Genomic DNA, 43,258 nt, shown 5'->3' with positions numbered 1-43,258 from the left:
TTTCAGTATAAAACATGCTATTCTCACAGTATCGAATTTCTGTATTTCACAGGAGAAATCTCTCCGGAATTTCCGAAAAACGATGAAATAAAATTGTATGTTACCAAAGATGCGGAAGCCTTTACTTCAACCTGAAAATCCATTATAATCAAGAAAGGAGAGACAAAGGAGGTATGGCGATGCCTTTGATGAAACAGGAAATTTATACGTTGGAGGATATTTTTACTCTGCCGGAGGGCGAGAGAGCGGAACTGTTAGAGGGAGAATTGTATATGATGGCGCCGCCGAGTACGGGGCATCAGAGACTGGTACATTCGATAAGCTATGAAATTGAGCACTATATTCGCTCCAAACACGGAAAATGCGAGGTATTCCCGGCACCTTTCGGGGTATTCCTGAAGGATGACAAGGGGAATGACGCCTATGTGGAACCGGATATTTCTGTAGTCTGCGACCCGGATAAGCTGGACAATAAGGGCTGTCACGAAGCGCCGGACTGGGTGATTGAGATTGTGTCGCCGTCCAGCAAAAGGATGGATTATCTGAGAAAGATGAATCTGTATCTGATGGCGGGAGTCCGGGAGTACTGGATCGTGGATCCTATCCAAGAATCGGTTATCGTATATCGGCAGGATGATGATGGAGTGCCGGTATTGCATAAGTTCGGAGATAAAATACAAGTCGGAATCTACGAGGATCTGGATATCGTGATAGAATAAAAAAGAAACGAGAAGGCCGCAACAAGCAGTGCGGTGAAAACCCGTTTCTGGTCTCTGGTTATACCATAAGTATAAAGAAATATCAATAGAAAACAGGAAAGCGGCTGCGCTCGATGTGGCGTAGTCGCTTTCTTGCATAAATGTAATGAGAGTGCAAGTGAGCCAACATATTTGCATGATTGACGAACGGTGAATATTGATCATAAATTTATGATTTCATCTTCTCAATAATCAAATCGACGACTGTCTCCGACGCATGCCCGTCGTCGTAGAAGCCCAGCATATCACAGAATTCCTTACATTTTTTCTGATAATCCTGCTCGTCAAAATGTTCGATCTGTTCCATCAACTGCTCATTGGTAAGCGCCAGCGTAAAGGGCAGATCTTCCAGTTGGAAATAGTAATCCTTGGTGCGCTTCATTTCCTCGTAATCCTCGGCGTAGAGGAAGCCGGGCTTGCCGATCATGGGGAAGTCGAAGGCGCAGCCGGAGTAGTCGCTGATGATGATATCGGAGGCCACCAGGAGCTCCTGCATATTCTCGTAGGGGCTGGCGTTCAGAATGCGGTCTGTATAGGTCAGCGGGTAGTCTTTATAGCTGACATTGGGATGCATCCGTACCAGAACGGCCCAGCTGCCGCCAAAGCGTTTCTCAAGCGTGGACAGGAGCTGGCTGTAGTCCAGGTTGTACATATCGGTCTTGCGGCTGTCCCGGTAGGTGGGGGCGTAGAGGGCCAGCTTCGTGCCTTCAGGCAGGCCGAAATGCTGATGCACCTTTTGGATATAGGGCGCGGGATCTTCAAAATAAATGTCATTTTTCGGGATGCCCTTTTCCAGAATCGGACCATCATACCAGAAGGCTTCCCGGTAGGATTCGCTCTCCCAGCGGCAGCAGGCCAGCAGAAGATCCATGTTTTTCGAATCTATTTTCGCGTAGGCTACATACTCCTTGGAGAGGGCTTCTTCGCAGTCCTTTTCCACTTTTTTAAGGCCCAATCCTCCGTGCCAGGTCTGGATATAGAACTGGCCGGGCCGCTTTTTGAAATAATAGAGCTTTCTCGTATCATCGATCCAGGTGCCCGCTGTGGCCATATGCCAGGCAAAAGCGATTGTATTGGGCCGAACAGGTGTAAGGCCTTGGGGCAGATCGTAGTTCGAGGCAGATACCCAGTAAAGCTTCCAGCCAAGGTTTCGTTTTAAGAATTCCTGGGCGATAAACTTGGGGTTATCGCCGTAGCCGCCGCCGTTGAAATTGCTGAAGACCACCTTTTTACGATCCAGGGGAAAATGTATGAAAATATTCCAGCAGATTTTCATCATCAGCCGGTGTGCCCACAGATAAACGGGCAAAATCAGTTTTTTTATCACAATAGACACCATCCTGTTTTAATTTCTCTTATTTTATCATTAGTTTGGCGGATTGTGAAGTAAAAATAGAATTGCAAACAGGAAGAAAATAGGATATAATAAATTCAAAATTTCGATCCGTCCTGTATCCGGGCGGGATTCCCAATGAGAAAGAATGCAGAAGTTTGCGTATTTTAAATTACAGAGTTGACAGGCGTAGAATGAGGAGGACAGGGAATGACCAGAGAACAGTATGAATCATTGCCGCTGGCTGAGCTGAAAGGTATTGCGAAAACCAGAGGAATGAAAGGAACGTCCACATTGAAAAAAAGCGATCTGATTACGCGGATGCTGGAGAAGGACGAGGAAGTGAGCCGGCAGGAGCAGATTGCCCAGACGGAGAAGTTCCAGAAAGAACGGCAGGAGCGCTATGAGCAGCGTCAGGAGCAGAGAGAGCAGCGGGAACGCACAGAACGCACAGAACGCACAGAACGGCCAACACGTTATGAGCGTCCGGAACGGAATGAGCGCTACGAACAGCGCACCTACGAGCGCCCCTCCTATGACCGCAGTGCAGCGCCACAGACCCAGACCACGGTTCAGCCCCAGCAGGAGCAGTCCACCAATCTGGATAGCGGCCAGGTAGCCAACGGTATTCTGGAGGTGCTGGCAGACGGCTACGGCTTTATCCGAAGCGACAACTATCTGCCGGGTGAAAACGACATTTACATCAATCCGGCCCTGATCCGCAGATATAACCTGAAGACAGGCGATATCCTCTGCGGGAACATAAAAGTCCGCGCCCAGACCGAGAAGTTCGCGGCGCTTCTGTACTTAAAGACTGTCAACGGACTGCGCCCTGAGGAGGCGGCCAGAAGACGGAATTTCGAGGATCTGACTCCGATTTTTCCGAATCGGCGGATCCATCTGGAGCGCCCGGGCGGAAGCACCGCCATGCGGATCGTCGATCTGATTTCCCCCATCGGAAAGGGACAGAGAGGCATGATCGTGTCCCCGCCCAAGGCTGGTAAAACCACTCTTCTGAAGGATGTGGCCAAGTCCGTGACCCGGAACCATCCGGACATGCAGCTGTTGATTTTGCTGATTGACGAGCGCCCTGAGGAGGTTACGGATATCAAAGAAGCTATCGAGGGGCCGAATGTGGAGGTGATTCATTCCACCTTCGACGAGCTGCCGGAGCACCATAAGAGAGTAGCGGAGATGGTCATCGAGCGCGCGAAGCGTCTGGTGGAGAGCGGCAAGGACGTGGTCATCCTGCTGGACAGCATCACCCGTCTTGCCCGGGCCTACAATCTGACGGTTCCGCCCAGTGGCCGTACCCTGTCCGGCGGTCTTGATCCGGCGGCTCTGCATATGCCCAAGCGCTTTTTCGGCGCTGCCCGCAATATGCGTGAGGGCGGCAGCCTGACGATTCTGGCCACAGCACTGGTAGAAACCGGAAGCAAGATGGACGACGTCATTTATGAGGAATTCAAGGGAACCGGTAACATGGAGCTGGTGCTGAACAGGAAGCTGCAGGAGAAGCGCGTATTCCCGGCCATCGATATTCCAAAGTCCGGCACCCGTCGGGAGGATCTGCTTCTGACAGCTGAGGAGCTGGAGGCCATGGATATTATCCGGAAAGGCCTGAACGGCCTGAAGCCGGAGGAGGCTGTGGAGAATATCCTGAACATGTTCGCCCGTACCAAGAACAACGCGGAATTCGTGCAGACCGTGAAAAAGAACAAATTTATCTAAAATGTGTATTGAAAAAAGTACAACCTTTTTCCAAATCCCCCTCTTGACTTTTGAAAAAAGAGGACTATAATGCAAGCATACTGTTTCATAAGTCAAATGCAATGAACAGGACAAGGATTTTTTTCAGAATGCTTTTCAGAGAGTTCCCGGTCGGTGTGAGGGAACAGGCAGGAAAAAGATTCATCCCCTGCAAGCAGTTCAGATGAAAATATCACAAGAAGTAGTCGGAACCGGAAGCCCGCCGTTATCGGGGCACATGTTCAATCGGGAAGCAGCCGGGATACAAAAGAGACCGGACGAGCTCGAGGACGTGACTGAGAGGCTGACAGCGATCGAGTCAGCAAGAGAAGTGGTAACGCGGAGGATTTGAAAGCCTTCGTCTTCTTCAGAGTAATCTGAGAAGGCGAAGGCTTTTTTGTATAACAGGAAATTCCGATGGAATTCCCTGCTATACAAAAAACAGGATCGCACTGCGGCGGAGAGGTAGTATGTCGCTAAGGCGACCCGCCGCAGGCGGAGAATCCTGCAAAGCAGGATTCTATTTGAATTTGATAATGAGACAGGCAAAACCAAAGACGTAAACATAAAAGACATCGAGGAGGAGTAACATTATGAACACGCTTGTTATCGTAGTAATCGCAGCAGTATGCCTGCTGGCCGGCTACACCTTATATGGCCGCTGGCTGGCGAATAAATGGGGCATCGATCCGAAGGCTAAGACCCCGGCTGTACTCAAAGAGGATGGTCAGGATTATGTACCCACCAACGGCTGGGTGGTATTTGCCCATCAGTTTTCATCCATCGCGGGCGCAGGCCCTGTGACCGGAGCTATTCAGGCGGCGGCCTTTGGCTGGCTTCCGGTATTGCTCTGGATTCTTATCGGCGGCATTTTCTTCGGAGCCGTCACAGATTTCGGAGCCCTGTATGCCAGTGTCAAGAACGAAGGAAAATCCATGGGACTGCTGATTGAGAAATATATCGGCAAGACCGGACGGAAGCTGTTCCTGCTGTTCTGCTGGCTGTTTACCCTGATTGTCATTGCGGCCTTCGCCGACATGGTAGCCGGAACCTTCAATGCCTACACGGTTACCGAAGAGGGCACAACGGTCCTTGCGGAGCTTGCAGATGTAAATGGCGCAGCCGGAAGCATTTCCCTGTTCTTCATGGGCTTTGCGGTAGTATTCGGACTGCTTCAGAAGAAGTTTAACCTGGACGGCTGGAAAGAGGTTGTTTTAGGACTGCTGTTCACCTTCGCGTCCCTGGCTCTCGGCATGAATATGCCGCTGATAGCAGGTAAGAGCACCTGGCTGTATGTGACCTTTGCTTATATTTTCCTGGCATCTGTATTACCGATGTGGCTGATGAAGCAGCCCCGTGATTATATGACCACCTTCATGTTCGTGGGCATGATTCTTGGCGCGGTAGCAGGACTTCTGGTGGCTCATCCGAATATGAACCTGCCGGTCTATACCGGTTTCCAGAATGAGAAGCTTGGTAACCTGTTCCCGATTCTGTTCGTTACCGTAGCCTGCGGTGCGGTATCCGGTTTCCACAGCCTGGTATCCTCCGGGACCTCATCCAAGACCATTGAAAATGAGAAGGATATGGTAAAGGTTGGTTACGGCGCCATGGTTCTGGAAAGCCTTCTGGCTGTTCTGGCTCTCTGTGTGGCAGGCGCTGCAGCATCCGCAGACGGAACCGCGGCGGTGGGAACTCCGTTCCAGATTTTCTCTAACGGCGTAGCCGGATTCCTGGAGATATTCGGTCTGCCGGTTTATATCGCCCAGTGCTTTATGACCATGTGCGTATCCGCCCTGGCGCTCACCAGTCTGGACGCTGTAGCCCGTATTGGACGTATGTCCTTCCAGGAGCTGTTCAGCGTAGACGATATGGAGCATGCGGAAGGCTGGAGAAAGCTGCTCTGCAATAAGTACTTCTCCACCGTAGTTACCCTGCTGATTGGTTACATCCTGACTCAGATCGGCTATGCGAATATCTGGCCGCTGTTCGGAAGCGCAAATCAGCTCTTAAGTGCACTGGTACTGATTACCCTCTGCGTATTCCTGAAGGTGACAGGCCGTGAGAACCGGACCCTGTTCCCGCCCCTTATCGTGATGCTTTGTGTAACATTTACGGCACTGGTACAGAGAGCTATCGCCATGGTAAAGGCATTTTCAGCAGGAACCGGCGTATTCATGGTAGAGGGACTGCAGCTTGTGTTGGCAATTCTGCTGATGCTGTTGGGTGTGATTATTGTATACACTTCGGGCAAGGAGCTTTTTAATAAGAAGAAAGGCACCGAGGCAGCTTAAAAACTAGAGAATCTTCTATATAGAAGGAACAGACAGAATCCTGCGGACGGACAGAGAATAAGTGTCAGTCCGCAGGATTTTCCTGTTACAAAGTATTTATTTTCAAAAATATAATTTTCCGGCTTGTAATCCGCCCGAGCCTGTGCTATAATCTAAAAGCTGTTGTATGTGCAAAGACGTGTGCGTTCAGCTCAACTGCAGGGACTTGCAGGGATAGCCCGGGGTAGCTTGCTGCGGAAACATCGGAACAGCATTGGCCGGGAAACAGCAACCAGAAGTTCACAAAATAAATTTGAAGAGGTGAAAATCATGAAGGAAGGAATCCATCCGGAGTATTATCAGGCAACCGTAACCTGCAACTGCGGCAACACATTCGTAACAGGTTCTACAAAGAAGGACATCCACGTAGAAATCTGCTCCAAGTGCCACTCATTCTACACAGGTCAGCAGAAGGCTGCTGCAGCTCGTGGACGTATTGATAAATTCAATCGTAAGTACGGTATTACAAAATAATAGCAATAAGTGTGAGCACGGGGTGAGGTTGGAAGATCTCATCCCGTTTTGCATACAATAGGAAATGCCTATATATGGAGGAAAAAGTACACATGAGTACGATAAGATATTCAGGAATCGGCGGACAGGCGGTTCTGGAAGGCATTATGATGAAAAATCAGGATGTCTATTCCGTGGGTGTGCGAAAGCCGGACGGAGAGATCGAGGTGCATTTGAGTACCTATGAGGGCATCGGTAATAAAAGGCTGAAGCGGCTTCCCATCGTGCGGGGCGTTATCAGCTTCGTGGATTCCCTGGTGCTGGGCATGAAATGCCTGACCTTTTCTGCCAGCTTTTACGACGAAGAAGAGACCCAGCCGTCCAAAGCGGATCAGTTGATAGATAAGCTGTTTGGCGAGAAAGCTGAGAAGGTAGTCATGGATCTGACTGTGGCATTTTCCATTGTCATGGCTGTAGCGATCTTCATGGTTCTGCCTTATTTCGCAGCGGCGCTGCTTCGCAAGGTCATCGTATCCGATACCCTGCTCGCGCTGATCGAGGGAGGCATTCGTCTGTTGCTTTTTATCGGTTATATTCTGCTAATCTCCCGGATGAAGGATATTCAGCGGGTGTTCCAGTATCACGGCGCGGAGCACAAATGCATCAACTGCGTGGAACACGGACTGGAGCTCAATGTGGAAAATGTGCGCGGCAGCTCCAAGGAGCATAAGCGCTGTGGAACCAGTTTTATGCTGATTGTTATGATTGTCAGCATCATTTTCTTCGTCTTTATCCGTGTGGAATCCCCGATTCTCCGCGTGGTATTCCGTATCGCACTGGTGCCGGTGATCGCGGGCGTGTCCTATGAATTCATCCGTTTGGCCGGAAGAAGCGAGAATAAGCTGGTACTGGCGTTAAGCCGTCCCGGTATGTGGATGCAGGGACTGACCACCAGAGAGCCGGACGACGATATGATCGAGGTGGCTATCGCCGCTGTGGAAGCGGTCTTTGACTGGAGAACCTGGCAGGGCAGAGAGCCACTGGAGAAAGAAGCTGAGACAGTAGACGAGGCGGAAGAAGCACAGCTTCAGGCCGGCGACATGGGAGAGATCCTGGAAGAGGATGAGAAAGCATCCGCAGAGACCTTTGACGGGGAACCGAAAGAAGTGGAAGAGGTTCTGGAGGAAAAGGCATGACGCTCCGGGAGGCCTGGAACCTTGGTAAGAAAAGACTAACCGCAGCAGAGGTACCGGATGCGGATCTCGACGCCTGGTATCTGCTGGAATGGTGTACGGGCGTGAGCCGCAGTCATTATCTGGCGTATCCGGACGAAATCATTTCCCATGATCAGGAGGAGCAGTACCGGGCGTCGCTTGTAAAGCGGGAACGGCGGATTCCCCTGCAGCAGATTACCGGCGAGCAGGAATTTATGGGGCTTTCCTTCTATGTAAATGAGCATGTGCTGATTCCCAGACAGGACACGGAGATTCTGGTGGAGGAGACAGCGAAGTTTCTGAGGGACGGGATGCAGTTTCTGGATTTGTGTACCGGATCCGGCTGTATTCTCCTGAGTCTGCTGCATCTAAAACCCGGCGTGGAAGGTACAGGCGTGGATTTATCGCCGGAAGCCCTGAAGGTGGCTGAGAAAAACCGGGAGCGGCTGGGAGCGAAAGCAGCGCTTATTCAAAGCGATTTATTTGATAAGATAGAGAGCGCCTTTGATGTAATCGTGTCCAATCCCCCTTATATAAAAAGGGCGGAGATCGAAACCTTGATGGATGAGGTGCGGCTCCACGAGCCCTATATGGCGTTGGATGGACATGAGGACGGACTGTATTTTTACCGGAAAATAGCCGAAGAAGCGCCGAAGTACTTACGGGCGGGCGGCGGTCTTTTCCTGGAAATCGGCTGCGATCAGGGAGCGTGTGTGGCAGAGCTTCTGCGTCAGCAGGGCTTCGCAGATGTAAAGGTAGTAAAGGACCTGGCCGGACTTGACCGGGTCGTGGAAGGTTTTAATAGATAAGATTTTAATGGAGGAACAAGCATGTTTGACAAGTTGGATGACCTGCTTCTGCGTTACGAGGATATCATGAACGAGCTGAATGAGCCGAACGTGGTCAGTGATCAGGAGCGTTTCCGGAAGCTGATGAAGGAGCAGAGTGATCTGCAGCCTATCGTCGATGCTTATAAGGAATACAAAAAGTGTAAAGAGACTGTGGAAGAGAGTCTTATGATGCTGGAAGAAGAGAACGATGAGGAAATGCGCGAGATGCTCAAAGAGGAGCTGAACGAAGCGAAGGCCCGCATCGAGGAGCTGGAGCACACCCTGAAGATTCTGCTTCTGCCGAAAGACCCCAACGATGACAAGAACGTTATTGTGGAGATCCGCGCGGGCGCAGGCGGAGACGAGGCTGCCCTGTTCGCGGCTGAGATTTACCGTATGTATGTGCATTACGCAGAGAGCCGCCGCTGGAAGGTAGAGCTGATGGAAGCCGACGAGATCGGCATCGGCGGTATGAAGAGCGTGACCTTCATGATCAACGGTCAGGGCGCGTACTCTGTGATGAAATACGAGTCCGGCGTGCACCGGGTACAGCGTGTACCGGAGACCGAGTCCGGCGGAAGAATTCACACGTCCACCATTACCGTGGCCGTGATGCCGGAGGCAGAGGAAGTGGATGTGCAGATCGACGAGAAGGATATCCGTATTGACGTCATGCGTGCGTCCGGTAACGGCGGACAGTGTGTCAACACCACTGACTCCGCGGTACGTCTTACCCATTACCCCACAGGAATCGTGGTATACAGCCAGACCGAGAAGTCTCAGCTGCAGAATAAGGCGAAGGCGTTCGCTTTGCTTCGTGCCAAGCTGTACGATATCGAGTGCCAGAAGGCCCACGACGCGGAGGCAGAGGCCAGAAGAAGCCAGATCGGTACCGGAGATCGTTCTGAGAAGATTCGTACCTATAACTTCCCCCAGGGCCGCGTGACCGATCACCGGATCGGACTGACCCTGTACAAGCTGGATAAGATCATGAACGGAGATATCCAGGAGATTATCGACGCCTGCATCGCAGCCGACCAGGCAGCAAAGCTGGCAAAGATGAATGAGGAATCGTAATTATTTATGAGTCAGAAATCCCGTAGTCTTACCATAGATGCCACCAAGGGCATGGCTATTCTGCTTGTGATGACGGGCCACGTCCTGGTGTGGAACCATATGGAGGACGGAATTATCTACGATGTAATAAAAGTTATTCAAATGCCGCTGTTCATTCTGGTCAGCGGCTATTTGTGCGGAATGGGGCGGAAAATTTCCAGCCTTTCCGCGTACGACGCGAAGCTGAAAAAACGGGCACTCAGCTATCTGACGCCCTTCTTTTTCTGGATCGTGCTGCAGCATCCTCTGCATCCGGTGGCGAATATTGTGGAGACTCTGTTCGGGCTGGATAAGGGGTTGTGGTTTCTGATGACGCTGTTTCTTCTGACGCTGATGGTCTATACGGCAGAGCTGGCGGGCGCAGTGGCAGAGCGGAGCTTTGGCGCTTTGGGCGGAAAAATTGTGTTTTGGGCAGTCTATCTGGGACTGGCGGCGGCGATTCTGCTGGAGACACTGGTGGGCGTGGAGTTTTTAAGTCCGGGACTGACCCGGCTTTATCTGCCATTCTATCTGGCCGGTTATCTGGCCGGAGAGCAGAAGGAACGCCTGAAAGCCTTGCCGGAAATGGTGAAAAACGCAGGCGGTGCGCTGGCACTTGTGGGACTTCTGACCATGGCGGTACTGCTGGATCTTCAGGATGTGACCACGCTTCTTTTACTGGGGCGGCAGATCATTGCTTCCTTTCTGGGCTGTGCAGCGGTCTGCTGGCTTCTGTGGAAATGCGGTCCGAATCGGTTCAAAAAGTTTCTGGCCTGGCTGGGCGGCTATACCCTGGAGATTTATGTGGTGCATTTCCATTTCGCCACGGTGTTGAACCGGGGACAGGTGTATGCGCAGTATTCGGCGGGATGGTTCCTGTTCGTGCTGGCGTCCTTTATCGCCATGAGTGCCATCACGGCGGCGATTATCGCAGTTACGAAGCGGGTACGGCTGCTTGATTTTCTGCTTTATGGGAAATGGCCTGCAGAGGGCCGGTTTTTCGGAAAAGTGCAGGAATAAAGGGAGGAAAGTATGGGATTTACTTCGCTGGCCTTTCTGGTCTTTTTTTCAATCGTATGGCTTGTATATCTAATGCTGCCCGGACGGTTCCGGACAGTGTGGCTTCTTGCGGCCAGTTATGTTTTTTTAGGGACCTTTGGGACAAAGTATCTGGCGGTGCTGATCGGGTCCACACTGGTGACCTGGGTGGCTGGATTGATACTGGAAAAATATGGAATAACAAATGGCGTAAAAAAAGCTGAGGCAGAATCAAAGGCAATGCCGGAAGCCGGAAAAAGTTCTGATTCAGAGCAGAAAAAAAGCAGCCTGGCAACGGGCGTTTTTGTGGCAGTCGTGGGATTCCACGTGGCGGTCCTCTGCTTTTTCAAATACAACCGCAGCAATATCGCCCTGCCCATCGGTATTTCCTTCTATACCTTTCAGGCCATCGGCTATTTAACCGACGTTTACCGCGGAACCGTGCGGGCCGAGCATAATCTCCTGAATTTCGCCCTGTTCCAGGCTTTTTTCCCAAAGCTGGTGCAGGGGCCCATCGAGCGCAGCGGCAATCTGCTCCGACAGATTCAGAATATAGGTACGCTCCCGGTGCGGGATCCGGAGCGTATCCGGCGAAGCGCCCTGTTATTGCTCTGGGGTCTGTGCGAAAAGCTGTTGATTGCGGATCGCATTGCCATTCCGGTTAATGCGGTGTACAGTCAGTTTGGGGCCTTCGGCGGCGTGGAAATCATTCTGGCGACGGCGCTTTACGCTTTTCAGATTTACTGCGATTTCGCAGGCTATACGGATATGGGGAGAGGAATTGCCGGACTGTTGGGCTTTGATTTGCTGGTGAATTTCAAGCGGCCTTATCAGGCGGATTCCGTGCAGGATTTCTGGCGCAGGTGGCATCTTTCCTTAAGCAGCTTTCTTCGGGATTATGTGTATATTCCGCTGGGTGGCAGCCGCAGGGGGCGCTTTCGCAGAGCCGTCAATATCCTGATTACCTTCGGGATCAGCGGTATCTGGCACGGAACCGGCTTTCATTTTCTGCTGTGGGGATTGCTGCATGGCATCGGACAGATTTTCGATATTAAGAATTGGAAAGTGCCGCGCGCAGTGAAGCGTGTACTGATATTCCTGTTCGTTGACGCCACCTGGATGGTGTTTCGGGTGAATTCCCTGGGAGATTTAAAGGGAATGCTGAGGGTGATTCTCACGAATTTCCGTTTGCAGGATTTTGCGGGTATGCAGCTTGGCAGTTTCGAGTGGGTGCTGTTGGTGTTTGGTATTCTGGCTGTGATAGCGAAGGACGTGCTGAATGAAAAAGGCTTCGCGTTCCAAAGCTGGATTCTGGAGCGAAATGCAGTGCTGCGGTGCCTGATATATACGGCGCTGCTTGGGGCTGTACTCATCTTTGGCGTGTACGGCGCGGCTTATGATACCAGCGGATTTCTGTATACACAGTTTTAAGTAATAGTTCGGTTTTGCGAATGGCGCGGCCGAACGTCCGGGAAAGGAGGCTTCAGTTTCCGTGAAAACAAAAAAACAAGCCCTGTTCGGATGGCTTTTGATGATAGTGGCAGTCATAGCCCTGCTCTGCGGTCTCATCAGACTCTGTAATTACCTCCTGATGGACGACAGTCAAAGTTACACAAGGCTAACTATGCATGAGCTCTATGAGCGCGCCGACGCAGGCGAGGAGATTGATACCCTGTTCCTGGGAAGCTCCCATTGCTACCGGGCCTACGACCCGGAACTCTACGAAGAACTGACCGGAAGGACAGCATACAATCTGGGTTCTTCTTCCCAGAATTACGATACATCCTACTACCTTCTGCGGGAGGCGGCCAGACTTTACGACCTAAAAACCGTCTATCTGGATATGTACTACAAGTTCCTGTTTATGGACAGCGAAGACCGTGACCTGGTGCAGGCCAATATCATTTCCGACTATATGCGGCCTTCTTTGAATAAGCTTTCTTTCCTGCTGACTACCACGGAGGCGAAGAATTACACGAACCGTTTCTTTCCCTTCCGGCGCAGCTGGCAGGAGCTTGGAGACTTCGCGTACGTACGGGAAAATCTGGCGAAGAAGCAGGCCGAAAGCTACCGGAAATACGAGCCGGTGACCGTGGAGGCAGACCAGTACGCAGGTCGGGGCTTCGTTTGGTCTGACGCGCGATTGGACGTGGACGCCATTACCTGGTGGGACAATTTCGGCAAAGTGGCCGATGACATGCAGCTGGATACGACGTATCCTGTCTCTTATATAGAAAGAATCGTGAATTTCTGCTGGGAGAAAGGCATCCGCCTGGTGTTTGTGACGGCTCCCAGCCTGGATCAGTATCTGGAGGCTGTCGGCCCCTACGACCCGGCCCATGACTTTGTACAACAGCTGGCAGAGCAATACGGTGTGGAATATCTGGATTTCAACCTGGCGAAAAAGGAAGTTCTGAATCTGACCGCAGACGATTATATCGACGTGGATCATCTGAACGGAATCGGCGCGGAACAACTGACCAGGCTCCTGACCGAAGCAGATGATACGAACGATGATGCAGATGGAAAGTCGATTGACGAATATTTCAACCCATGTTATGATGATAGGTACGAGTAGACTATTTGTACAAATAGGCTCTGCTCTTTTGCAGGACAGAAGAATGCAGAGAATTTCTTACCGAGGGGGAGAAATTCTGAACAATAGAAAGTGAGGCAGTCACGATATGAAGATTATGGCAAATCGTATGGACAGAGGCTTCTTCCGGTATCAGGAGGAATTTGAGTCAAAGGCCCTTGAGGTGCTTCGCTCCGGCTGGTATGTGCTGGGCAATGAGGTAAAGAGCTTCGAGGAGGAATTTGCGGCTTATACAGGCGGCAATCATTGCGTGGGTCTGGCCAGCGGCCTGGATGCACTGTGGATCGCGTTTCGTCTGCTGGGTATCGGTAAGGGCGACGAGGTCATTGTCCAGGGCAATACCTACATTGCCAGCGTTATGGGTATCACCATGAACGGCGCGACCCCGATTTTCGTGGAGCCGAATCCGTATTACAATATCGATGTATCCAAGATCGAGGAGAAAATCACTGAGCGCACCAAGGCGATTCTGGTGGTACACCTCTATGGCCAGGCTTCCAACATGGCCGAAGTCAAGAAGCTGACAGAAAAATACAATCTGAAGCTGGTGGAGGACTGTGCCCAGTCCCATGGAGCCTGCTTTGATGGTCAGATGACCGGAACCTTCGGAGATGTGGGCTGCTTTTCCTTCTATCCTTCCAAGAACATCGGCGCTTTTGGTGACGGCGGCGGAGTGGTTGTGAAGGACGCGGGACTGGCTGAGGATTTCCGTGTGTATCGCAATTATGGAAGCGAGAAACGCTATTACAATAAGGTAGTCGGAGCTAACTCGCGTCTGGATGAATTACAGGCAGGACTTCTTCGTGTGCGTCTGCGCCATGTGGAGGAGTGCGAGGAGGAGCGCCGCCAGATTGCGGCCAGATATCTTGCAGAGATTCAGAACGACAAACTGATTCTTCCGGGAGTACAGGAGGGAGCCACCGCCGTATGGCATCAGTTTGTAGTCAGAAGCGAGCAGCGCGACGAACTGAAAAAATATCTGGAGGAAAAGGAGATCGGAACGATTATTCACTATCCGATTCCGCCCCATCTGTCAGAGGCTTATCAGTATCTGGGTTATAAGAAGGGCGATTTCCCCATTACCGAGCAGTACGCGTCACAGGTACTTTCTCTGCCTATGTACAACGGCATGACAGAGGAAGAACAGTCATACGTCATTGACGCAATCAATGCATTTTAAGAATGACGCATTTTAATAAAACTGGGAGAGAAAATATGAGTATTAAAGATCAGTACAAGATTCTGGAATTCGGTGATCTGGGCGATGAGCGTGGAAAACTGGTGGTTGTAGAGGGAGCGCAGGATATTCCTTTTGACATTCAGCGTGTTTTCTACATCTATGGTTCTGACAGTGAAGTAGTCCGGGGCCAACACGCCAACCGCAATTCTGAATTCGTCCTTATCAACGTGAGCGGGTCCAGCAAGGTGCGCGTGGACAATGGTTTCGAGGAGGATATCATCGAGCTGAACCGTCCCCGTATGGGACTCTATCTGCCCACCATGCTCTGGAAGGATATGTACGATTTCAGCGCGGATTCCGTATTATTAGTATTGGCTAACACCCATTACGACGGCCACGAATACATCCGCGATTACGATGAATTTATCAAAGAAGTGGGAGGAACACGCAGACGATGAGCAAGCTTTCAATTATCGTTCCGGTATACTGGAACTCCGATACCCTGATGCTCCTCTATGAGGACATGAAAGAGAAGATTCTGCATAAGCTGGAGGATTACGAGATTGTCTTCGTGGACGACGGATCCGGCGATAATTCCTGGGAAATCATGAATCAGATCCGCGATATGGATGACAAGGTCAGACTGGTGAAGCTTTCCAGAAACTTTGGCGAGCATTCCGCCATTCTGGCGGGCCTTTCTGTCTGCACCGGCGACTGTGCTGTGACCAAGCAGGCAGATCTGCAGGAGGATTCCGAGCTGATCCTGCAGCTTTACGAGAAATGGAAAGAGGGCAATAAGGTGGTTCTGGCGGTACGAGCCGACCGCGACGAGGGCGCCATTCAGAAGTTTTTCGCCAACCTCTACTACACCATTACCCGGAAGCTGATTATGAAAAATATGCCCAAAGGCGGCTTTGACTGTTATCTTCTGGATCGTCAGGTCATTGAAGTGCTGCTGATGCTGGATGAGAAGAATTCCGCATTAACTCTGCAGGTGCTTTGGGTAGGCTTCAAGACCGAGAAGGTTTATTTCCACCGGAAAGCCAGAGAGATCGGGGAGTCCCGGTGGACCCTGTCGAAGAAAATCAAGCTGGTTGTGGATTCCATGATGAGCTTCTCCTATTTCCCGGTGCGCTTTATGACCGGACTGGGTGGTGTATATGCGGCAGGAGCTGTTATCTGGGCGATTGTACTGATGGTACAGCGGCTGACCGGCGTGGAGGACGTACCGGGCTGGACGTCCATGATGGTATTGATGCTGTTTTCCTTTGGTGTGACCATGGTAATGCTGGGAATTCTGGGCGAGTATATCTGGAGAGCCTTCGACGCGGCGAGAAACCGTCCGCCCTTCCTGATTGACCAGATTCGCGGTTTTGACGACGAGGAGAAAGAAAAAGAAAAATAGCTATGGACAAGATTTCAATTATTGTTCCCTGTTATAATGAGCAGGAAGCGATTCCTATCTTTTATGACGCGATTGCGAAGACCGCAGGGGAAATGCCTCAGGTGCGGTTGGAAGTATTATTTGTAAATGACGGTTCCCGGGATGCAAGCCTCATGGAAATGAAGAAGCTGGCAGAGCGGGATGACCGTGTGAAATATGTGAGCTTTTCACGGAATTTCGGAAAAGAAGCAGCCATGTACGCAGGTCTGTCCTATGCGGACGGCGATTATGTGGCCATTATGGATGTGGATCTGCAGGATCCGCCGAGCCTTCTGCCGGAGATGTACCGGATTATTACGACGGAAGACTATGACAGCGTGGCGACCCGCCGCGTGACCAGAAAGGGGGAACCGCCGATCCGTTCCTTCTTTGCAAGACGCTTTTACGCGCTGATGCACCGGCTGTCCAAGACGGATATCGTGGACGGAGCCCGGGATTACCGGCTGATGACCCGGCAGTTTGTGGATGAGTTACTTCGGTTAGGAGAATATAACCGATTTTCCAAGGGACTGTTTGGCTGGGTCGGCTTCAACACCAAGTGGCTGGAGTATGAAAATGTGGAGCGAAGCGCCGGGGAGACCAAATGGTCGTTCTGGAAGCTGCTGATATACAGTATTGAGGGCATCGTGGGCTTTACGACAGCGCCCCTGGTAATGGCTGCGTTTCTGGGAGTCTTTTTCTGCATTGTGGCGTTTCTGGCGCTGTGTTTTATTATCATTCGAACAGTGCTCTACGGAGATCCGGTGTCCGGCTGGCCGTCTATGACCTGTATCATCATTTTCCTGGGTGGTATCCAGCTGTTCTGTATCGGAATCCTGGGCGAGTATCTGGCGAAGACCTATATGGAGACCAAGCACCGGCCCATATTTATCTGTAAGGAGACAAACATTGAGCGGAATCAGAAGTAAAAAGAAGCTTCTTCTCATAATTCCGGCAGCAGTTATCGTCGCTCTGCTGGTCTGGAATGTCATGTTACAGATGGAGCTTAAGAAATATAAGCCTCAGGTGGAGGCCTATCTGCCGGAGGATATCTATGTGGCAGTGGGAAGCACTGTGGAACTCTATGACGATGAGGTCGTCTGGTCTGGTCTGCGGGATGGTTATGTCTGCAACTGGGACTGCGAGATCGGCGAGAACCTGGAAGATCGGTTCTCCGTGACTGGCAAAGAGGAGCAGGTGGGTGAATATGACCTGACTCTGACTGTATTTGATTATAATGTAAATGAAGTGATAACCCTGAAAAGCACCCTTCATGTGGCAGAGAAGCTGGAGGGGGAATATTCGCTCGTAAATATCGGCGACAGTCTTTCGGACGGACGGGAATGGTATCGGACCATCTACCATCTGTCAGGGGACCAGCTCACTTTTGCGGGCACAAGAGGCTGGACGCGGTACAGCCATGAGGGACGGAGCGGCTTTTCGGCCCAGGATTACCTGGAGCCCACCAAGTTCTATTCCGATGGCAATGACGAAGGAGTCCAGCCCTTTTACGATCCGGTTCAGAAGATGTTCGACTGGAAATATTACAAGCTGTCCACGGGCATTGATCCGGACGCTATTCAGATTTTCCTGGGAACCAACGGCCTGAAAGATGACCCTGCTGATACCGTGAACGCCATCGCCCGGATGGTGGACAATATCCGTCGTCACGACCCGGATATCCCCATTTATCTGGTGAATACCCTGTACTGGGGCGACCAGGAGAAAATAGGAACCATGGTGAAGCAGGATGGCACCGCTTTCCTGCCGGGTGAATTTAAAAACCGATCCGACAAGCGTGTCATGGATCTGGCGAAGGCCATGGCAAAGAAATTCAAAGGCAAGAAAAATATCGTGCTGATTCCCCTTGGATTCATGCACAACAGTGACGCCAATTTCGAAGAGGGCGACGCCCTGCATCCGGGCGCGGCGGGGTATGACCAGTTTGCGGCGGTGATGTACAGCGTATATTGCGGAACACTGAAAGAAATGCTGAAATAAATCATATTTAAAATCATAAATGAGAGCTTTGCTTTATGATTTGGGGGAAGTATATGGTTGCTTGGAAAAAAATGATAAATAGATTTACAGAATTTTACAGACTCTTGCTCGGACTGTTTGAAAAATATTACTGGATCTTTTTTGCGGCAGGCGCTTTGGTGCTTGCCTTTTACTGCTTTCGCTGTCTGGACGTGCAGTATGTAGACTCCTGGGATGAGGCCCGCCACGGCGTTAATGCCTATGAAATGATCCAGAACGGCGACTATATTCAGCATACCTACAACTACCGGGTGGATGACTGGAATCTGAAGCCCTCTATCAGTTACTGGGGCATTGTGCTGGGGTTTAAGCTCTTTGGCTACAGTGTCTTTGGCCTGCGATTTACATCCGCGTTTTCCTATCTGCTGGCCGGAATCGCCTGCGCCCTGTTCGCCAGGCGTTACAGCAAAGAGACCTCGCTTCTGGTACTGGGCTTTTTCTGCGCCAATGAACGACCACTGTCGGCCCATCTGGCCCGGGCAGGTGACGCGGATTCCATCTATCTTCTGTTCTTCACGCTGGCTATGCTGGCCATGCTGTCCGTAAAGAAAAACCATAAAAACGTATACCTCTGCGGGCTGATGTTCTCCCTGGCCTTTCTGACCAAAAGCTGGCATGCCGGTATGATTATGGCCATTGGCGGCATCTGCCTGCTGGCAAATGGGGAAATGCTGCGGTTCAAAAAGAAAGAATGGGGCGGTTTCCTGCTGTCTGTTTTTGTGCCGTTGCTTTTATGGTTTGGCTGGCGCTTCACGAAAGACGGCCTGTTCTTCCTGAAAAACATGATAAAAGTGGATCTGCTGGCCCGTACCGGAAGCACCAACTTCGAGGGACATCAGTTTCCGTTCAGCTTCTACTACGATATGGTATTCGGAGCCGAGGGCTTCATCTACCGCTGGCAGCTGTTGATCTGTGTAGTCGGAATCCTGTGCGGCCTGTTATATATGTGGCGAAAAAAAGCCTGGAATCGGATCCTGCTGGAGCAGGGCGGCGGTATCCTGCTGTGGTTTTTACTGCCGTTCCTGGGCTTTTCCGCCATCGGAACGAAGCTCATCTGGTACTGCTACCCCTGTACTGTGCCGCTGGCACTGGGAGCGGCGGCGATACTGGGGGGTCTGATCCGGCTGCCGTTAGCCGGGGAAGAGAAAGACGTCACAGAATCTGAAGGTGAAAAATCATCTGAAAATGACGGTAGAAAAACGGAGCAAAAATGTGGACAATTCTCCGGGATTCGTACCCTGGTGGGGATAACAGCCACAGTCGCCAGTTTCGTGCTTGTCGTAATATACATGAAAAACGCGTACTTCCACGTCATCCGTGAGGCTCACGGCGACCCCTTCCAGCTCTTTATCCGGGAGAGCGTCAGCCGGGACGCGTCATACGCCGGAGAGAAAGCCTACGTCTACGTCCCCGGCGAGGATCCGGCTGCCATCGGCGACTGGGAGCAGAATATGCTGTTCGTAGCCGAGATCAGCGGCGATTTTCACTGTCGGGACGGCGGCATCGAGGCCTTTCTCAGCGAAAAAGGCGATGCGGTCCTCTATGTGGACCGGCTGGATTATGAGCAGAATATAGAAAAACTCCAGGGGGTGGAAGTGCTCTGTGAAAACGCAGAGTATATACTGTTAGGTCACTGACAGAAAAGACAGGAGATAAATGAGGGGGGAACAGCATGTTCCTGAAGAAGGTATTTTTGGGGGTAAGTCTGGCGCTGACATGCGTCTTGGGCGGATTTATGCTGTATCAGGAGCAGCGCTGTGTCATGGATGTGCCGATGCTGAATGAACAGGAGACGGCAAAAATCTGCGAACAGCGCCGGGAAGAAAACATTGAGTATGAACTGTATTTTGAGGGAACGACCTTACCGGTCTACGCAGAAGAAGAAGAAAGAGCCTATCTGATTTCCCAGACAGCAGATGACTGGCGGGGAGATATCGAAGTGTCCGGAGAATACCAAATAGCATTTTCGGACAAGGAGAAATTCCCGGAACCGGATGAATGTATTCAAAATGCACAGGCGCTAGAGTACATCGTGTACAATGATGAGAGCTATCAGAAAGGCCGGATTTACGTTACCGGTCTTCCGGTGATGCTTTTAGAGGACGAAGCAGAGCAGACGGAAGCAGAGCGAACATATGGTAACATGGTTCTTTTCAACACAGCAAAGGAGCGTGGCGATTACAAAACGGTCAGCCGCTGCGAGTATCATGTGCGCGGCTCTGCCAGCAGAGTATATTATAAACAGGGATATAAGCTGAATCTTCTGGATACCGGTGGAAACAGTAATAAGCAGCAATTATTGGATCTGCGGAAGGATGATGACTGGATCTTGCGAGCCATGGGGCTGGACGAGAGTAAAATCCGCGAACTGCTGGCGACGGAAATCTGGAACGCAATTAACAGCTTCGGGACATATCAGGGCAGATATATAGAGCTGTTTCAGGATGGAGAGTACAGAGGACTCTATCTGCTTCACGAACCCATGGATTTTAAAACGATAGGATTAGATTCGGAAAATCATTTTCTGGTACAGGTAAAAACCTGGCCGGAGGATTCGGATTTCTGGAGTGATGTGGATAGCGGGGAGGGGCAGAAAGCGCGTCAATGTGGAGAATTTATCATTGACGGAAAAAATGAAGACTCTTTAGACGAGGTCTATGAGGTTCTGAAAGCATACCGGGAATTTATGGACGGAAGAGAACCGGAGAGTACATTGACACTGAACTTCAATTTGGATGGTCTGTATAAAATGGATATCTTCCTGATGCTGATTACAGGAGTTGATAATTCAGCCAAAAATCAGTATATGATATTTACCAGAGAAAACGATGGCAGCTATACGGTGCAGAAGCTCCCATGGGATATGGATGCCAGCTTTGGACAAAACCTGGATTATTGTGTATATGAGGGCTTCGATTCGTTGTATACTGGAGATCAGACCGTAGAACGTCTGATGGAGGCCTGGCCGGAAGAAACAGCGCAGGGAAGAAAAGAAATGTATATGAAACTTCGCAGTACGGTGCTGACGGAGGAATATCTGCAGGAGCTGATAGAGCAATTATACGGAACGCTGGAATATAACAGGGTACTGGAACGGGAGAATGCCATATGGGATAAAGCCATCGGGCGGGAGCAGACGGAATTTGTGAAGGCGTTTGTGGAGCGAAGGCTGCAGTGGATGGATTCGTATTATTGCGGATTATGATAGACGGACGGCAGGGGGCAGAAAAAATTTCCACGTTCGAGGCGACTTGGCCTCTCCTTAGGAAAGTTTTTCTGCTCCCTGCCTGTTGGTTTATACGAACATCTTCCGACTGAGTACCGTAACCCCGACAGCCAGCATGATCATTCCCGCGCACAGCACCAGATACTGCTTCAGGCTAAAGTATGTCGTCACCCGATACTGATATACCGCAAAGGCCAGATCCCCATTCTTGACGGTCTCGCCGCCCACGCTCAGCTGTCCATCCGGATACAGATCCCAGTTTCCGGTGGTGTAGGACAGAAATTCCAGACTGTTCTCATCCTCGATATACCCCGGCCAAATCTCCAGTGTATAGGCTGTCTCGCCGTTCGGCACGATATCTTCCAACTGAAATTCGTACAGAGCCGTTTTTGTTACCAGCCCTGCCAGAAATCGGTCATTTTCATAGACCACATGACCGCTGCCGTCTGTAAGCCGCACGCAGAAGGCCGACTGATTATAATCATCCAACGGATTGATAACCCGGATGGAGATGCGGTTAAAAGGCTTGTCGGTAGTAAAGGTCTGCACATAATTCTGGTTGTAAGAGGTTACATAGCCGTCGTATCCGCCTGCGTATTGATACTGGTCAATGGCATAATCATAAGCCTCGATGGGTGTATCCACCAGCTCTTTTTTGGCGAAAACCAGAAGCAGCGCCAGCAGCACCGTACCGGCAGCCGGAGTGATCCAGAGACGATCGGATACGGTATAGTCGGGAAGCGCTTCGGTAAATTCTGCCACGCCGTCTGCCAGCAGCATCAGACACAGGTATGTAAATCCGATACTGTACAGCGGATTCGTCTCCCAAAGAAGATGGAACGCCATGCCGCCAAGCAGAGTCAGCTGTACCAAAAAGAGCTGCGGTCTTTTCTTTTTACGCCGGAGCCTTACCAGTGCGTTCGCTGCCTCCAAGCCGATGACCAGCATCTCCAGCGTCCGGAAGGCCTGGGTATAGATGAGCAGCAGTCCGCTCTTATTTCCAATGAGATAATCATAGACCTTCCCATAGGAAGCGTAGCTGTCCTCGGCCTGGTAGCTGTCGGTGCCGTCCACCCAGGTGTTCAGAAGCTTGCGGCCTGAAAGGGCTACAAGCCCTAAAGGTCCAGCCTCTTTGATGCGCTCTTTCAGAATTGCCAGGTCAGCTGCAGTTTTTTCTTCTTTAGTCTCAAAGCTTACGGTATAATTCTCATCATTCTGGTCAAAGGAGCCGTCCCAGCGTGCACTCATCATGACCCAGTGAACCGCCGGAAATCCGGTGTTTTTGTAATCGAAATTTACATAGGTATTCACAGCCGATGAGAAAAGTCCCAGGGACAGGGCGGCAGTCACCGCGAAAGCGATAAACGGAACAGACAGTGTCCGGAGTGTTTCACCAATCAATCCAGCCAGTCCTTCCTCCCGTCTGCGCCAGCTCCTAAGCGCGCTGTCAATGCAAAGAGCAATCAGTGCGATGGCCGCCGTAGCCCGCAGCTTAAACCCGAAGACGGTCACGACGCCAAGGAGCGCGAAAAGAAGCGTGAGACGGCCTTTTCGGTAATTTGAAGCCGTGGTGAGGACCGAATGTACCACGGTCCTGCGATGAAAAGCGTCCAGGGTCTTTTGAATCCGGATGCCCAGATAAAGAATCCCCATCAAAAACGGCATGGAGCAGTTGGCCGTATAGAAATACCCGGCCCACACATAGGACAGCGGGCACAGCACGCAGATGCCGAGAAAGAAGACGGCTTCCGTCCTGCCTTTCAGTTCTTTTAAAATCAGATACCCCAGTACCACGGAGACCAGAATGCACACGACATTTACCAGCTGTACTGCCAGCATAAAGCCGCTTTCCGGCACGCCGACGCCCTGTAAAAGCTTCAGGAACCAGTAAGTCAGAATGGTCAGCGGATAGTTATTGGTATATCGGGCAAAGTATCCGGTTTCATAAGTGCCGGAGATGGTGTGCATCCGCAGCATTTCGATGGCCATATCGAAGATTTTTAAGGGATCATAGCGAAGCTGGGGACGAATTACAGCCAGAAAACCGAGCTGCCCGACAGCCAGTATCAGAAAAAAGGCCAGCTCCAGACGCTTCTGATTTTTCTCAGACATGCTATTTACCAGGCGGTATAAAAGCACCAGCGCCGCCAGAAGCAGCGCGCCAAAGGCCAGGATAAACAGGGCCTGGACGGGCGCGTGACTGAGATTCCGCAGAAAAGAAGCGTTCCAGCGGAAGAAAGCGAAGACACCGATATAGAGACTGAACAGGGTCAGCAGAAACAGAGAAAGTGTATACATAAAAACCTCCGGTCTGAAATCATTTTATGCAATAATAAAGAAAACATTTATCTTATTTAAATAGAATAGCGCAAAAGCGGGGAGGGGTCAACCAGTTTACGTGTGCGGATAAGGGCATCCCAAACCAGAGCGAAAAAAGAATGCATCTGTGTGATACATGTGATAAGATAAAGGACGAAACTGGACAGAAGCTGACAATATACTTCTGTTTTCAGAAAGAATAAAAGGGAACAGGAGCACACAGCCATGCCGATATCACGCATCTATCTGGCCCCCATGGAGGGCGTCACTACCTTCATCTACCGCAATGCCCACGCAGCCGTCTACGGTCCGCTGGACAAATATTTCACCCCGTTTCTGGAGCCGCATGAGAAGCGCAGCATGAAAACCAAGGAGCGAAACGAGGTGCTGTCACAGCACAATGAGGGACTGTACGTGGTGCCGCAGATTCTGACGAACCATGCAGAAGGCTTTCTGGAGCTAACTGAGACCCTGCAGGAAATGGGGTATCAGGAAATCAACCTGAACCTGGGCTGTCCGTCCAAAACCGTAGTCACCCGGGGCAAGGGCGCAGGCTTCCTGGCATCCCCGGAGGAATTGGAAGGATTTCTGGACATGGTTTTCAAGGACCTTCCCGGGAAAATGAAGCTGTCGGTGAAGACCCGCATCGGCATGGAAGCGGACGAAGAGTTTGAAAAGCTGTTAGCTGTCTATAACCGCTATCCGCTCTATGAGCTGATTATCCATCCGAGATTACAGGCTGATTATTATAAAAATACGCCGCGGAAAGAAGTCTTCCGCTGCGCTCTGGAGAAGAGTAAAGCGCCTCTCTGCTATAATGGAGACTTATTTACGGAAAAACAGATCGCGGAGTTCGAGAAAGAATTCCCGCAGGAGGAATGCGTAATGCTGGGGCGCGGCATCATCCTGAATCCGGGACTTCCGGTTACCATGCGGGGCGGGGATTTAAAATGGGATGAGAAAACCTGTCGGGAAAAATTCCGGGAATTTCAGCAGCGTCTGGTGGACGGCTACCGGGCGTTGGATATCGGCGACCGGAACGTCTTATATAAGGTAAAAGAGCTCTGGTTTTATCAGAGCCACCTCTTCGAGCATGCGGAGAAGTACAGCAAGAAAATCAAAAAGGCTCAGAATCTGGAAACCTATCTGGAATGCGTCCGGGAGCTGACCGACTGCTGTCGGATCGCACCGCCGGGGAGCTTGGGAAAAGGCTGAAATAAAATAAACCTTGTGTATTTGCCAGATTTTGATATAATAAAGGCAAAGTATCACTCAGCAGGCGCAGTGCGCTCATTTTCAGGCAAATGGATTCTTTGTCTGCACAACTGACAGTGAAAAAGGAGTAGAATATGGGAAAGTATTTTGGAACCGACGGCTTTCGCGGAGAGGCCAATGTAAAACTGACCGTAGAACACGCATTTAAGGTAGGAAGATACCTGGGATGGTATTATGGAAGAGAGCACAAGGCGAAGATTGTGATCGGTAAAGATACAAGAAGAAGCAGCTATATGTTTGAGTACGCCCTGGCAGCAGGCATCACAGCCTCCGGCGCGGACGCGTATCTGTTACACGTGACCACGACCCCCAGCGTATCCTATGTGGTACGGACCGAGGGCTTTGACTGCGGTATCATGATTTCTGCCAGCCACAACCCGTTCTATGATAATGGAATCAAGGTTATCAACGGCCAGGGTCACAAGCTGGAGGCCGAGGTAGAGGAGAAGATTGAGGCGTATATTGATGGCAAGACCGAGGAGCGCCCGCTGGCCACAAGAGAGGACATCGGAAGAACCATCGATTTTGCGGCAGGAAGAAACCGCTATATCGGTTATCTGATTTCTCTGCCGACCCGTTCCTTTAAGAACATCCGGGTGGGCCTGGACTGCTCCAACGGCAGCTCTTCCGCCATCGCCAAGAGCGTATTTGACGCCCTGGGAGCCAAGACCTATGTGATCAACAACGAGCCGGACGGTACCAACATCAATACGAACTGTGGTTCCACGCACATCGAGATCCTGCAGAAATTCGTGAAGGAGCAGGGACTGGACGTGGGCTTCGCTTACGACGGTGACGCGGATCGCTGCATCGCGGTAGACGAGAACGGCGAAGTGGTGGACGGCGACCGGATTCTTTATGTGTGCGGAAAGTACATGATGGAGCAGGGCGCGCTGAAGGACAATACCATCGTTACCACCGTTATGTCCAATCTGGGACTTTACAAGGCCTGCGATCAGGTGGGACTGCGTTATGAGAAGACAGCAGTCGGTGACAAATATGTCTATGAGAATATGTCCAAAAACGGTTATCAGCTGGGCGGCGAGCAGTCCGGACACATCATTTTCAGCAAACACGCGACCACCGGCGACGGCATCCTGACTTCCCTGAAGATCATGGAGGTCATGCTGGAGAAGAAGGCTTCTCTGGGTACTCTGGCAGGCGAAGTGAAGATTTATCCGCAGCTGCTGCAGAACCTGCGGGTACAGGATATGGACGCGACTTTGAATCATCCGGATGTGCAGAAGGCCATCAAAGAGGTGGAGGACCGTCTGGGAACCGAGGGACGCGTTCTGGTCAGAAAGAGCGGAACCGAGCCACTGCTTCGCGTCATGGTAGAAGCTTTGAGTGACGAGCTCTGCGAGGAGAGTGTACTGCATATCATCAATGCGATGAAAAGCGTATAAATAGGGAGAAAATCATAGGGAGGATATCACAATGAAGAAAACAGCACTGGTTGTTATGGCAGCCGGAATCGGAAGCCGTTTTGGCGGCGGTATCAAGCAGCTGGAGCCGGTAGGACCCAGCGGAGAGATCATCATGGATTATTCCATCCATGACGCTCTGGAGGCAGGATTCAATAAAGTCGTATTCATCATCCGTAAGGATCTGGAGAAGGATTTCAAAGAGATCATCGGTAACCGTATCGAGAAGATCACCGAGGTCGAGTACGCGTTCCAGGCTATTGACAATCTGCCGGAAGGCTTTTCTGTACCGGAAGGACGTACCAAGCCCTGGGGAACCGGCCAGGCAGTCTTAAGCTGCAAAGGACTTCTGGAGGAGCCGTTTGTTGTTATCAACGCGGACGATTACTACGGAAAAGAAGCGTTCGTAAAGGTACATGATTATCTGGTGGCCGATCATGAGGATACCGGAAAATTTGATTTCTGTATGGCAGGCTTCATCCTGGGCAATACCCTGAGTGATAATGGAGCGGTTACCCGTGGCATCTGCCAGGTTAAGGACGGCTTCCTGACTGACGTGGTAGAGACAGGCGGCATCGTGAAGTACGAGGGCGGCGCAGCCGTACCGGGCGAGGGCGACAAGCTGGTTCCGGTAGATGCAGACAGCTATGTATCCATGAACATGTGGGGTCTGACCCCGGAGTTCCTGGACGTGGTAGAGACCGGATTTGCTGATTTTCTGAAGAATGTGAAGCCGGGCGATATCAAAGCGGAGTATCTGCTGCCGGGTATCATTGATGAGCTGCTGAAGAGCGGCAAGGCAACCGTCCGCGTGCTGGAGACCAAGGACAAATGGTTCGGAGTTACATACAAAGAGGATAAGCAGTCTGTAGTGGATTCCTTCAAGAAGCTGATTGCGGACGGCGTATACAATGAGAAATTATTTTCATAAGCAAGGCTAAGGGCGTCCGCGTGGCGCCCTTAAATTAGGTAGAATATGAGTAAAACAAACAACAAAAAGGTAAGCATTTTTTCTTATTATGGACCCTATAAGGGTCTTTTGGCGTTAGACCTGTTTTTCGCCACTCTGGGTGCCAGTGTAACGCTGGTTATGCCGTTGATCGTCCGGTATATTACCGGTACCGTCATTTATGAGGAGAGTGGCGCAGCCTGGCAGACCATCGTACGGCTGAGCGTGCTGATGCTGGTACTTCTTCTGGTAGAGCTGGGCTGCAATTTTTATATCACGTACTGGGGGCATCTGATGGGCGCACGTATGGAATACGGGATGCGCAATGACATTTTCGGGCATTATCAGAAGCTGGCCTTCACCTTCTATGACAACCAGAAGGTGGGTCAGCTCATGTCCCGGGTCACCAATGATCTGTTTGACATTACAGAGCTTCTGCACCATGGACCGGAAGATATCATTATCTCTCTGATTAAAATTGTGGGAGCGCTGGTGATTCTGGGGCATATCAATATGCGCCTGACGATTCTCACCGCATGCTTCCTGCCCTTTATCCTGGCCTTTGCTCTGTATCTGAACAAGCGGATGAAGCGGGTCTTTAAGGAGAACCGCGTAAAGATGGCAGATATCAACGGACAGATTGAGGACAACCTGTCCGGTATCCGGGTGGTAAAATCCTTTGCCAATGAAGACATAGAGATGCGAAAATTCAAGAAAGGAAATGAGCGTTTTCTGGCTACCAAGCGCCGCAGCTATCTCTATATGGGGACCTATCAGTCGGTACTGAACGCTATGCTGACAGCTGTGACGATTGTGGTAGTACTGGCCGGCTCCAGACTGATTGTAGATGGCAATATGGCCATTCCGGATCTGATCACATTCCTTTTATATATTGCAAACTTTACGGAGCCGGTAAAGAAACTCATTAACTTTACCGAACAGTTCCAGAATGGTTATTCTGGCTACACCAGATTTCGGGAAATCATGGATATCGAGCCGGATATTGCGGACAAAGAAGGCGCAAAGACGCTTACAGATGTGTGTGGAACGGTGGAGTTTCGGGATGTATCCTTCCGGTATGAGGACGCCACGGAGAAGGTGCTGGATCATGTGAGCCTTAACGTGCCGGCAGGCAGCTATGTGGCCCTGGTGGGTTCTTCCGGCGGCGGCAAGACGACCCTTTGCAGCCTGATTCCCAGGTTTTACGATGTGACCGGCGGAAGTGTCTGCATTGACGGAAATGATGTCCGCGATGTAACCCTTCAGAGCCTGCGTGAAAATATCGGTATCGTGCAGCAGGATGTCTATCTCTTTGCCGGAACAGTCATGGATAACATTCTCTACGGCAGACCGGATGCTACCCGGGAAGAAGTGATTGAGGCGGCCAGGAACGCCAATGCCCATGATTTCATTATGGAACTGCCGGATGGCTATGACACGGATATCGGCCAGCGGGGCGTGAAGCTCTCCGGCGGTCAGAAGCAGCGTCTCTCCATCGCGAGAGTATTCCTGAAGAATCCGCGCATTCTTATTTTCGATGAGGCCACCAGCGCTCTGGACAATGAGAGCGAGCGCATCGTGCAGGAATCCCTGGAAACCCTGGCGAAGGATCGGACCACCTTCGTCATAGCGCACCGGTTATCTACGATACGCAATGCGGAGCGCATCCTGGTGCTGACCGAGAACGGCATCGCGGAAGAAGGAACCCACGAGGAGCTGATGGCCATGCACGGGGCCTATGAGAAGCTCTACAATATGTAAAATCTGAGCAAAAGAAAAAGCGCGGGGTTACTTGAACTTCGCGCTTTTTTGCGATAGAATAGATATTCATGAAAAATGAGTGGAATACTAAGAGGAAAGAAAAAGATATAAAAGGGAAAGATTTATGGAATTAAAAATGAAACGTCCGGAGATGGAGGACCGGGAAATGTTGAATCGGTATCTGTCCTATGCGGATACCAGAAGCTGTGAGATGGTCTTCGGTAATATTTATCTGTGGTCCCGGTTTTATAATACGGGCTTTGCCATCGTGGAGGACAATCTGGTGTTCGGCGAGGTAGACGGCGTCTATTCTTATACCTTTCCGGTGGGACCGGGAGATAAGAAAAAGACTATCGATGCGCTGAGGGAGCATTGCAAAGAAAATGGAGAAAATTTCCAACTACACAACATCACGAAAGAGGATTTCGCGAAGCTGGAGGAACTGTATCCGGGCCGCTTTGAGATCAAGTATGACCGGAATTACGCCGACTATGTCTATGAGACCGAGAAGCTGGCGAAGCTCTCCGGCAAGAAGTATCACAGCAAGAAGAATCATGTGAATAAATTCATGAGCCTCTACGAGGACTGGGCCTACGAGCCGATTACCAAAGACAACGTGGAGGAGTGCTTCCAGATGATCCTGGAGTGGCGGCATGAAAACGGCTGCGACGGGGACGAGGAGAAGAATGCAGAGATCTGTGTAGCGCAGAATGCGTTGCGGTTATACGACGAGCTGGGATTCCGGGGTGGCGCGCTGCGTGTGAATGGCAAAATCGCAGCCTGCACCATCGGTGAGCCTGGCAACAAGAAGGATACCCTGATTGTCCATATTGAGAAGGCTCTGACCGAGGTGCAGGGAGCCTACACAGTCATCAACCAGCAGTTCGCCCTTCATGAGGGAGCGGCTTACCGGTATCTGAACCGGGAGGAGGATCTGGGCGAAGATGGTCTCAGGCAGGCAAAAATGTCTTACAAACCGGTATTTTTAATTGAAAAAGGGGTTGTAAGAGAGAAAGGTCTATTGTAAGATAGGAATATTCTTAGATTGCAAAAGAGGAGTCAGATTATGAAAGCATGGGAAGCAAATGTCCGCAAAGTCGTTCCCTATACACCGGGCGAACAGCCGAACCGGCCGGGCATGATCAAACTGAATACCAATGAAAACCCGTATCCGCCCGCGCCGGGCGTGCTGAAGGCCCTGGAAGAGCTGGATACCGGTCGCCTGCGGCTCTATCCGGATCCGGCAGTGTCCGAACTGGTGAATGCGCTGGCAGAATATTATCATAAGGATCCGTCCTGCATCTTCGTTGGCGTGGGTTCCGATGATGTGATTGCCATGGCGTTCCAGACATTTTTTAATTCGGAAAAGCCGATTCTGTTCCCGGACATCAGCTATTCCTTCTACAGTGTCTGGGCGGATCTGTTCGGAATCAAGTATGAGCGCCCCGCTCTGGATGCAGATTTCCGGATTGTGAAGGCGGATTATTTTAAGGAAAACGGCGGCATTATTTTTCCGAACCCCAATGCGCCCACCGGTATCTATATGGAACTCGACCAGGTGGAGGAAATCATTTCCGGGAATCCGGACAGCATCGTGATTGTGGACGAGGCTTATGTGGATTTCGCCGGCCCTTCCGCCATGGAGCTGGTAGACAAGTATGATAACCTGCTGGTGGTACAGACCTTTTCCAAGTCCCGTTCCCTGGCCGGTATGCGGATTGGCTTCGCTGTGGGACAGCCCAGGCTTATCAAATACCTGAACGATGTAAAATATTCCTTTAATTCCTACACGATGAATCTGCCGAGCATCAAGCTTGGCGCGGCTGCCGTGAAGGATGAGGCTTATTTTAGAGAAACTGTGGGCAAAATTGTGGCCACAAGAGAACGCGTGAAGAAGGAACTTACGGATCTTGGCTTTACCTTCCCGGACTCTCAGTCTAACTTTATTTTTGCCACACATAAGAGCTGGCCTGCAAAGGAGCTCTTTGAGGAACTAAAGAAAGAAGACATCTATGTGCGTTATTTCGCGTCCCCGCGAATCGACAATTATCTGCGGATCACCGTGGGCACAGATGAAGAAATGGATGCATTGCTTGCATTCCTGCGAAAGAAAGGAAATTAATTTATTATGACAGAAACACTGGTACAATGGTTTGTGCAGAATCTGGGCGGATCTGCGGCGAAAGAGCTGATTATTTTTATTATTTCCATGATTCCGATCCTGGAGCTCCGTGGCGGCCTTCTGGCAGCCGGACCGGCATTTTTAAATGTGCCCATGTGGCGCGCGATTCCCATCTGCATCATCGGCAATCTGATTCCGGTGCCGTTTATTCTGCTTTTTATCACGAAGATTTTTACCTGGCTGAAGGGCACGAAGCATCTGAAGCCCTTTGTGGAAAAGATGGAAAACCGGGCCATGAACAAGAAGGAGCAGATCGAAAGATACGAGTTTTGGGGACTTTTATTATTTGTAGGCATCCCACTTCCGGGTACCGGCGCATGGACCGGCTCCCTGATTGCGGCCCTGCTCGGCATCAAGTTTAAGAAGGCGTTCCCGGCGGTTACGCTCGGCATTCTGCTGGCGTCCTTCATTATGACGGTGTTGTCCTATACCGTTATCGGCGGTATCTTTGCTTAACAATTGTGGTGTGATTGCTTTTGACGAGGTGATTTGAAAATGCTGCATTTAGAGAAGAAACTGTTTTTTATCTATAATCCCCATGCAGGAAAAGAAAATATCAGAGGAAAGCTGTACGGTATCATTCAGGCCATGTCCGACGCCGGTTACGCGATTACCATTTACCCGACCCGCGCGCCTCAGGACGCTATAGAGCAGGTTCGGGATTTGCCGGACGATTACGACCTGGTGGTCTGCAGCGGCGGCGACGGTACTCTGGACGAGGTCATGACCGGTATGATGCAGAGAAAGCATAAGATTCCGGTGGGCTATATTCCGGCGGGTTCCTGCAATGATTTCGCCAGATCCTTACAGATTCCCAATAATATGGATCAGGCGGCAGAAATCGCCGTGCGGGGTGTCAATTATTCCATCGATGTGGGTTCCTTAAATGACCGCAATTTCATCTATGTGGCGGCCTTTGGCATCTTTACGGATGTGTCTTACACGACGAAGCAGGAAATGAAGAATGTGCTGGGCCATATGGCTTACGTGCTGGAGGGCATGAAACAGCTCATGAATGTGAAGTCCTACAAGCTGAAGGTTACCAGCGAAGAGGCCACCTTTGAAGGGGATTTCCTCTTTGGGATGATTACCAATTCCAAGTCGGTGGGTGGCTTTAAGAGTATCATCGGAAAAAATGTGATTTTCGATGACGGGGTCTTTGAGATGACCTTTATTATGCGGCCAAAGAATCCCATGGAGCTGCAGGAGATTCTGGCGGCGCTGCTGATCGAACAGATTGATACCAAGTATATGTATTCTTTCCGGAGCTCCCGGGTGGTGATTGAATCCGAGGAGTCGGTGCCCTGGACGCTGGATGGTGAGTTCGGCGGCGAGCACACGCATGTGGAGATTACGAACAACCAGAGGGCGGTGGAGATCCGCATGCCGGAGGAGGTTCGGGATACGCTGGTGGCTGAGGAAGAAGAAGGATATTAAAAATAAATAGTGAACTGCCAAGAATAGCCTGGGTTCCTCTGTGGAACAACGCGGATTTTGCTACTCCTCGCAGGCGGCTTATTCGCATCTGACCGGCCAACTCGGGTCCAGGGACCCTCAAACAGAGCCTCCTTCAGATGCTGCCAGCCTGCTCGTCCCTACGCAAAATTCGCTAACGTTCCCAAGGGGGACCCAGGCTATTCTTGGCAGAGAGTAAAAGGATGATGGTGATTCGTAAATAGGGCGGTATGAAGGTATAGGGATTTACTTCATATAGTGATAAACGGATAGTAGAAGAAATAATAAAAAACAGGGGTTTTTTATATCGACAGCAGAAAAAAATCGTGTTAAAGTACTAGGTAAAGAAATTTTTTGTGAGATATGGTAACTGACAACAAAGAGAATACGGGGAGAGGATTATGGAAGGGAAGACGAATATTTCCGAGATTTTCGGCGAAAATGTGTTTAATGATACGGTGATGCAGGAACGGCTGCCGAAGAAGATTTATAAGGAGCTGAAGCAGACTATCCGGGAGGGTAAGGAGCTTGACCTGGCGGTGGCTGATGTGGTGGCCCATGAGATGAAGGAATGGGCGCTGGAGCAGGGCGCAACCCATTATTCCCATTGGTTCCAGCCTCTGACCGGTGCGACGGCGGAGAAGCATGACGCGTTTTTGTCCGCGCCCAAGGCGGATGGGAAGGTACTGATGGAGTTCTCCGGTAAAGAATTGGTAAAGGGTGAGCCGGACGCGTCTTCTTTCCCGTCCGGAGGCCTTCGCGCCACTTTTGAGGCGAGAGGTTATACGGCCTGGGACTGCACTTCTCCGGCTTTTGTGAAGAAGGATGAGGACGGTTCCCGGGCAATTCTGTATATTCCGACGGCGTTCTGCTCTTATAAGGGTGAGGCTCTCGATCAGAAGACGCCGCTGCTTCGTTCCATGGAGGCCATTAATAAGCAGTCTTTACGCCTGCTCAGACTATTTGGCAATACGACTTCCAACCGTGTGACACCGTCTGTGGGTGTGGAGCAGGAGTATTTCCTGGTGGATCGGGAGAAGTATCTGAAGCGAAAGGATCTGATTTTTACCGGTCGGACTCTGTTTGGCGCCATGCCGCCGAAAGGACAGGAGCTGGATGATCATTATTTCGGTGTTATCCGCGAGCGGATTGCGGATTTCATGGAGGATGTAAATAAGGAGCTGTGGAAGCTGGGCGTGTCTGCCAAGACCCAGCACAATGAGGTGGCTCCGGGTCAGCATGAACTGGCTCCCATTTATGCGGAGTGTAATGTGGCCGTGGATCACAATCAGCTGATTATGGAGACGTTGAAGAAGGTGGCTTATCTTCATGGCCTGCAGTGTCTGCTTCATGAGAAGCCTTTTGCCGGGGTCAATGGTTCCGGTAAGCACAATAACTGGTCTCTGACTACCGATGACGGCATCAATCTTCTGGATCCGGGTAAAACGCCCCATGAGAATATCCAGTTTCTGCTGGTGCTGACCTGTATCCTGAAGGCCGTGGATGAGCATGCGGCCCTGCTTCGGGAGTCTGCTTCCGATGTGGGAAATGATCACCGTCTGGGCGCCAACGAGGCTCCGCCTGCGATTATCTCTGTTTATCTGGGCGACCAGCTGGAGGATGTGCTGTCTCAGCTTATCAGTACGGGTGAGGCGACCCACAGCATCAAGGGCGGCCATCTGCACACTGGTGTGCGGACCCTGCCGGATTTCGCCAAGGACGCCACCGACCGGAACCGTACTTCCCCCTTCGCGTTTACCGGTAATAAATTTGAGTTCCGTATGGTCGGATCCCGTGATTCCGTGGCAGAGCCCAATGTGGTGCTGAATACCATTGCCGCAGAGGCATTTTCCGATGCCTGCGACGTGCTGGAGAAGGCGGACGACTTCGATATGGCCGTTCATGACCTGATCAAGCAGTACGCTTCTGAGCATCAGCGCATCGTATTCAACGGAAATGGTTATTCCGATGAGTGGGTAGAGGAGGCAGAGCGCAGAGGCCTGCCGAATATCAAGACCATGGTAGACTCCATTCCGGTGCTGAGTGAGGAGAAAACCGTACAGCTCTTTGAGAAGTTTGGCGTTTTCACCCGTGCCGAACTGGAATCCCGTGCGGAGATACAGTATGAGGCCTATTCCAAGGCAATTAACATTGAGGCGCGTTCCATGATTGATATTGCCAGCAAGCACATCATCCCTTCTGTGCTGCAGTATACCACCGCATTGGCAACCTCTATCAATCAGATTCGTTCTGCCTGCGCCGAGGCCAACATCAGTGTGCAGATCGAGCTTCTGAAGGATTGTTCTTCTCTGCTGGCCGCCACGAAGGCTGCTCTGAAAGCCCTGAGCGAAGTAACCGAGAAGGCAGCAGCCACGACAGAAGGACGGGAGAGAGCTGTCTATATTCTGGAAAATGTAGTTCCCGCCATGGCAGCACTCCGCCAGCCTGTAGACAAGCTGGAGATGCTGGTAGCCAAGGATATGTGGCCCATGCCGTCTTATGGGGATCTGCTGTTTGAGGTATAGATTTATGCAATTTTACAGAAAATAATAAAATAAATCGAAAAAAACCTGTAACATTGCAAAAAAATGAAAGTTTTATGATTTTGCACTTGATTTTTGAAAAAAAGCGGTGTAAGGTATTAGCATATTTGAAAGCGATGTGAACGAGGGCGTTCCGGTTATAGCCGGAGCGCCCTCTTTTGATCGGATTCTATTACACAGAAAGGTGGAGTCTATTATGAGTGAATTTACGAATGTAGCTGAAATCTTTGGTTCCAACGTATTCAACGACGCGGTGATGCAGGAGCGTCTGCCGAAGAAGGTGTACAAGGAGCTGAAAAAGACCATCGAGGAGGGCAAGGAGCTTGACCTGGCGACGGCAGACGTCATTGCCCATGAGATGAAGGAATGGGCCATCGAAAAGGGCGCTACCCATTACACCCACTGGTTCCAGCCGCTGACCGGCGTGACCGCTGAGAAGCACGATTCCTTTATCAGCGCCCCGGATAAGAACGGCAAGGTGCTGATGAGCTTTTCTGGCAAAGAGCTGATCAAGGGCGAGCCGGACGCGTCTTCTTTCCCGTCAGGCGGACTTCGCGCTACCTTCGAGGCCAGAGGCTATACCGCATGGGACTGCACCTCTCCCGCATTTGTAAGACAGGATGCAGCAGGCGCGACCCTTTGCATTCCGACCGCGTTCTGTTCCTATACAGGTGAGGCGCTTGACCAGAAGACGCCGCTCTTACGTTCCATGGAAGCCATCAACACAGAAGCGCTGAGACTGCTGCGTCTCTTCGGAAATACCACATCCGGGAGAGTGACCCCGTCCGTAGGACCGGAGCAGGAGTACTTCCTGGTAGACAAGGCAAAATATCTGCAGAGAAAAGACCTGATTTACACCGGTCGTACCCTGTTCGGAGCCATGCCTCCCAAGGGACAGGAGCTGGATGACCATTACTTCGGAAACATCCGTCAGCGTATCGCAGCCTTCATGAAGGAGGTCAACGAGGAGCTGTGGAAGCTGGGCGTCACAGCCAAGACCCAGCACAATGAGGTAGCGCCGGCGCAGCATGAGCTGGCACCGATTTACGCCGAGTGCAATGTGGCCGTAGACCACAACCAGATCGTTATGAAGACCCTGAAGATGGTAGCCTGCCGTCACGGACTGCAGTGTCTGCTTCATGAGAAGCCCTTTGCAGGCGTCAATGGTTCCGGTAAGCACAACAACTGGTCCATCACCACAGACGACGGCATCAATCTGCTGGATCCGGGCACCACACCTCATGAGAATATTCAGTTCCTGCTGGTACTGGCCTGCATCCTGAAAGCCGTAGATACACACGCAGATCTGCTCCGTGAGTCCGCAGCGGACGTCGGAAACGACCACCGTCTGGGCGCAAACGAGGCACCGCCCGCTATCATTTCCGTATTTCTGGGCGAGCAGCTGGAGGATGTGGTAGAGCAGCTTATCAGCACCGGCGAGGCGACACACAGCCTGAAGGGCGGAAAGCTGGAGACCGGCGTGAAGACCCTGCCGGATCTGACCAAGGACGCTACCGACCGTAACCGTACTTCACCCTTTGCCTTCACCGGCAACAAGTTTGAGTTCCGTATGGTAGGCTCCAAGGATTCCATCGCGGCTCCGAACATTGTACTGAACACCATCGTGGCAGAGGCGTTTGCAGAGGCCTGCGACGTGCTGGAGAAGGCAGACGACTTTGAGATGGCTGTACACGACCTGATTAAGAAGTATCTGACTGAGCATCAGAGAATCATTTTCAATGGAAACGGTTACTCTGACGCCTGGGTAGAGGAGGCAGAGCGCCGCGGACTTCCGAACATCAAGTCCATGGTAGACGCGATCCCGGCCCTGACCACCGACAAGGCCATCGGTCTGTTCGAGAAGTTCCACGTATTCACCAAGGCTGAGCTGGAATCCCGTGCGGAAATCCAGTACGAGACCTACGCAAAGGCCATTAACATCGAGGCCAAGGCCATGATCGATATCGCAAGCAAGCAGATTATTCCGGCAGTCATCAAGTACACCAAGTCCCTGGCAGACACCGTGAACTCCGTAACTGCAGCAGGCGCGGAGGCAAGCGTACAGAGCGAGCTTCTGGCTGAGACCAGCGGACTGCTTTCTGATACCAAGGTAGCCCTGCAGAAGCTGATTGACCTTGACAAGAAGTCCGAGGAGGTTCCGGAGGGAACCGAACTGGCACACTATTTCCACGAGGAAATCGTACCAGCTATGGCCGAGCTCCGCGCCCCGGTTGACGCCCTGGAGATGATCGTCGACAAAGAGATGTGGCCGATGCCGTCCTATGGCGATCTGATGTTTGAGGTATAAGTAGTACATAATATAGGAAAGAAAGGGAGCTTCGCCGTCAGGCGAGGCTCCTTTTTCGGGCTGTTTCGCACATTTCTCTTGCGTCCGTGTACGCCCTTTGCTATACTTAAAAATAACGCACAGACGCGAATTGTATAAAGAAAGAGGTGGGAAAATGGTAGAATTAGATCAGTTTAAATACACACTGAACGGCTATCAGGGACCATTAGTAGAATTGAGGGATTCACTTTGACCTGGCTAACAAGGCAAAGCGAATCGAGGAATTAGAGAGAGAGATGGAGGCTCCCGGCTACTGGGATGACCCGGAGAAGTCCCAGGAAGGCATGAAGGAGCTGAAAAACTTAAAGGACGAGGCAGAGGATTATCACGCCCTGGAGCAGCAGTACGAGGACATTGAGACACTGATTGAGATGGGAAATGAGGAAAATGACCCGGATCTGGTGCCGGAGGTCCAGGCGGAGCTGGAGGCCTTTGCAGCCAAGCTGGATTCCATGACCATCAAGACCCTGCTGTCCGGAGAATATGACCGAAACAACGCAATTCTGAAGCTGAACGCAGGCGCGGGCGGCACCGAGAGCTGCGACTGGGCGGGCATGCTGTACCGCATGTATACACGCTGGGCGGAGCGCCACGGCTTCACAGTGGAAGTGTTGGACTATCTGGACGGAGATGAGGCCGGTATCAAGTCTGTGACCTTTCAGGTCAACGGTGAGAATGCTTACGGTTATCTGAAGTCCGAGAAGGGCGTCCACCGTCTGGTACGTATCTCCCCGTTCAATGCACAGGGTAAGCGTCAGACATCCTTCGTATCCCTGGACGTCATGCCGGATATCGAGGGTGATATCAATGTGGAAATTCGTGACGAGGATCTGCGTATCGATACGTATCGTTCCAGCGGCGCGGGCGGCCAGCATATCAATAAGACATCATCGGCCATCCGTATCACCCATCTGCCTACAGGTATCGTGGTACAGTGCCAGAATGAGCGTTCCCAGTTCCAGAATAAGGACAAGGCCATGCAGATGCTGAAGGCCAAGCTGTATCTCCTGGAGCAGCAGAAGAATCAGGAAATGCTGTCCGGTATCCGCGGCGAGGTTAAGGACATCGGCTGGGGCAACCAGATTCGATCCTATGTAATGCAGCCCTATACGCTGGTGAAGGATCACCGCACCGGTCAGGAAATCAGCAATGTGAACGCGGTCATGGACGGCAATATTGATCCGTTTATCAATGCGTATCTGAAATGGATTACGGTGAAACCGGAAGAAGAATAGAATATGCGCATTTTCAGATGTAGGAAATTCGTAAGAATTTTCTACATCCTTTTACTTGCAATCTTAGCTGTAGTGTGATACGATTCTAACAGTTTAATCCACGACAGACACACAAGTGTTTCTGGATAACGAACATGGAGGGAAAAGATGTCAGAAAAAAGCAAGTATTTTGTAGTCACACAGAAGGCAGTCCCCGAGGTACTTCTGAAGGTGGTAGAGGCCAAGCGTCTTCTGGACTCTTCCAAGGCCATTACTGTGCAGGAGGCCACAGACCGGGTGGGTATCAGCCGGAGCTCCTTCTATAAATATAAGGATGATATTTTTCCCTTCCATGACAATTCCAAGGGAAAAAGCATCACCTTTGTATTACAGATGGACGACGAGCCGGGACTGTTGTCCCTGGTACTGAAGACCATCGCGGATTATAAGGGCAATGTCCTGACGATCCATCAGACCATTCCGATCAACGGCGTGGCTTCCCTGACCCTGACGGTGGATATTCTGCCGACCACGGGGGATGTATCGTCCATGATCGATCAGATAGAGAGCCAGCCCGGCATCCATTATCTGAAGATCTTAGCAAGTGAATAGAGGTTCACAAATAAGATTAACAAAAGGAGCAAAAGACAAATGATTCAGATAGCAGTTATGGGCTACGGCACCGTAGGTTCAGGCGTGGTAGAGGTCCTGAGCACCAATCAGGCATCCATTGATAAGCGAGTAGGCGAAGAGGTTCGCGTCAAATATGTACTGGACCTGCGTGATTTCCCGGGCGACCCGGTAGAATCCGTTCTGGTTCACGATTTCGAGACCATTGTAAATGATCCCGAAGTAAAAGTAGTGGTCGAGGTTATGGGAGGCGTGGAGCCTGCGTATACCTTTACCAAGCGGTGTCTGCTGGCTGGAAAAAGCGTATGCACATCCAACAAGGCCCTGGTGGCAGCCCACGGTGCGGAGCTTCTTCAGATTGCGAAAGACAAGAACCTGAACTATCTCTTCGAGGCCAGCGTAGGCGGCGGCATTCCGATTATCCGTCCTCTTCAGACCTGCCTGACCGCAGATGAGATCGTGGAAATCAGCGGTATCCTGAACGGAACCACCAACTATATCCTGACCAATATGACCTACGGCGGAGCAAGCTTTGATGACGCCCTGAAGGACGCCCAGGACATGGGCTATGCGGAGCGCAATCCGGAAGCGGATGTGGAAGGCCACGACGCCTGCCGGAAAATTGCGATCCTGACTTCTCTGGTAAGTGGTCAGAGAGTGGATTTCGAAGATATCTATACCGAGGGCATCACGAAGGTAACCGCTGAGGATATCAAGTATGCCGATAAGCTTGGACGCGTGATCAAGCTTCTGGCCATGAGCAAGAAAGAAGCAGACGGCAAATATTATGCTATGGTAGCGCCGTTCCTCATCGACGCAGCCAACCCGCTTTACAGTGTAAACGGCGTGTTCAACGCTATTTTCGTAGAGGGCAATATGCTGGGCGATTCCATGTTCTATGGAAGCGGAGCAGGCAAACTCCCCACCGCCAGCGCTGTGGCAGCCGATGTGGTAGACGCATGCAAGAACCTGAACGAGAATCTGGGCTTCTACTGGAGCGATGAGAAGCTGGTTCTGGGCGACACCAGAGACGACAAGAGACGCTTCCTGGTTCGCGTGAAGGGCGACGCCCAGGCGGACAAAGCGGCTATGGAAGCCCTGTTTGGACCGGTTGAGGTTGTAGCCGCAGACCTGGCAGGTGAGTTCGGTTTTGTGACGGTCAGCTTAAGTGAAGCAGAGTACGCGGAGCGCGCCGCGAAGAGCGACAAAATTTTGAACCGCATCCGCGTGGAGGGATAGAAGGCCATGAAGTATGTGATTGTACTTGGCGACGGTATGGCTGACGAGCCCATTGAGGCTCTGGGAGACAGGACGCCGCTGGAATACGCCGAGACGCCGACCATGGATGTATTGGCGAAGAAGTCCGAGATTGGACTGGCACACACCATTCCGGAAGGTATGAAGCCGGGCAGCGATACGGCGAACCTGTCGGTACTGGGATATGACCCAAAGAAATATTATACCGGACGTTCCCCGCTGGAGGCTTTGAGCATCGGCGTGGATATGAAGCCTGACGATATCGCCCTTCGGACCAACCTGATTACCGTATCCGACGGTGACGAGCCTTATGAAGAAAAAACGATTATCGACCACAGCTCCAGCGAAATCAGCACCGAGGACGCGGCGATTTTACTGGACGCAGTCCGCAAAGAGCTGGAAAATGACAGGTATCATTTTTATGTGGGAACCAGCTACCGCCATCTGCTCATCTGGGATAAGGGAAGCGTGGTAGAGCTGACACCGCCCCACGACGTGCTGGGACGGAAGGTGGGCGATTACCTGCCGTCTGATCCGGTTCTCCGGGAAATGCAGAAGAAGAGCTATGAGATTCTCTCCAGGCATCCGCTAAATGTCAAGCGTAAGGAGCAGGGCCTGAACCCGGCCAACTCCTGCTGGTTCTGGGGCGCGGGTACCAGACCGGCCTTAAGCTCCTTTGAGGAGAAAAATCACAAAACAGGCGCCATGATTTCCGCGGTTGATCTCTTAAAGGGCATTGCGGTGGGAGCAGGCATGAAGAATATTGAGGTAGAGGGGGCCAACGGTCAGCTTCACACCAACTATGAGGGCAAGGCTCAGGCAGCCGCGGACGCGCTTTTAAAGGATGGCTATGATTTTGTCTATGTCCATGTGGAGGCTCCCGATGAAATGGGCCACCAGGGCAGTGTAGAGAGGAAGGTTCAGGCTATCGAATATCTGGATCAGCGTCTGATTGCCCGCTTAAAAGAGGCTCTGGACGCCTCCGGCGAGGATTATAGGATGATGATTCTGCCGGATCACCCGACCCCGATCTGCGTGCGGACCCACACCAGCGATCCGATTCCCTATCTGCTTTATGACAGCAGAAAGGCCTTCGAGGACGGCGCGGGCGTCTACAATGAGAAGGCGGCAAAGGCGGGCGGCATCGAAGTGATGCATGGCTACGAGCTGATCGACAAACTGTTTGAGGAGAAAAAGTAATGCTGATAGTGAAAAAATTTGGCGGAACCTCTGTAGGGGATAAGGACCGCATCATGAATGTGGCAAGAAGATGCGCAGAGGATTTCAAAAAGGGCAACGACATTGTGCTCGTCCTTTCCGCAATGGGTAAGACTACGGACGAGCTGATTGCCAAGGCGAAGGAGATTAATCCGGATCCGCCCAAGCGCGAGCTGGATATGCTTTTGACCACAGGTGAGCAGGTTTCTGTAGCGATGATGGCGATGGCTTTCGATACCATGGATATCCCGGCGGTATCCCTGAATGCGTTCCAGGTCCGGATGCACACCACCCGGGTACATGGCAATGCGCGTCTGAAACGCATTGATACAGACCGCATCATGCACGAGCTGGAGCATCGCCGTATCGTCATCGTGACCGGCTTCCAGGGCGTGAATAAATACGACAACTACACCACACTGGGCCGCGGCGGTTCCGATACCACAGCTGTAGCGCTGGCAGCCGCCCTGCACGCGGATGCCTGTGAGATCTACACGGACGTGGATGGTGTATACACAGCCGACCCGCGTATCGTACCGAAGGCGCGGAAGCTGGAGGAGATTACTTATGATGAAATGCTGGATCTGGCGACGCTTGGCGCAGGCGTTCTGCACAACCGTTCCGTGGAGATGGCGAAGAAATACGGCGTACAGCTTGTGGTACGCTCCAGCTTAAATGATCATGAAGGAACCATTGTGAAGGAGGAAACGAGCGTGGAAAGAATGTTAATCAGCGGCGTGGCGCTGGACAAAAATACAGCCAGAATTTCAGTTATCGGTCTGAAGGATGAGCCGGGTATGGCCTTCCGACTCTTCAATATGCTGGCAAAAGAGGGTATTAACGTAGACGTAATCCTGCAGTCTATCGGACGTGAGAACAGCAAGGATATCTCCTTCACGATATCCCGTGACGAGGCGGATGAGGCAGTGAAGATCATTGAGGCCAATAAGGCCCGCATTGGCTGCACCGGCATTTCCTGCAATAAGGAAGTGGTCAAAGTCTCCATCGTAGGCGCAGGCATGATGTCCAACCCGGGCGTGGCTGCGAAGATGTTCGAGGCGCTGTTCAACGAGAATATCAATATCAATATGATTTCCACATCCGAGATTCGGATCACGGTGCTGATCAACGAGAAGGATGCGGAGAGAGCAGTGAATGCGGTACATGACGCATTTGGTCTGGAAGAGTAAAAAAAACACTTGCCAAACGGGCCAAAGTGTGGTAGCATATCTAATGTTCAGGACATTTCTGTTCTGCCACACGATGGCCCCCAGGGGCAACGTAAGAAACGAGATGCGGCTCCTTGGTCAAGCGGTTAAGACATCGCCCTTTCACGGCGGTAACACGGGTTCGATTCCCGTAGGAGTCATTACGGACCCATAGCTCAGTTGGTTAGAGCAACCGGCTCATAACCGG

34 protein-coding genes, 1 tRNA gene and 1 other annotated feature are annotated in these 43,258 nt (G+C 51.3%); of the genes, 33 read left to right on the top strand and 2 right to left on the bottom strand.

What is annotated here, in order from left to right; all coding sequences use genetic code 11:
* Nucleotides 1-179: 179 nt before the first annotated feature.
* A complete protein-coding gene (locus tag ACTRC3_RS01700) occupies nt 180-719 on the top strand; it encodes a Uma2 family endonuclease (protein ID WP_440321059.1) in 540 nt (179 codons plus the stop codon).
* 208 nt (nt 720-927) lie between these two features.
* Here the strand turns inward: ACTRC3_RS01700 and ACTRC3_RS01695 are convergent, their stop codons facing one another.
* The gene (locus ACTRC3_RS01695; RefSeq protein WP_440321058.1) at nt 928-2,085 is read right to left on the bottom strand and encodes a CDP-glycerol glycerophosphotransferase family protein; all 1,158 of its coding nucleotides are present in this window, start codon (nt 2,083-2,085) and stop codon (nt 928-930) included.
* Between the two features lie 216 nt (nt 2,086-2,301).
* On the opposite strand from ACTRC3_RS01695, the gene rho reads away from it, so the two are divergent.
* The 16 genes from rho (at nt 2,302) to ACTRC3_RS01615 (ending at nt 21,247) form a co-directional block, all read left to right on the top strand.
* Entirely contained in the window at nt 2,302-3,822 is a 1,521-nt protein-coding gene (rho, locus tag ACTRC3_RS01690) for a transcription termination factor Rho (RefSeq protein ID WP_440321056.1), read from the top strand.
* A 92-nt stretch (nt 3,823-3,914) separates the two neighbouring features.
* Nucleotides 3,915-4,209: a binding site (T-box leader), on the top strand.
* A gap of 224 nt (nt 4,210-4,433) precedes the next feature.
* A complete protein-coding gene (locus tag ACTRC3_RS01685; RefSeq protein WP_440321054.1) occupies nt 4,434-6,134 on the top strand; it encodes a carbon starvation CstA family protein in 1,701 nt (566 codons plus the stop codon).
* A 309-nt stretch (nt 6,135-6,443) separates the two neighbouring features.
* The gene (gene rpmE / locus ACTRC3_RS01680) at nt 6,444-6,647 is read left to right on the top strand and encodes a 50S ribosomal protein L31 (protein ID WP_178038777.1); all 204 of its coding nucleotides are present in this window, start codon (nt 6,444-6,446) and stop codon (nt 6,645-6,647) included.
* A 92-nt stretch (nt 6,648-6,739) separates the two neighbouring features.
* Nucleotides 6,740-7,822 carry a DUF1385 domain-containing protein gene (locus ACTRC3_RS01675; protein ID WP_440321052.1) on the top strand — a complete coding sequence of 361 codons (1,083 nt, stop codon included), beginning with the start codon at nt 6,740-6,742 and terminating at the stop codon, nt 7,820-7,822.
* The gene (gene prmC, locus ACTRC3_RS01670) at nt 7,819-8,649 is read left to right on the top strand and encodes a peptide chain release factor N(5)-glutamine methyltransferase (protein ID WP_349163761.1); all 831 of its coding nucleotides are present in this window, start codon (nt 7,819-7,821) and stop codon (nt 8,647-8,649) included. The genes ACTRC3_RS01675 and prmC overlap by 4 nt, the downstream gene beginning before the upstream one ends.
* A 21-nt stretch (nt 8,650-8,670) precedes the next feature.
* A complete protein-coding gene (prfA, locus tag ACTRC3_RS01665) occupies nt 8,671-9,747 on the top strand; it encodes a peptide chain release factor 1 (RefSeq protein ID WP_178038780.1) in 1,077 nt (358 codons plus the stop codon).
* 6 nt (nt 9,748-9,753) lie between these two features.
* Nucleotides 9,754-10,785 (top strand): acyltransferase family protein, encoded by a 1,032-nt coding sequence (locus tag ACTRC3_RS01660; protein WP_440321050.1) that lies wholly within the window; start codon nt 9,754-9,756, stop codon nt 10,783-10,785.
* A gap of 12 nt (nt 10,786-10,797) precedes the next feature.
* Nucleotides 10,798-12,234, top strand: coding sequence for an MBOAT family O-acyltransferase (locus ACTRC3_RS01655; protein ID WP_440321048.1), 1,437 nt, complete (start codon nt 10,798-10,800; stop codon nt 12,232-12,234).
* 61 nt (nt 12,235-12,295) lie between these two features.
* Nucleotides 12,296-13,381 carry a hypothetical protein gene (locus ACTRC3_RS01650; protein ID WP_440321046.1) on the top strand — a complete coding sequence of 362 codons (1,086 nt, stop codon included), beginning with the start codon at nt 12,296-12,298 and terminating at the stop codon, nt 13,379-13,381.
* Between the two features lie 106 nt (nt 13,382-13,487).
* Complete coding sequence (locus ACTRC3_RS01645; protein WP_440321045.1) at nt 13,488-14,579, top strand: DegT/DnrJ/EryC1/StrS family aminotransferase; 1,092 nt, start codon at nt 13,488-13,490, stop codon at nt 14,577-14,579.
* A gap of 35 nt (nt 14,580-14,614) precedes the next feature.
* A complete protein-coding gene (locus tag ACTRC3_RS01640) occupies nt 14,615-15,037 on the top strand; it encodes a WxcM-like domain-containing protein (protein ID WP_178038785.1) in 423 nt (140 codons plus the stop codon).
* Nucleotides 15,034-15,984, top strand: coding sequence for a glycosyltransferase family 2 protein (locus tag ACTRC3_RS01635; RefSeq protein WP_349163757.1), 951 nt, complete (start codon nt 15,034-15,036; stop codon nt 15,982-15,984). The genes ACTRC3_RS01640 and ACTRC3_RS01635 overlap by 4 nt, the downstream gene beginning before the upstream one ends.
* A gap of 2 nt (nt 15,985-15,986) precedes the next feature.
* Nucleotides 15,987-16,931, top strand: a complete 945-nt coding sequence (locus ACTRC3_RS01630; protein WP_440321042.1) for a glycosyltransferase family 2 protein — start codon at nt 15,987-15,989, stop codon at nt 16,929-16,931.
* Complete coding sequence (locus ACTRC3_RS01625) at nt 16,912-18,003, top strand: SGNH/GDSL hydrolase family protein (RefSeq protein ID WP_440321040.1); 1,092 nt, start codon at nt 16,912-16,914, stop codon at nt 18,001-18,003. Before ACTRC3_RS01630 ends, ACTRC3_RS01625 begins: the two co-directional genes overlap by 20 nt.
* A gap of 71 nt (nt 18,004-18,074) precedes the next feature.
* Entirely contained in the window at nt 18,075-19,679 is a 1,605-nt protein-coding gene (locus ACTRC3_RS01620; protein ID WP_440321038.1) for an ArnT family glycosyltransferase, read from the top strand.
* Nucleotides 19,680-19,714: 35 nt separating this feature from the next.
* Entirely contained in the window at nt 19,715-21,247 is a 1,533-nt protein-coding gene (locus ACTRC3_RS01615) for a CotH kinase family protein (protein ID WP_440321036.1), read from the top strand.
* Nucleotides 21,248-21,337: 90 nt separating this feature from the next.
* Here ACTRC3_RS01615 and ACTRC3_RS01610 read toward each other — a convergent pair whose 3' ends face one another.
* Nucleotides 21,338-23,566 carry a hypothetical protein gene (locus ACTRC3_RS01610; protein ID WP_440321035.1) on the bottom strand — a complete coding sequence of 743 codons (2,229 nt, stop codon included), beginning with the start codon at nt 23,564-23,566 and terminating at the stop codon, nt 21,338-21,340.
* Between the two features lie 246 nt (nt 23,567-23,812).
* On the opposite strand from ACTRC3_RS01610, the gene ACTRC3_RS01605 reads away from it, so the two are divergent.
* The 16 genes from ACTRC3_RS01605 to ACTRC3_RS01530 all read left to right on the top strand — a co-directional run bounded on the left by ACTRC3_RS01605 (nt 23,813) and on the right by ACTRC3_RS01530 (nt 43,211).
* On the top strand, nt 23,813-24,802 hold the full coding sequence (locus ACTRC3_RS01605) for a tRNA-dihydrouridine synthase (RefSeq protein WP_440321033.1): 990 nt from the start codon (nt 23,813-23,815) through the stop codon (nt 24,800-24,802).
* A gap of 134 nt (nt 24,803-24,936) precedes the next feature.
* Nucleotides 24,937-26,268: a phosphoglucosamine mutase gene (gene glmM / locus ACTRC3_RS01600; protein WP_440321031.1), complete on the top strand. Its 1,332-nt coding sequence runs from the start codon at nt 24,937-24,939 to the stop codon at nt 26,266-26,268.
* 31 nt (nt 26,269-26,299) lie between these two features.
* Nucleotides 26,300-27,217 carry a nucleotidyltransferase family protein gene (locus ACTRC3_RS01595; protein WP_440321029.1) on the top strand — a complete coding sequence of 306 codons (918 nt, stop codon included), beginning with the start codon at nt 26,300-26,302 and terminating at the stop codon, nt 27,215-27,217.
* Between the two features lie 45 nt (nt 27,218-27,262).
* Nucleotides 27,263-28,996: an ABC transporter ATP-binding protein gene (locus ACTRC3_RS01590; protein ID WP_349163747.1), complete on the top strand. Its 1,734-nt coding sequence runs from the start codon at nt 27,263-27,265 to the stop codon at nt 28,994-28,996.
* 124 nt (nt 28,997-29,120) lie between these two features.
* Complete coding sequence (locus tag ACTRC3_RS01585) at nt 29,121-30,023, top strand: DUF2156 domain-containing protein (protein ID WP_440321027.1); 903 nt, start codon at nt 29,121-29,123, stop codon at nt 30,021-30,023.
* Between the two features lie 39 nt (nt 30,024-30,062).
* Nucleotides 30,063-31,118 (top strand): histidinol-phosphate transaminase, encoded by a 1,056-nt coding sequence (hisC, locus tag ACTRC3_RS01580; protein ID WP_349163745.1) that lies wholly within the window; start codon nt 30,063-30,065, stop codon nt 31,116-31,118.
* Between the two features lie 6 nt (nt 31,119-31,124).
* On the top strand, nt 31,125-31,634 hold the full coding sequence (locus ACTRC3_RS01575) for a COG2426 family protein (protein ID WP_349163744.1): 510 nt from the start codon (nt 31,125-31,127) through the stop codon (nt 31,632-31,634).
* Between the two features lie 39 nt (nt 31,635-31,673).
* Nucleotides 31,674-32,615, top strand: coding sequence for a diacylglycerol/lipid kinase family protein (locus ACTRC3_RS01570; protein ID WP_440321025.1), 942 nt, complete (start codon nt 31,674-31,676; stop codon nt 32,613-32,615).
* 419 nt (nt 32,616-33,034) lie between these two features.
* Nucleotides 33,035-35,158 carry a glutamine synthetase III family protein gene (locus ACTRC3_RS01565; protein WP_440321023.1) on the top strand — a complete coding sequence of 708 codons (2,124 nt, stop codon included), beginning with the start codon at nt 33,035-33,037 and terminating at the stop codon, nt 35,156-35,158.
* A gap of 214 nt (nt 35,159-35,372) precedes the next feature.
* The gene (locus ACTRC3_RS01560) at nt 35,373-37,484 is read left to right on the top strand and encodes a glutamine synthetase III family protein (protein WP_440321022.1); all 2,112 of its coding nucleotides are present in this window, start codon (nt 35,373-35,375) and stop codon (nt 37,482-37,484) included.
* Between the two features lie 154 nt (nt 37,485-37,638).
* Nucleotides 37,639-38,758 (top strand): peptide chain release factor 2 gene (prfB, locus tag ACTRC3_RS01555; RefSeq protein ID WP_435391108.1). Its coding sequence is split into 2 segments (ribosomal slippage): nt 37,639-37,713 and nt 37,715-38,758, totalling 1,119 coding nucleotides; the frame shifts between segments, so codons are not numbered across the junction.
* Nucleotides 38,759-38,905: 147 nt separating this feature from the next.
* A complete protein-coding gene (locus ACTRC3_RS01550) occupies nt 38,906-39,349 on the top strand; it encodes an ACT domain-containing protein (protein WP_158361781.1) in 444 nt (147 codons plus the stop codon).
* 39 nt (nt 39,350-39,388) lie between these two features.
* A complete protein-coding gene (locus ACTRC3_RS01545) occupies nt 39,389-40,606 on the top strand; it encodes a homoserine dehydrogenase (protein ID WP_440321020.1) in 1,218 nt (405 codons plus the stop codon).
* 6 nt (nt 40,607-40,612) lie between these two features.
* Nucleotides 40,613-41,824 (top strand): cofactor-independent phosphoglycerate mutase, encoded by a 1,212-nt coding sequence (locus tag ACTRC3_RS01540; protein WP_440321018.1) that lies wholly within the window; start codon nt 40,613-40,615, stop codon nt 41,822-41,824.
* The gene (locus tag ACTRC3_RS01535; protein WP_349163734.1) at nt 41,824-43,032 is read left to right on the top strand and encodes an aspartate kinase; all 1,209 of its coding nucleotides are present in this window, start codon (nt 41,824-41,826) and stop codon (nt 43,030-43,032) included. Before ACTRC3_RS01540 ends, ACTRC3_RS01535 begins: the two co-directional genes overlap by 1 nt.
* Nucleotides 43,033-43,139: 107 nt before the next feature.
* A tRNA-Glu gene (locus ACTRC3_RS01530) sits at nt 43,140-43,211 on the top strand.
* Nucleotides 43,212-43,258: the final 47 nt, after the last annotated feature.

This window comes from Laedolimicola sp., from assembly GCF_051972735.1.
Lineage (GTDB): Bacteria > Bacillota > Clostridia > Lachnospirales > Lachnospiraceae > Laedolimicola > Laedolimicola intestinihominis.
Note: the sequence above shows the minus strand (reverse complement) of the source record. Positions and strands in the feature narration are given on the sequence as shown.

Excerpts from the sequence above, each read along its gene's own strand:
- ACTRC3_RS01700 (WP_440321059.1), top strand. The coding sequence starts at position 180 with ATGCCTTTGATGAAACAGGAAATTTATACGTTGGAGGATATTTTTACT.
- rho (WP_440321056.1), top strand. The coding sequence starts at position 2,302 with ATGACCAGAGAACAGTATGAATCATTGCCGCTGGCTGAGCTGAAAGGT.
- ACTRC3_RS01685 (WP_440321054.1), top strand. The coding sequence starts at position 4,434 with ATGAACACGCTTGTTATCGTAGTAATCGCAGCAGTATGCCTGCTGGCC.
- rpmE (WP_178038777.1), top strand. The coding sequence starts at position 6,444 with ATGAAGGAAGGAATCCATCCGGAGTATTATCAGGCAACCGTAACCTGC.
- ACTRC3_RS01675 (WP_440321052.1), top strand. The coding sequence starts at position 6,740 with ATGAGTACGATAAGATATTCAGGAATCGGCGGACAGGCGGTTCTGGAA.
- prmC (WP_349163761.1), top strand. The coding sequence starts at position 7,819 with ATGACGCTCCGGGAGGCCTGGAACCTTGGTAAGAAAAGACTAACCGCA.
- prfA (WP_178038780.1), top strand. The coding sequence starts at position 8,671 with ATGTTTGACAAGTTGGATGACCTGCTTCTGCGTTACGAGGATATCATG.
- ACTRC3_RS01660 (WP_440321050.1), top strand. The coding sequence starts at position 9,754 with ATGAGTCAGAAATCCCGTAGTCTTACCATAGATGCCACCAAGGGCATG.
- ACTRC3_RS01655 (WP_440321048.1), top strand. The coding sequence starts at position 10,798 with ATGGGATTTACTTCGCTGGCCTTTCTGGTCTTTTTTTCAATCGTATGG.
- ACTRC3_RS01645 (WP_440321045.1), top strand. The coding sequence starts at position 13,488 with ATGAAGATTATGGCAAATCGTATGGACAGAGGCTTCTTCCGGTATCAG.
- ACTRC3_RS01640 (WP_178038785.1), top strand. The coding sequence starts at position 14,615 with ATGAGTATTAAAGATCAGTACAAGATTCTGGAATTCGGTGATCTGGGC.
- ACTRC3_RS01635 (WP_349163757.1), top strand. The coding sequence starts at position 15,034 with ATGAGCAAGCTTTCAATTATCGTTCCGGTATACTGGAACTCCGATACC.
- ACTRC3_RS01630 (WP_440321042.1), top strand. The coding sequence starts at position 15,987 with ATGGACAAGATTTCAATTATTGTTCCCTGTTATAATGAGCAGGAAGCG.
- ACTRC3_RS01620 (WP_440321038.1), top strand. The coding sequence starts at position 18,075 with ATGATAAATAGATTTACAGAATTTTACAGACTCTTGCTCGGACTGTTT.
- ACTRC3_RS01615 (WP_440321036.1), top strand. The coding sequence starts at position 19,715 with ATGTTCCTGAAGAAGGTATTTTTGGGGGTAAGTCTGGCGCTGACATGC.
- ACTRC3_RS01610 (WP_440321035.1), bottom strand. The coding sequence starts at position 23,566 with ATGTATACACTTTCTCTGTTTCTGCTGACCCTGTTCAGTCTCTATATC.
- ACTRC3_RS01605 (WP_440321033.1), top strand. The coding sequence starts at position 23,813 with ATGCCGATATCACGCATCTATCTGGCCCCCATGGAGGGCGTCACTACC.
- glmM (WP_440321031.1), top strand. The coding sequence starts at position 24,937 with ATGGGAAAGTATTTTGGAACCGACGGCTTTCGCGGAGAGGCCAATGTA.
- ACTRC3_RS01595 (WP_440321029.1), top strand. The coding sequence starts at position 26,300 with ATGAAGAAAACAGCACTGGTTGTTATGGCAGCCGGAATCGGAAGCCGT.
- ACTRC3_RS01590 (WP_349163747.1), top strand. The coding sequence starts at position 27,263 with ATGAGTAAAACAAACAACAAAAAGGTAAGCATTTTTTCTTATTATGGA.
- ACTRC3_RS01585 (WP_440321027.1), top strand. The coding sequence starts at position 29,121 with ATGGAATTAAAAATGAAACGTCCGGAGATGGAGGACCGGGAAATGTTG.
- hisC (WP_349163745.1), top strand. The coding sequence starts at position 30,063 with ATGAAAGCATGGGAAGCAAATGTCCGCAAAGTCGTTCCCTATACACCG.
- ACTRC3_RS01575 (WP_349163744.1), top strand. The coding sequence starts at position 31,125 with ATGACAGAAACACTGGTACAATGGTTTGTGCAGAATCTGGGCGGATCT.
- ACTRC3_RS01570 (WP_440321025.1), top strand. The coding sequence starts at position 31,674 with ATGCTGCATTTAGAGAAGAAACTGTTTTTTATCTATAATCCCCATGCA.
- ACTRC3_RS01565 (WP_440321023.1), top strand. The coding sequence starts at position 33,035 with ATGGAAGGGAAGACGAATATTTCCGAGATTTTCGGCGAAAATGTGTTT.
- ACTRC3_RS01560 (WP_440321022.1), top strand. The coding sequence starts at position 35,373 with ATGAGTGAATTTACGAATGTAGCTGAAATCTTTGGTTCCAACGTATTC.
- ACTRC3_RS01550 (WP_158361781.1), top strand. The coding sequence starts at position 38,906 with ATGTCAGAAAAAAGCAAGTATTTTGTAGTCACACAGAAGGCAGTCCCC.
- ACTRC3_RS01545 (WP_440321020.1), top strand. The coding sequence starts at position 39,389 with ATGATTCAGATAGCAGTTATGGGCTACGGCACCGTAGGTTCAGGCGTG.
- ACTRC3_RS01540 (WP_440321018.1), top strand. The coding sequence starts at position 40,613 with ATGAAGTATGTGATTGTACTTGGCGACGGTATGGCTGACGAGCCCATT.
- ACTRC3_RS01535 (WP_349163734.1), top strand. The coding sequence starts at position 41,824 with ATGCTGATAGTGAAAAAATTTGGCGGAACCTCTGTAGGGGATAAGGAC.